This window comes from Rhizobium metallidurans (genome assembly GCF_014196505.1).
GTDB lineage: Bacteria > Pseudomonadota > Alphaproteobacteria > Rhizobiales > Rhizobiaceae > Rhizobium > Rhizobium metallidurans.
Window position 1 is genome coordinate 55,760 of the sequence record NZ_JACIDW010000007.1, and the last position, 57,671, is coordinate 113,430.

General features: G+C 63.2%; 50 protein-coding genes (2 of these 50 running past the window's edge). 18 read left to right on the forward strand and 32 right to left on the reverse strand.

Translation table 11 applies throughout. From position 1 onward, the window contains the following. Positions 1–150, reverse strand: partial view of an urea ABC transporter permease subunit UrtB gene (urtB, locus tag GGQ67_RS12975; RefSeq protein WP_183900575.1) — the start only. 1,470 nt of this gene lie to the left of the window's left edge; only the first 150 of its 1,620 coding nucleotides appear in the window; the start codon lies at positions 148–150; its stop codon lies off the left edge, out of view. Positions 151–344: 194 nt separating this feature from the next. Further along, positions 345–1,637 (reverse strand): urea ABC transporter substrate-binding protein, encoded by a 1,293-nt coding sequence (urtA, locus tag GGQ67_RS12980; RefSeq protein WP_183900576.1) that lies wholly within the window; start codon positions 1,635–1,637, stop codon positions 345–347. 217 nt (positions 1,638–1,854) lie between these two features. Here urtA and GGQ67_RS12985 point away from each other — a divergent pair, with 217 nt between their 5' ends. The 3 genes from GGQ67_RS12985 to GGQ67_RS12995 all read left to right on the forward strand — a co-directional run bounded on the left by GGQ67_RS12985 (position 1,855) and on the right by GGQ67_RS12995 (position 7,424). Continuing rightward, entirely contained in the window at positions 1,855–5,244 is a 3,390-nt protein-coding gene (locus GGQ67_RS12985; RefSeq protein ID WP_183900577.1) for a hybrid sensor histidine kinase/response regulator, read from the forward strand. Further along, on the forward strand, positions 5,237–6,145 hold the full coding sequence (locus tag GGQ67_RS12990; RefSeq protein WP_183900578.1) for a response regulator transcription factor: 909 nt from the start codon (positions 5,237–5,239) through the stop codon (positions 6,143–6,145). The genes GGQ67_RS12985 and GGQ67_RS12990 overlap by 8 nt, the downstream gene beginning before the upstream one ends. A 94-nt stretch (positions 6,146–6,239) precedes the next feature. Further along, positions 6,240–7,424, forward strand: a complete 1,185-nt coding sequence (locus tag GGQ67_RS12995; protein WP_183900579.1) for an acyltransferase family protein — start codon at positions 6,240–6,242, stop codon at positions 7,422–7,424. Positions 7,425–7,430: 6 nt separating this feature from the next. Here GGQ67_RS12995 and GGQ67_RS13000 read toward each other — a convergent pair whose 3' ends face one another. The 7 genes from GGQ67_RS13000 to GGQ67_RS13030 form a co-directional block, all read right to left on the reverse strand. Continuing rightward, positions 7,431–8,399, reverse strand: coding sequence for a 2-hydroxyacid dehydrogenase (locus tag GGQ67_RS13000; RefSeq protein ID WP_183900580.1), 969 nt, complete (start codon positions 8,397–8,399; stop codon positions 7,431–7,433). 188 nt (positions 8,400–8,587) lie between these two features. After that, positions 8,588–9,715, reverse strand: a complete 1,128-nt coding sequence (locus GGQ67_RS13005; RefSeq protein WP_183900581.1) for a branched-chain amino acid ABC transporter substrate-binding protein — start codon at positions 9,713–9,715, stop codon at positions 8,588–8,590. Positions 9,716–9,834: 119 nt separating this feature from the next. Further along, a complete protein-coding gene (locus tag GGQ67_RS13010; protein ID WP_183900582.1) occupies positions 9,835–10,188 on the reverse strand; it encodes a DUF6867 family protein in 354 nt (117 codons plus the stop codon). Positions 10,189–10,212: 24 nt separating this feature from the next. After that, entirely contained in the window at positions 10,213–10,941 is a 729-nt protein-coding gene (locus tag GGQ67_RS13015) for an ABC transporter ATP-binding protein (protein WP_183900583.1), read from the reverse strand. Next, positions 10,941–11,816, reverse strand: coding sequence for an ABC transporter ATP-binding protein (locus tag GGQ67_RS13020; RefSeq protein ID WP_183900584.1), 876 nt, complete (start codon positions 11,814–11,816; stop codon positions 10,941–10,943). Before GGQ67_RS13020 ends, GGQ67_RS13015 begins: the two co-directional genes overlap by 1 nt. Next, positions 11,816–13,207, reverse strand: coding sequence for a high-affinity branched-chain amino acid ABC transporter permease LivM (gene livM / locus GGQ67_RS13025; RefSeq protein ID WP_183900585.1), 1,392 nt, complete (start codon positions 13,205–13,207; stop codon positions 11,816–11,818). Before livM ends, GGQ67_RS13020 begins: the two co-directional genes overlap by 1 nt. A 4-nt stretch (positions 13,208–13,211) precedes the next feature. Next, positions 13,212–14,114, reverse strand: coding sequence for a branched-chain amino acid ABC transporter permease (locus GGQ67_RS13030; RefSeq protein WP_183900586.1), 903 nt, complete (start codon positions 14,112–14,114; stop codon positions 13,212–13,214). A gap of 380 nt (positions 14,115–14,494) precedes the next feature. Between GGQ67_RS13030 and cysQ the strand changes: the two genes are divergently transcribed. Both cysQ and GGQ67_RS13040 read left to right on the forward strand, forming a co-directional pair. Next, positions 14,495–15,277, forward strand: coding sequence for a 3'(2'),5'-bisphosphate nucleotidase CysQ (cysQ, locus tag GGQ67_RS13035; RefSeq protein WP_183900670.1), 783 nt, complete (start codon positions 14,495–14,497; stop codon positions 15,275–15,277). A gap of 125 nt (positions 15,278–15,402) precedes the next feature. Beyond that, positions 15,403–16,452: a DUF2793 domain-containing protein gene (locus GGQ67_RS13040; protein ID WP_183900587.1), complete on the forward strand. Its 1,050-nt coding sequence runs from the start codon at positions 15,403–15,405 to the stop codon at positions 16,450–16,452. A 5-nt stretch (positions 16,453–16,457) separates the two neighbouring features. Here GGQ67_RS13040 and GGQ67_RS13045 read toward each other — a convergent pair whose 3' ends face one another. Beyond that, positions 16,458–17,195 (reverse strand): helix-turn-helix transcriptional regulator, encoded by a 738-nt coding sequence (locus GGQ67_RS13045; protein ID WP_183900588.1) that lies wholly within the window; start codon positions 17,193–17,195, stop codon positions 16,458–16,460. 399 nt (positions 17,196–17,594) lie between these two features. Between GGQ67_RS13045 and sciP the strand changes: the two genes are divergently transcribed. Next, positions 17,595–17,870 carry a CtrA inhibitor SciP gene (sciP, locus tag GGQ67_RS13050; RefSeq protein ID WP_007533628.1) on the forward strand — a complete coding sequence of 92 codons (276 nt, stop codon included), beginning with the start codon at positions 17,595–17,597 and terminating at the stop codon, positions 17,868–17,870. A gap of 343 nt (positions 17,871–18,213) precedes the next feature. After that, positions 18,214–18,492: a GNAT family N-acetyltransferase gene (locus GGQ67_RS13055; RefSeq protein ID WP_183900589.1), complete on the forward strand. Its 279-nt coding sequence runs from the start codon at positions 18,214–18,216 to the stop codon at positions 18,490–18,492. A gap of 214 nt (positions 18,493–18,706) precedes the next feature. Here GGQ67_RS13055 and GGQ67_RS13060 read toward each other — a convergent pair whose 3' ends face one another. Next, positions 18,707–19,057, reverse strand: a complete 351-nt coding sequence (locus GGQ67_RS13060; protein ID WP_018897078.1) for a hypothetical protein — start codon at positions 19,055–19,057, stop codon at positions 18,707–18,709. A 440-nt stretch (positions 19,058–19,497) separates the two neighbouring features. Here GGQ67_RS13060 and ctrA point away from each other — a divergent pair, with 440 nt between their 5' ends. Next, entirely contained in the window at positions 19,498–20,199 is a 702-nt protein-coding gene (ctrA, locus tag GGQ67_RS13065) for a response regulator transcription factor CtrA (RefSeq protein ID WP_003542362.1), read from the forward strand. A 134-nt stretch (positions 20,200–20,333) separates the two neighbouring features. Here the strand turns inward: ctrA and GGQ67_RS13070 are convergent, their stop codons facing one another. Together GGQ67_RS13070 and chpT are read right to left on the reverse strand one after the other, a co-directional pair. After that, positions 20,334–20,696, reverse strand: coding sequence for a response regulator (locus tag GGQ67_RS13070; RefSeq protein ID WP_018897077.1), 363 nt, complete (start codon positions 20,694–20,696; stop codon positions 20,334–20,336). A 127-nt stretch (positions 20,697–20,823) separates the two neighbouring features. Then, a complete protein-coding gene (chpT, locus tag GGQ67_RS13075) occupies positions 20,824–21,474 on the reverse strand; it encodes a histidine phosphotransferase ChpT (RefSeq protein ID WP_183900590.1) in 651 nt (216 codons plus the stop codon). Between the two features lie 185 nt (positions 21,475–21,659). Between chpT and GGQ67_RS13080 the strand changes: the two genes are divergently transcribed. Next, on the forward strand, positions 21,660–22,256 hold the full coding sequence (locus GGQ67_RS13080; protein ID WP_183900591.1) for a DUF1134 domain-containing protein: 597 nt from the start codon (positions 21,660–21,662) through the stop codon (positions 22,254–22,256). A 116-nt stretch (positions 22,257–22,372) separates the two neighbouring features. Then, entirely contained in the window at positions 22,373–23,533 is a 1,161-nt protein-coding gene (locus GGQ67_RS13085; protein WP_183900592.1) for a coiled-coil domain-containing protein, read from the forward strand. A gap of 34 nt (positions 23,534–23,567) precedes the next feature. On the opposite strand, the gene GGQ67_RS13090 is transcribed toward GGQ67_RS13085, so the two are convergent. Beyond that, positions 23,568–24,389, reverse strand: coding sequence for a TrmH family RNA methyltransferase (locus GGQ67_RS13090; RefSeq protein WP_183900593.1), 822 nt, complete (start codon positions 24,387–24,389; stop codon positions 23,568–23,570). A gap of 5 nt (positions 24,390–24,394) precedes the next feature. After that, complete coding sequence (locus GGQ67_RS13095; RefSeq protein WP_183900594.1) at positions 24,395–24,781, reverse strand: hypothetical protein; 387 nt, start codon at positions 24,779–24,781, stop codon at positions 24,395–24,397. 43 nt (positions 24,782–24,824) lie between these two features. Between GGQ67_RS13095 and GGQ67_RS13100 the strand changes: the two genes are divergently transcribed. Beyond that, entirely contained in the window at positions 24,825–25,859 is a 1,035-nt protein-coding gene (locus GGQ67_RS13100; RefSeq protein ID WP_183900595.1) for an RluA family pseudouridine synthase, read from the forward strand. Positions 25,860–26,021: 162 nt separating this feature from the next. After that, positions 26,022–26,930: an RNA polymerase sigma factor RpoH gene (gene rpoH, locus GGQ67_RS13105; RefSeq protein WP_183900596.1), complete on the forward strand. Its 909-nt coding sequence runs from the start codon at positions 26,022–26,024 to the stop codon at positions 26,928–26,930. 52 nt (positions 26,931–26,982) lie between these two features. Here rpoH and ubiA read toward each other — a convergent pair whose 3' ends face one another. The 3 genes from ubiA to GGQ67_RS13120 all read right to left on the reverse strand — a co-directional run bounded on the left by ubiA (position 26,983) and on the right by GGQ67_RS13120 (position 31,899). After that, a complete protein-coding gene (gene ubiA, locus GGQ67_RS13110; protein WP_183900597.1) occupies positions 26,983–27,897 on the reverse strand; it encodes a 4-hydroxybenzoate octaprenyltransferase in 915 nt (304 codons plus the stop codon). A 147-nt stretch (positions 27,898–28,044) separates the two neighbouring features. Next, a complete protein-coding gene (locus GGQ67_RS13115; RefSeq protein WP_183900598.1) occupies positions 28,045–30,543 on the reverse strand; it encodes a hypothetical protein in 2,499 nt (832 codons plus the stop codon). A 60-nt stretch (positions 30,544–30,603) separates the two neighbouring features. Continuing rightward, a complete protein-coding gene (locus tag GGQ67_RS13120; protein WP_047514597.1) occupies positions 30,604–31,899 on the reverse strand; it encodes an adenylosuccinate synthase in 1,296 nt (431 codons plus the stop codon). Positions 31,900–32,098: 199 nt separating this feature from the next. Between GGQ67_RS13120 and GGQ67_RS13125 the strand changes: the two genes are divergently transcribed. After that, positions 32,099–33,010 (forward strand): DMT family transporter, encoded by a 912-nt coding sequence (locus GGQ67_RS13125; protein WP_183900599.1) that lies wholly within the window; start codon positions 32,099–32,101, stop codon positions 33,008–33,010. Here the strand turns inward: GGQ67_RS13125 and GGQ67_RS13130 are convergent. Next, entirely contained in the window at positions 33,007–33,852 is an 846-nt protein-coding gene (locus GGQ67_RS13130; protein WP_183900600.1) for a GNAT family N-acetyltransferase, read from the reverse strand. The genes GGQ67_RS13125 and GGQ67_RS13130 overlap by 4 nt on opposite strands. Positions 33,853–34,184: 332 nt before the next feature. Here GGQ67_RS13130 and GGQ67_RS13135 point away from each other — a divergent pair, with 332 nt between their 5' ends. Next, the gene (locus tag GGQ67_RS13135) at positions 34,185–36,047 is read left to right on the forward strand and encodes an SGNH/GDSL hydrolase family protein (protein WP_183900601.1); all 1,863 of its coding nucleotides are present in this window, start codon (positions 34,185–34,187) and stop codon (positions 36,045–36,047) included. On the opposite strand, the gene GGQ67_RS13140 is transcribed toward GGQ67_RS13135, so the two are convergent. The 9 genes from GGQ67_RS13140 to ung all read right to left on the reverse strand — a co-directional run bounded on the left by GGQ67_RS13140 (position 36,034) and on the right by ung (position 46,105). After that, complete coding sequence (locus tag GGQ67_RS13140) at positions 36,034–36,621, reverse strand: LbetaH domain-containing protein (protein WP_183900602.1); 588 nt, start codon at positions 36,619–36,621, stop codon at positions 36,034–36,036. The genes GGQ67_RS13135 and GGQ67_RS13140 overlap by 14 nt on opposite strands. Then, positions 36,618–37,961, reverse strand: coding sequence for a hypothetical protein (locus GGQ67_RS13145; RefSeq protein ID WP_183900603.1), 1,344 nt, complete (start codon positions 37,959–37,961; stop codon positions 36,618–36,620). Before GGQ67_RS13145 ends, GGQ67_RS13140 begins: the two co-directional genes overlap by 4 nt. Beyond that, a complete protein-coding gene (locus GGQ67_RS13150) occupies positions 37,958–39,256 on the reverse strand; it encodes a polysaccharide biosynthesis protein (RefSeq protein ID WP_183900604.1) in 1,299 nt (432 codons plus the stop codon). The genes GGQ67_RS13145 and GGQ67_RS13150 overlap by 4 nt, the downstream gene beginning before the upstream one ends. Beyond that, positions 39,253–40,224, reverse strand: a complete 972-nt coding sequence (locus GGQ67_RS13155) for an NAD-dependent epimerase/dehydratase family protein (RefSeq protein ID WP_183900605.1) — start codon at positions 40,222–40,224, stop codon at positions 39,253–39,255. Before GGQ67_RS13155 ends, GGQ67_RS13150 begins: the two co-directional genes overlap by 4 nt. 19 nt (positions 40,225–40,243) lie before the next feature. Beyond that, positions 40,244–41,452, reverse strand: a complete 1,209-nt coding sequence (locus tag GGQ67_RS13160) for a glycosyltransferase family 4 protein (RefSeq protein WP_183900606.1) — start codon at positions 41,450–41,452, stop codon at positions 40,244–40,246. Between the two features lie 220 nt (positions 41,453–41,672). Further along, positions 41,673–43,526 (reverse strand): Wzz/FepE/Etk N-terminal domain-containing protein, encoded by a 1,854-nt coding sequence (locus GGQ67_RS13165; protein ID WP_183900607.1) that lies wholly within the window; start codon positions 43,524–43,526, stop codon positions 41,673–41,675. A 182-nt stretch (positions 43,527–43,708) separates the two neighbouring features. Further along, positions 43,709–44,317: an alpha/beta hydrolase gene (locus tag GGQ67_RS13170; protein WP_183900608.1), complete on the reverse strand. Its 609-nt coding sequence runs from the start codon at positions 44,315–44,317 to the stop codon at positions 43,709–43,711. 14 nt (positions 44,318–44,331) lie between these two features. Then, positions 44,332–45,264 carry a VOC family protein gene (locus tag GGQ67_RS13175; protein ID WP_183900609.1) on the reverse strand — a complete coding sequence of 311 codons (933 nt, stop codon included), beginning with the start codon at positions 45,262–45,264 and terminating at the stop codon, positions 44,332–44,334. 139 nt (positions 45,265–45,403) lie between these two features. Beyond that, positions 45,404–46,105 carry a uracil-DNA glycosylase gene (gene ung / locus GGQ67_RS13180; RefSeq protein WP_183900610.1) on the reverse strand — a complete coding sequence of 234 codons (702 nt, stop codon included), beginning with the start codon at positions 46,103–46,105 and terminating at the stop codon, positions 45,404–45,406. Between the two features lie 161 nt (positions 46,106–46,266). On the opposite strand from ung, the gene GGQ67_RS13185 reads away from it, so the two are divergent. From GGQ67_RS13185 to GGQ67_RS13200, 4 genes are all read left to right on the forward strand, one after another. After that, positions 46,267–47,691: a phosphomannomutase gene (locus GGQ67_RS13185; protein WP_183900611.1), complete on the forward strand. Its 1,425-nt coding sequence runs from the start codon at positions 46,267–46,269 to the stop codon at positions 47,689–47,691. 34 nt (positions 47,692–47,725) lie between these two features. After that, positions 47,726–49,153, forward strand: coding sequence for a mannose-1-phosphate guanylyltransferase/mannose-6-phosphate isomerase (locus tag GGQ67_RS13190; protein ID WP_183900612.1), 1,428 nt, complete (start codon positions 47,726–47,728; stop codon positions 49,151–49,153). A gap of 96 nt (positions 49,154–49,249) precedes the next feature. Beyond that, entirely contained in the window at positions 49,250–50,563 is a 1,314-nt protein-coding gene (locus GGQ67_RS13195) for a UDP-glucose dehydrogenase family protein (protein ID WP_183900613.1), read from the forward strand. 19 nt (positions 50,564–50,582) lie between these two features. After that, positions 50,583–51,605 (forward strand): NAD-dependent epimerase/dehydratase family protein, encoded by a 1,023-nt coding sequence (locus tag GGQ67_RS13200; protein ID WP_183900671.1) that lies wholly within the window; start codon positions 50,583–50,585, stop codon positions 51,603–51,605. 3 nt (positions 51,606–51,608) lie between these two features. On the opposite strand, the gene GGQ67_RS13205 is transcribed toward GGQ67_RS13200, so the two are convergent. The 4 genes from GGQ67_RS13205 to GGQ67_RS13220 all read right to left on the reverse strand — a co-directional run. Next, positions 51,609–53,375 carry a putative bifunctional diguanylate cyclase/phosphodiesterase gene (locus GGQ67_RS13205; protein WP_246400181.1) on the reverse strand — a complete coding sequence of 589 codons (1,767 nt, stop codon included), beginning with the start codon at positions 53,373–53,375 and terminating at the stop codon, positions 51,609–51,611. Between the two features lie 169 nt (positions 53,376–53,544). Next, positions 53,545–54,441, reverse strand: coding sequence for an NAD(P)-dependent oxidoreductase (locus GGQ67_RS13210; RefSeq protein WP_183900614.1), 897 nt, complete (start codon positions 54,439–54,441; stop codon positions 53,545–53,547). Further along, positions 54,438–55,424, reverse strand: coding sequence for a D-erythronate dehydrogenase (denD, locus tag GGQ67_RS13215; RefSeq protein WP_183900615.1), 987 nt, complete (start codon positions 55,422–55,424; stop codon positions 54,438–54,440). The genes GGQ67_RS13210 and denD overlap by 4 nt, the downstream gene beginning before the upstream one ends. A 138-nt stretch (positions 55,425–55,562) precedes the next feature. After that, positions 55,563–57,671 carry the 3' portion of an efflux RND transporter permease subunit gene (locus GGQ67_RS13220; protein ID WP_183900616.1) on the reverse strand. It continues 1,095 nt past the right edge of the window, so only the last 2,109 of its 3,204 coding nucleotides appear in the window; the start codon falls outside the window, past its right edge — the gene reads right to left on this strand; it ends in the stop codon at positions 55,563–55,565.

Consider the following 57,671-nt stretch of genomic DNA (forward strand, 5'->3'; position numbering starts at 1 on the left):
CGCCTTGATGGCGACCTCGCGCTCGGGGAAGTCGCCGACGCCGAGCGCATCGACGAGCACCCGGAAATCTTCCTGCGCCTTCAGCGCCGTGGCGAATACCGGCAGGGCCAGGCACAAGGTCAAAAGCAAAATCTTGATGGCGCGATACATCGGCTTTCTGCCTCGGTTATCGTTGGCCTACCGGCCCAATGGAAAGAAGTACCGGGCCTTGGCACGACAGGGCCCCACGCGGGGACCACTGCCGTCGGAAGCATCCGGGCCGCGCTTCTAAGATGGACCTTCCGCCCGGACAGGAGAGACCGGGCGGAAGTCTTCAGGCGTCAGAGTGACGGGGTGATCAGCACTCAGGAGCCCTTGCCGCCGCACTTGCCCGTGGCAACGTTGAAGTTGCCGCAATTCAGGGGCTTGCGCCAATCGGAGATCAGGTCCTTGGAGTCGGGCAGGAAATCGGACCATTCGTCGCCGACGACAGCAGGGGTCTGCTGGACGATTTCGAACTGGCCGTTCGCCTGGATTTCACCGATAAGCACCGGCTTGGTGATGTGGTGGTTCGGCATGACGGTGGCGTAGCCGCCCGAGAGGTTCGGAACCGTGGTGCCGACGATCGAGTCGAGAACCTTGTCCGTATCGGTGGTGCCGGCGGCCTGCACGGCCTTGACCCATGCATTGAAGCCGATATAGGCCGCTTCCATCGGGTCGTTGGTCACCCGCTTGTCGTTCTTGGTGAACTCTTTCCACTGCTTGATGAACTTCTTGTTGGCCGGGCTTTCGACCGACTGGAAGTAGTTCCACGCAGCGAGGTGGCCGACAAGCGGCTTGGTGTCGAGACCGGCAAGCTCTTCTTCGCCGACCGAGAAGGCGATGACCGGGATATCGGTTGCCTTGACGCCCTGGTTGCCGAGTTCCTTGTAGAAGGGCACGTTGGCGTCGCCGTTGATCGTCGAGACGACCGCCGTCTTCTTGCCGGCCGAGCCGAATTCCTTGATCTTGGAGACTTCCGTCTGCCAGTCGGAGAAGCCGAACGGCGTGTAGTTGACGATGATGTCTTCCTTCGGAATGCCCTTCGAGATCAGGTAGGCTTCGAGGATCTTGTTGGTGGTGCGCGGATAGACGTAGTCGGTACCTTCGAGAACGAAGCGCTTCACGCCTTCCTTCTCCATCAGGTAGTCGACGGCGGGGATCGCCTGCTGGTTCGGAGCGGCGCCCGTGTAGATGATGTTGCGCGAGGATTCCTCGCCCTCATACTGGACCGGATAGAACAGGATCGAGTTGAGCTCCTCGAAGACCGGCAGGACCGACTTGCGCGACGAGGACGTCCAGCAACCGAAGACGGCCGCGACCTTATCCTTTTCGATCAGCTCGCGGGCCTTTTCGGCAAACAGCGGCCAGTCGGAAGCCGGGTCGACGACGACGGCTTCGAGCTTCTTGCCGAGAAGGCCACCCTTCTTGTTCTGCTCGTCGATGAGCATCAGCATGGCGTCTTTCAGCGTCGTTTCGGAAATCGCCATCGTGCCGGACAGCGAATGCAGGACGCCGACCTTGATGGTGTCGTCGGCCGCAACGGCTCCCTGGAACGCGGCCGTGGCCGACATGACGGCGCCGAGCAAGGCACCGGAAACATATGATCGCAGATTCATCTGGTTGATCCCCTCTTCTTGTTCCGACAACAGGCCTGAAACGGCGATTAACTGTTGCTTAAGGGACTATCCGGTGCTGCACTGCGAAAGCGTATACGTGATATGACGTAGGTGACGGGGCGAAATCTGCAGTTTTACGTTGCACCGCACTCTTAAGCCTCGCCCCGTTCCATGTTACGAACGCATGACAAGGGGAACGAAGGGGCCGGTTACGGGCATGGCAGCGCGGCAACGCATTATTCCGGTCAGGCGCGAGTACAATCGCTGGGTCGCCAACCAGACGCTGGAAGACTATGCGCTGCGCTTCACCGCCAAGAGCGCCCGGCAGTTCTCCTCGCAGCGCATCTCGCAGACGGCGATCGGCGCCATCTCCTTCCTGGCACTGGAGGCGATCGGTGGCGCGATCACGCTGTCCTACGGCACGACCAACGCCTTCTACGCCATCATCGTCGCCTCGATCGCCATGCTCGCCATCGGCCTGCCGATCAGCCGCTACGCGATCCGCCACGGCGTCGATATCGACCTTCTGACGCGTGGCGCCAGCTTCGGCTATATCGGCTCGACCATCACCTCGCTGATCTACGCCAGCTTCACCTTCATGCTGTTCGCGATCGAGGCGTCGATCATGTCCGGCGCGCTGGAACTGACGCTCGGCATACCGCTTTGGATCGGCTACATCATCAGCGCCGTCATGGTGATCCCTCTCGTCACCCACGGCGTGCGGCTGATCAGCCGCTTCCAGCTTCTGACGCAACCCTTCTGGATCGTCCTCAATATCCTGCCCTTCCTCTTCATCGCCGTGATGGACTGGGAGAAGTTCGACCTCTGGCGCGCCTTTGCCGGCATTCGCCATGCCTCCGGCCCGCCCGGCACGACCGCCCCCTTCGATCTCGTTGAATTCGGCGCCGCGTCGGCCGTTATCCTGGCGCTGATGTCGCAGATCGGCGAGCAGGCCGACTTCCTGCGCTTCCTGCCGCCGGAAAAACAGACGAAGTGGCGCCACCGCCTCGCCGTCTTCCTCGCCGGTCCGGGCTGGGTCATCATCGGCGCGCCGAAGCTGCTCGCCGGCTCCTTCCTCGTCGTGCTCACCTTCGCCTCCGGGGTGCCGGCCGACCGCGCCGCCGATCCGGCCCAGATGTATCTGACGGCCTTCGGCTACATGATCCCCTGGCAAAACGCCGCCCTGCTCCTGATGGCCGCCTTCGTGGTCGTCTCGCAGCTGAAGATCAACGTGATGAACGCCTATGCCGGGTCGCTCGCCTGGTCGAACTTCTTCTCCCGCTTGACCCACAGCCATCCCGGCCGCGTCATCTGGCTGGTGTTCAACGTGGCGATCGCCCTGCTCCTGATGGAACTCGGCATCTACAAGCTGCTCGAGGAAACGCTTGGGATCTTCTCGATCATCGCCATGGCATGGCTCTGCACCATCTCGGCCGATCTCTTCATCAACAAGCCGCTCGGCCTTGCGCCTCCCGGCATCGAGTTCAAGCGCGCCCATCTCTACGATATCAACCCGGTCGGCCTCGGCGCCATGATGCTGTCGGCGACAGCGGCGCTCATCGCCCATTTCGGCGTCTTCGGCGCCACCGCCGCCTCGCTCGCGCCCTACATCACCCTCGTAGTCGCCTTCATCGCCTCGCCCGCCATCGCCTGGGCCACGAAAGGCAAATTCTACCTCGCCCGCAAGCCGCGCCAGAGCTGGAAGAACCTCACGGATATCACCTGCTCGGTCTGCGAGCATGCGTTCGAGCCCGAGGACATGGCGTGGTGCCCGGCCTATGCCGCGCCGATCTGCTCGCTCTGCTGCTCGCTCGACAGCCGCTGCCACGACATGTGCAAACCGAACGCGCATCTGAACGCGCAGGTCGGCACCGTCGCCCGGGCGGTGCTGCCCGAGACGATCGTCGAGAAGCTTACCACCCGGCTTGGCCGCTACGGCATCGCCGTCGCGTTGGCGCTGACAGCGGTCGGCGCCATCCTGGCGATGATCGCCTATCAGGTCTCCTCTGCCTCGCCCGAGACCGCCGAGGTCGTCAACGGCACGATCCTCATCGTCTTCTTCGTCTTCGCCGTCATCGCCGGCGTCGTCTGCTGGTTCTACGTGCTGGCGCATGACAGCCGCGTCGTCGCCGAGGAGGAATCCTCGCGCCAGAACACGCTGCTCCTGAAGGAAATCGCCGCCCACAAGAAGACCGACGCCGCACTGCAGGCCGCGAAGGAAACCGCCGAGGCCGCCAACCGCGCCAAGAGCCGCTACGTCGTCGGCCTCAGCCACGAACTGCGCACGCCGCTCAACGCCGTGCTCGGTTACGCCCAGATTCTCGAACGCGACGAGACCATTCCGACGCCGCGCCAATCCTCGATCAAGGTGATCCGCCGCTCGGCCGAGCATCTCTCCGGCCTGATCGACGGCCTGCTCGATATCTCGAAGATCGAGGCCGGCCGCCTGCAGGTCTATTCCAACGAGATCAACATCCAGGATTTCCTCGATCAGATCGTCGATATGTTCCGTCCGCAGGCGCTCGCCAAGGGACTGACCTTCCAGCACCAGCGCGCGCCGGCCCTGCCCCAGTTCGTACGCACCGACGAGAAGCGCCTGCGCCAGATCCTCGTTAATCTGCTGTCCAACGCCATCAAGTTCACCGACGAGGGCACCATCACCTTCGACGTCGCCTATCGCAGCCAGGTCGCGACCTTCACCGTGACGGACACCGGCCGCGGCATCGCCGAGAAGGACCTGAGCCGCATCTACGAGCCCTTCCAGCGCGGCGAGGCCGACAGCATCCGCCCCATGCCCGGTCTCGGCCTTGGGCTGACGATCACCCGGCTTCTGACCAACACGCTCGGCGGCGAAATCCTGGTGGCCAGCGAGAAGGACAAGGGCTCGACCTTCAAGGTGCGGCTGATGCTCTCGGCCGTGCTGCGTGAGATGGCGGCCCCGCCGCAGGAGAAGAAGATCGTCAGCTACGACGGCCCGCGCCGCACCATCGTCGTCGTCGACGACAACGAGGACCACCGCGAGATGATGCGCGAGATCCTGGCGCCGCTCGATTTCGTCGTGCTGACGGCGGCAAGCGGCACGGATTGCCTGACGCTGATCGAAGGCATCCAGCCAGACCTCTTCCTGGTCGACATCCTGATGCCTGGGATGAACGGCTGGCAGTTGGTCTCAAGGCTGCGCGAAGCCGGCCAGACCGCGCCGATCGTCATGCTCTCCGCCAACATCGGCGACGTCGCCGCCCATGGCGACAGCGACGACAGCCACAATGACGCGATCGGCAAGCCGGTCGATATCCGCCGCCTGCGCGACAAGCTCGCGCTTCACCTCGGCCTGAAATGGCTCTACGCCGAAGCGGCTCCCGCATCGCCCCCGAAGGCCGAACAGGTCATGCTGCAAAGTCCCGGCGACGCGCATGTCCAGGAACTGCTGCGTCTTGGTGAGATCGGCTATATCAGGGGCATCGAGGCGAAGCTCGCCGACCTTGCCAAGGTGGAGGCAAATCAGCCATTCACCGAGGAACTTCGATCCTATGTCGCCGCCTTCGACCTGAACGGCTTCATGACCTTCCTGCACCGCTTCGACGAAAAGGTGGAACACATTGGCTGAACTCCCGCGCGACATCGTTCTGTTGGTCGACGACTCGCCGGAAGCGCTCGGCTTTCTCACCGACGCGCTGGAGCAATCCGGCTTCTCCGTCCTGATCGCCACCTCCGGCCCGGCCGCGCTCAACATCGTCGAGCGCATCACCCCCGACCTGATCCTGCTCGACGCGGTGATGCCCACCATGGATGGTTTCGAGACCTGCCGGCGGCTGAAGGCCAACCCGGCGATCAGCCAGATCCCCGTCATCTTCATGACCGGCCTGACGGAGACCGAGCACGTCGTCCACGCGCTCGGCTCGGGCGGCGTCGACTATCTGACCAAGCCGATCAACATCGATGAACTGCGTGCCCGCATCGGCGTGCATTTGCGAAACGCCCGCTCCGCCCAGAGCGCCCGCGTGGCGCTCGATGCGGCCGGCCGCCATCTGCTGGCGGTCAAGGGCGACGGCAACATCCACTGGTCGACCCCGCAGGCCACCCGCCTCGTCAATGCCGCCATGGGCAGCGACGACGGCATGGAGACGGTGATCGCAACGATCGCGAACTGGATGAAGGACCGCGCCCCTACCGCCCGCGACGCGACCATCGCCGTCGCCCATGGCGGCCAGGACGTGCTGCAGCTCGCCTTTCTGGGCACGATCGGCCCCGACGAATATCTCTTCCGCCTGACCGCCAGCCAGCGCGCCGACGATCAGGTCCTGCGCCAGCGCTTCGCGCTGACCCACCGGGAATCCGAAGTGCTGCTATGGATCGCCAAGGGCAAGGCAAACCGCGATATCGGTGAAATTCTCGGCCTCTCCGCCCGCACCGTCAACAAGCACCTGGAGCAGATCTACGTCAAGCTCGGCGTCGAAAACCGCGCCTCCGCCGCCGTCAAGGCAGCCCATGTGCTGCACGAGACGTAGGTTGGCCCTTGGCGCACAGGATTTCTTAAAGCCATTCGCTTAAAGCTGGAGAAACCCGAAAGGGATCGCGGCTGCAACGAATTGGTGGCGGATCATGAAGGACAGGCTTTACTACGTGGATCGGCTGCGGATCTCCGCCTTCGCGATCCTGATCCTCTACCACTCCTCCGCCGCGTTCTTCCCCGACATGGGCTGGCTGATCCATAGCGCACGCACCAGCCCGACGCTGTCCCTGATCATGGACTTCCCGCGCGCCTGGCGGCTGGCGCTGCTGTTCTTCGTCTCCGGCATGGGCGCCGCCTTCTCGTTCCGCTCGGACCAGAGCGTCGCCTTCCTGTACAAGCGCACCATCCGCCTGCTCGTGCCCCTGCTCTTCGCAATGGCAGTCCTCCTCGTGCCGCAGGTCTGGTACGAACGCATGTACGAGGACGGCTACGATGGTTCGCTGCCGACCTTCTGGGTGACGCGCTATTTCACCGAGGGGCGCTATCCCACCGGCAATTTCACCTGGGCGCACATGTGGTTCGTCGCCTATCTGCTGGTGATGTCGGTGATCTGCTATCCGATCTTTGTCTACCTCAGCCGGCCAAAAAACAGGATCATGGCCTGGTTCGAGCGCGTCGCGAAGACCTGGGCCATCTACCTCTTCGTCCTGCTGCCGCTGGCGCTGAACCTCGCGCTCTCGCCGATCTATCCGAAGGAAACCAATGCGCTCTACAATGACGGCGCCTGGTTCGCGGTCTGGGCGAGCTGGTTCGGCCTGGGCTTCCTCATCGCCCGCAATCACCAAACCCTGATCGGGCCGATCATCGCGAAGCGCTTTGTCAGCGCCGCGATCGCGCTCGCCACGACGGTGTTTCTCTATGCCTTCGCCTGGCTTGCCCCGGCCGAGCAGGCGATCGGCAGCTACGCCAATGACACCCCGCTCTTCAAGGCCGCGATCTTCCTGCTCGCCTGGTCGATGATCCTGACGCTCGTCGGCTTCGCCGCCCGCCATTTCAACCAGCCGGATGCGCGGCTGGTGACCCTCAATCGGCTGGTTTTCCCGCTCTACATCATCCACCAGACGGTCGTCGTCGCCGCGCTCTACTATGTGCTGCCGCTCGGCCTGCCCGCGGTGCCGAGCTTCCTGATCATCGCGGCCGCGACCTTCGTGTTGTCCGGCCTCTTCGCCATCGCCGTGGACTTCATACCCGGCCGCGCCCGCCTGCTCTTCGGCCTCGATGCCAAGCCGCCGAACGCCGCGGGCGGTCGCAACATCGTCGGCGCGGAGCGATAGACCGGATCAGACGACCCGGTCGGGCGGCTCCCTGCCCTCGAAGAAGGCGGTGAGATTGTCCACCACCTTCATTCCCATCGCATTGCGCGTCTCTTCCGTCGCGCTGCCGAGATGCGGCAGGAGAACGACATTCTCCATTTTCAATAGCGTCTCCGGCACCTGCGGCTCCGCCTCGTAGACATCGAGCCCGGCGCCACGGATCACGCCATTTTCCAGAGCCGCGATCAGCGCCGCCTCATCGACGACATCGCCGCGCGCCGTGTTGATCAGATAGGCGCCGGGCTTCATCGCCGCGAAACGGGATGCGTTCATCAGGTGCCGGTTCTCGGCCCCGCCGGGGCAATGGAGCGACACGAAATCGGCCGCCGCCAAGACATCCTCGACACTCGCGAGCTGCCTTGCCCCATAGCGCGCCGCTTCATCAGGATCGACCGTCGAGCGATTGTAGAACACCACATCCATGCCGAAACCGAAATGGCAGCGCTGGGCGAAGGCCTTGCCGATGCGCCCGAAACCGATGATACCCACCGTCTTTCCGGTCACCTTGGTGCCGATCATATGCGTCGGGCACCAGCCCTTCCATTCGCCGGCGCGCACCTGCCGCTCGCCCTCCCCGCCACGGCGCGCCACCGCCAGCATCAGAAGCATGGCGATATCGGCGGTGCAATCGGTGAGCACGCCGGGCGTGTTGGTCACCACGACGCCGCTCGCCTTCGCCGCCGCGACATCGATATGGTTGAAGCCGACCCCGAAATTGCCGAGGATCCTCGCCCGGATCTCGCCTTCGAAAACGGAAGCCGGAAGCTTGTCGGAGACCGTCGGCAGCACGGCGTCATACATGCGCAACGCCTCTGCGATCGCCTGTGGCGACATTGGCACATCGCCCGCGTTGAACGTGGCGTCGAAACGCTCGGCGAGTACCGCCTCGACGGCATTGGGCCAGCGGCGCGTCAGCAGAATTTTGGGGCGGGGCATGGCCTATCCGTATGTCTGGTTGCACGCAGACGGAAAAGTCCTTGGCGCCGCAACCTGTTGAATGCGCGGGCGATCCTAACCGGATCATCCGCGATCGCAAGGCCGCGCGGCGGCGGCACGGTTCGGATTGCCGCAAAACGAAAGAAGCCCGGCACGAGACCGGGCTTCCAGATTGAGAACGAAAGTTCTTACTTTGCAGCAGCCTGCGGGAAGTAGGAGAACTTGCCGTCAGGACCCTTCTTCCACTCGTACATGACGTAGCCCGGGATCTTCGGATCGCCCTTCTCGTCGAACGAGATGTCGCCGAGAACCGTCTTGAACGGACCCTTGGCCTTCATCGCCGCGGCAACGGCTTCAGCGTCGACCGAGCCGGCTGCCTTGGCAGCGCCTGCAATAGCCTGCATCGCGGCGTAGGAGTACAGCGTGTAAGCTTCCGGATTGAAGCCGGCGGCCTTGAACTTCTCGACGAGTGCCTTGTTGTCGGGGTTCAGCGTCGCGTCCGGACCGAACGTGTTCAGCGTGCCTTCGACAGCGTCGCCGGCGATCGATGCCAGTTCGTTCGAAACGATACCGTCACCCGAAACGAGCTTCGCCTTCAGGCCCTGGTCGGCGGCCTGGCGGATGATCAGACCAGCTTCGGTGTGGAGACCACCCCAGTAGATAATCGAAACGCCGGCTTCCTTCATCTTGGCGATGAGGGCCGAGAAGTCCTTGTCGCCGACGTTGATGCCTTCGTACATGACTTCGGTGAGACCAGCGGCATTCATGGCCTTCTTGGTTTCGTCAGCGAGGCCCTGGCCGTATGGAGTCTTGTCGTGAACGACGGCGACCTTGGCGTCCTTGAAGTTGTCGGCGAGATACTTGCCGGCGATGCCGCCCTGCTGGTCGTCGCGACCGCAAGTACGGAACGTGTTCCACAGACCACGCTCGGTGAACTGCGGGTTGGTCGCGGCCGGCGTGATTTCGAGGATGCCGTTTTCGGCGTAGACTTCGGACGCCGGGATCGAAACGCCGGAGTTGAAGTGGCCGATGACGAACTTGACGCCGTCAGCCGCGAACTTGTTGGCGACCGAGATGCCCTGCTTCGGGTCGGACTGGTCGTCGCCGAGCACGATCTTGATCTGCTCGCCGTTGATGCCGCCAGCAGCGTTGATGTCGGCAGCTGCCTGCTCGGCACCCTTCTGGAGCTGTGCGCCGAACGCAGCGTTCGGACCAGTCAGCGGACCGGCAACGGCAACCGTGATGTCGGCCCATGCGTTGCCGCTGAAGGCGACCATCGCCGTCAGAGCCACTGCCGACAGAAGAGACTTCTTCATTATGTTACTCCCAGTTTTTTAGCGGGTTCCGTTCCATGACCCAGCGCATCACCCACTTTACTGCGCCGGGAAACCTGTTCCACTCGGAGAGGTAATTTGTCCCTAGATTCAACCGGCTGTCAATGTTTTGCCTTCCAGGAGAAGGCGGAAGTCTTTTCGTAGAGCCAGTAGTAGTTGTTGACCATCTGGTTGGTCCGGCGATAGCGGTAGCCGGCCGTCGAGAAGATCAGAAGAAGCACGAAATCGATGGCATAGTAGAACAGGCTGAGCGCCGGCCCATTGAACAGCGCGTGATGCAGGAACTGCATCGCCGCCGCCAGAAGCACGGTGTAACCGATGACGATCGGGTATTCGCTCCAGCCGTCGGCCGCCGCCTTGCCGGCACGCCATGCGGTCCAGAAACCGATCAGCACCACGAGCAGGCGGATGATGCTGCGAACGACGGTATCGCCTTCAAAGAAAAGTCCCTGCATATCAAAGTCTCCCCTTCGTCATGCTCAATGCCGTCCGCCTTCGAGATAGGCGGCGCGAACCTCGGGATTGGCGAGCAGTTCCTGGCCGGAACCCGACATCGTCACCTTGCCGTTGACCATGACATAGGCCCGGTCCGACAGCTTCAGCGCCGCGAAAGCGTTCTGCTCGACGAGGAACACGGTCAGTCCCTCGTCCTTGTTCAGCTTCTTGATCGCCTCGAAGATGCCCTTGACGATCAGCGGCGCGAGGCCGAGCGACGGTTCGTCGAGGAGCAGCAGCTTCGGGCGCGCCATCAGCGCGCGGCCGATCGACAGCATCTGCTGCTCGCCGCCCGAAAGCGTGCCGCCGCGCTGCGTCTGGCGCTCCTTCAGGCGCGGGAACATCGCAAAGATCTTCTCGACGTCTTCCTTGAAGTATTTCAGGTTGTCGAGGCCGGCGCCCATCTGCAGGTTTTCCATCACGCTCATGCGCGGGAAAATGCGGCGTCCCTCAGGCGACTGCGCGATGCGCAGGCGGGCGATCTCGTGGGTCGGCATCTTGGTGATGTCACGGCCCTCGAAGATGACCGAGCCGCTGCGGGCCTGCGGGCTGCCGCAGATCGTCATCATCAGCGTCGACTTGCCGGCGCCGTTGGCGCCGATCAGGCTGACGATCTCGCCCTTGTTGACCTCGACATCGATCCCGGCAAGCGCCCGGATGTTACCATAGTAGGTTTCGACGCCCTGGACCTTGAGAAGTGGCTGACCGGTCATCAGTTCGTACCCCCTTCGAGGCTCTCGACGTCTGCGATCACTTGTTCCACTTCCTCATCCTCGACACCGAGATAGGCCGCGATGACCCTCGGATCGTTCTTCACATGGTCAGGCGTGCCGTCGGAAATCTTCTGGCCGTATTCGAGCACCACCACATGGTCCGAAATTTCCATGACCACCGACATGTCGTGCTCGATCAGCAGGATCGACGTGCCGCTGTCGGAGCGAATACCGCGCAGAAGCGTGTTCAGCGCCGCCGATTCACGCGGGTTGAGGCCAGCCGCCGGCTCGTCGAGGCACAGAAGTTCCGGCTCCGTGCACATGGCGCGCGCGATTTCCAGACGACGCTGCGCGCCGTAGGGCAGATCGCCGGCCGGATCGTCGGCACGGTCGATGAGATCGGCCTTTTCTAGCCAGTGGCGGGCAAGCTCGATCGCGTTCTTTGCTTCCGCGCCGTAGCGGCCGACGCCGAGCAGGCCGAGAATGGTGTAGCCGGACGCGCGCATCAGCTTGTTGTGCTGCGCGACCAGCAGATTTTCGAGAACGGTCAGGCCCGAGAACAGCCGGATGTTCTGGAAGGTGCGGGCAACCTTGGCTTCGCGCGTGATGCGGAAATCGGGCAGTCGCTCGAGCAGATACTCCTTGCCGGTCTTCTGCCGTAGCGTGATCATGCCCATGGTCGGCTTGTAGAAACCGGTGATGCAGTTGAACACCGTGGTCTTGCCGGCGCCGTTCGGGCCGATCAGCGCGGTGATGTCGCCGCGCTTGGCTTCGAACGAGAAGTCGTTGATCGCCATCAGGCCGCCGAACTTCATCGACAGGTGCTCGACCTTGAGCAGGGTATCGCTGGTCATGGTTGTTTCCTGAGGGCTCATCAGCCGTGGCCCTCCTTGGTGAAGCTGCCGGAAACGGCTTTTCGTTCCTTGAGGAAGGCGGTCGGTTCACGCGAGCCCACGAAGCCGCGCGGCTTGATGAGCATGACGATGACCATCGCTAAGCCGAAGAGCAGCATGCGGTAGAGTTCCGGCGTGAAATCGGGTCCGAAGATGAGCTTCAGGAACTCCATTTCGCGCAGCGCCTCGGTACCGCCGATCATGACGATCGCGGCGATCGCGATGCCGGTCAGCGAGCCCATGCCGCCGAGAACGACGATGGCGAGGATGACGGCCGATTCCAGGAACACGAAGGATTCAGGCGAGACGAAACCCTGACGAGCGGCGAAGAAGGAGCCGGCGAAGCCCCCGAACATCGCACCCGTGGCGAAAGCCGTGAGCTTGGTCGTCACCGTGTTGATGCCGAGCGAACGGCAGGCGATCTCGTCTTCGCGAAGCGCTTCCCACGCACGGCCGATCGGCATGCGGCGCAGGCGGATGGTGACGTAGGCCGTCAGCAGGCAGAGCGCCAGGATCAGGTAGAAGAGGAAGATCTTGTAATAGGCGGCCGACATCGGAAGACCGAACGTCTTTGCGAAACCGTTCGCGCTGGCATCGAAGGGAATGCCGAACAGCGTTGCCTTCGGAATGCTCGAGATGCCGAACGTGCCCCTTGTCAGGTCCGTCCAGTTGATCAGCACGAGGCGGATGATTTCACCGAAGGCCAGCGTCACGATCGCCAGATAGTCGCCGCGCAGACGCAGCACCGGGAAGCCGAGGATGATGCCCCAGAGACCGGCGAGAATGCCCGACAGCGGCAGCAGAACCCAGAAGGACAGGCCAAAATAGCTGGAGAGCAGCGCGTAGGAATAGGCGCCGACCGCGTAGAAGGCGACGTAACCGAGATCGAGCAGACCGGCGAGACCGACGACGATGTTCAGACCCCAGGCCAGCATCACGTAGATCAGGATCTGGATACCGAAGTTGTCGACCCACTTCAGCGAGCCCTGCGCACCGACCAGCGCCACGATGACAATGGGATAGAGCAGCAGCGCCAGAAGCGCGATCTTCAGGAAGTGGGCGTGGAAGAAGCCCTTCCCCGCCGAGATATCGAGCTCGCCGCTGCGCGCCTTGGCGAGCTTGCGGGCATCGAGATGCGGACGCAGGAACACCACGATCGCGAACCGGCCGACGGCCGCGATGGCGACGAAGATCGCCAGCATGCCCCAGCGCTGCACGACGACGAGTTCGTTGCTGATGTTCTGCTGCGTGCCGAGACCGACATAGAGAACGAACATGCCGAAGGAGATGACGGCGGCGAAAATAGCTTCTTTAATACCCTTCTGGACAAGTCCGGATGCGGGCTTGCCAGGGGTGTTTTCAACATTTGCCATGACGTTAAACCTTCTCGACTTCCGGCCGGCCCAGGATACCTGTCGGCTTGAAGATCAGCACGAAAGCGAGGATGGCGAAGGTCGCCACATCCTTGTAGGCGATGGTGAAGTAGGCCGACCAAAGACTTTCGATCAGGCCGATCATCAGACCGCCGAGAACAGCGCCCGGAAGCGAGCCGATGCCGCCGAGAACGGCCGCCGTGAACGCCTTGACGCCGGGCACGAAGCCGTCGTTGAAGTTCACCACGCCGTAATACATCAGGTACATCGTGCCGGCGACGGCGGCGAGCGCCGCGCCCATGATGAAGGTCACCGAGATCGTCTGGTCGACATTGACGCCGAGCAGCGCCGCCATCTTGCGGTCCTGCTCGGTGGCGCGCTGCGCGCGGCCAAGCGCCGTATGATTGACGAGATACCAGAAGACGGTGAGCAGCACGGCCGTGATGATGATGATCACGATCTGCTTCAGCGAGATGGTGATGCCACCGATGTTATAAACGCTGCTGATCAGCGGCGGGATCGGCTTGTTGCGCGGACCCTGCGTCACCTGGATGAAGTTCGACAGCACGATCGACATGCCGATCGCGGTGATCAGCGGCGCCAGCCGGAACGAACCCCGCAGCGGCCGATAGGCGACGCGCTCGATCGTCCAGTTCCACAAACTCGTCATCAGCATCGCGATAAGCAGCATGACCAGCAGCAGAACCGCGACTGGAAGACCGGCGAAAATGGATGTGAGGACGAGAAAGACGATAAGGGCGGCGAAACCACCGATCATGAAAATATCGCCATGGGCGAAGTTGATCATGCCGATGATGCCGTAAACCATCGTATAGCCGATAGCCACGAGGCCATAGATGGATCCAAGAGTCAGCCCATTGATGAGCTGCTGGACAAAATATTCCATATGTCTTTCCCCTGGACACAGAAGCGTGAAATGCCTGCGTCTCTTGTTATTAGAGCCCTTGCTGGGCCCTTGTTCGAAGATTTCATACTGTTTTCAAGGCAAAAGGGAAGCGTAAAATTGCAATGCTCCAAAGTTCTTTACCGTTTTGGTGAAAATGACTTTCTGGAGTTCAGAAAGTTGATTTTTTCAACACAATCCAGCCTCCAACGCCACTTTTCACCGCAAATTCACTTCTCACATGCATCTTCGTCTTCCGCCTGTCCGGCGACAAACCGCCAAACCACGGTTGCGTCCTTTTGCGACGGTGGCACGGCGGTGCAATCAGGCGCGAAAGCGACTATATGATAGACATGACAGAGAAGCGATCGAACCGGCCCGCGATGCTTGAGACGTTTGAACGCGCCGCGCTGCAGGCCGGCAAGGCGATCATGGATGTGTACCGGGCCGGCTGCACCGCCGCCAGCAAGGCCGACAACAGCCCGGTGACGATCGCCGACGAAGAGGCCGAGCGCATCATTCTCGCGCATCTCCATCGCGATTTCCCCGATATTCCGGTCATTGCCGAGGAATCGGTCGCCGCCGGCATCGTGCCGGCGGTCGGCTCGTCGTTCTTCCTGGTCGATCCTCTTGATGGCACGCGCGAATTCGTCGACAAGCGGCCCGAGTTCACCGTCAACATCGCCTTTATCGTCGATGGCCACCCGGCGGCCGGCATCGTCTTCGCGCCCGCCATGGGCGTGGCCTTTCTCGGCGAGAGCGGCACGGCCGAGAAGCTGCATATCGGCCCGGACTTCCGCGTCGAAAAGCGGCTGCCGATCAATGTTCGCCTCGCCAGGGCCGAACGCACGGCGCTTGCCAGCCGGTCGCACGACAGCCCGCGGACGGCGCGCTTCCTGGCCGAGCAGGCCATATCCGAGTGTCGGAATATCGGCTCGTCGCTGAAATTCTGCCTTCTCGCGGAAGGAGAAGCGGACGTCTATCCGCGCTTCACCCGCACCATGGAGTGGGACACCGCGGCCGGCGACGCGATTCTGCGGGCCGCCGGTGGCTGCACGGTAACGCTCGACGGCCGGCCCCTCACCTATGGCAAGACAAGGCAGACCCACGACGCCGACTTCGCCAATCCGGATTTCATTTCCTGGGGCAATCCTCCCCGGCTTTGAGCGCGGGGACGTCTTTCGCGATTATCCGTTTGAAATCAGCGGGCGACCACGCGCGCTGTCCCCCTTTCCCGATACGCTCCTACGATTTGCGACAGTGAAACCGGCCGCAAAACGGGAGCTCGATCGTGTCGGACCAGACAAACAACCTCGCCTTGCCCTATATCCTGCCGTCACAGGCGCAGAAGCATGTGCCGCACAACGAGGCGCTGCGGCGCCTCGACACCGTGGTCCAGCTGGCGATCCTCGGCGAACGCCAGTCACCGCCCGAAACCGCACCCGGGACACCGGCCGAAGGCGATCGCTACCTCGTCGGCGCCGACCCCCAGGGCGAATGGCTCGGCCGGCAAGGACTGGTCTCCGTCTGGCAGGACGGCGCCTGGGCTTACCAGTCGCCCAATCCGGGCTGGCGCGCCTTCTTTCTCGACACCCGCCAGCTGCGCGCCTTTGACGGGACGAACTGGAACGCTATCTCGCTCGACGCCGACGGCTCGCTGCCGATGATCGGCGTCAACGCGGCGGCGGACGCGGTCAACCGGCTGGCGGTCGCCTCGGAGGCCAGTCTCTTCAGTCACGAAGGGCAAGGTCATCAACTCAAGATCAACAAGGCCGATTCGTCTCAAACCGGCACGCTTCTCTTTCAAACCGGCTGGTCGGGCCGCGCCGAGATGGGGCTCGCGGGAAGCGACGCCTTTTCGATCAAGGTCAGCGGCAATGGAGACGACTGGTCGACGGCGCTCATCGTGTCACCCGATGGCCTGGTGCGCACGCCGTCCCGGCCGATCGTGCGGGCATCGCCCGCGGCCGGAACCTCCTCTCCGCCATCGGCAGGCCGCACCGGCTTTACGGATATCCACGTCGAGCAGGGCGGCTTTGAACTGGGGGCCGCCGTTCCCTCCGGCACCGGCGCGCGGCTCATCGTTCCGGCGGACGGCCTTTACCTGCTGTCGCTGTCCTCGAGCACCCTCACCTCCGCCGGCCACGGCGTGGCGATCGAGGTCAATGGCACGACGGTCGTTGCCAATGCGGGCGGCCCCGCCTCGGCATCACCCGCGCGGCAGACCGCGACCACCATCGTCTCGCTGAACCGGGGAGATTGGCTCGCCTTGCTGCACAGCGGCGCGGCGCAATACGAATTCGGAGCCGCGAAGACCGAACTCTGCGCCGTCATGCTCTGACGACGTTACAGCAGGCGGTAGCGGAATGCCCGCGCGACCGCCTGCATGCGGTTGACGGAATCGAGCTTGCGCATCGCGCTCTTCAGATATCCGACCACCGTGTGCGGCGAGAGCTCCAGTATGATGGCGATCTCGTCGCTGCTCTTGCCGGCCGCGGACCAGCGCAGGCATTCGATCTCGCGGCTGCTGAGGCTCTCCAGCGGTTGCTCGGTGACCTGCAGGCGAGCGTAGAGGTCGAGAAATTCCATCGCGCTGAACACATGCGCCATCGCCTCCTGGCGCGAAAGATCAGCCCGCGCGCCGGAAAAGGCGAAAATATACGGCTGGCGATCGGCGTCATGCAGCACGAAGGCAAATGTGCGGCGAAATCCCAGCTCCCGAAACAGGCCGGTGATCCGCTGGTTCTTCGGGTTCGCCGCGCTGCTTTCGAATGCGCTGACATCGAACGACACCGGCAGGCTGGATTTCCTGAGCTCGCAAACAAGCGCGCTATTGTGAAACAGGTCATCCTCGTCATAGGCGGCAACGAGGCTCTCCGGCCAGTTGCTGAAGATGTGGTTTCCCGCGAAACCGCCATTGTCGCCGTGGGGAAAACCCGCGAACAAGTAGTGGCTGAAGCCCGCCGCTTTCGCGAGCCGCGCCAGGCGCTGCTCGGGATCGGTGGTCGATAGGCTGGATTTTTCCGACGATAAAAAAGCAATATCCGCCGCGCCGTCTTGCACGGCGCGTTCTTCATTCCGCATCGATTTCGTCCTTCAAAGGCTAAATTTGCCTAAAAACGCTCTTCTGGCAGCAACAATCAAAGTATAGGAAAAGAAAAATCGCTCGCTTCAACACCAGGCAAAGCCCGAACTTCGATCCCCAACACGGACAGAAAGAACAATCGCGCCGACGCACGACCTTCTATCTGCCATTGGGGAGGCTTATAGTTTGACGAAGATCAGACAACTAATATTCATTGTGCATGGCTCCCATGCGCTCATGGCAAATTTACGTAAGGGAAGCCATGCGCGGCGACCCGCGAAAGCGCCGTGATCCGACGCGGTTAAATTTATTATCAAAGTGTTACGATGCGTTTAGGCAATTTTTAAATGTGACAAGCTAGAGTGGCTCTCGTGGTCTTGAGTTGTGTAGAGAGTCCAATGACCGAAATGATACGTCCCCGAGTTAAATATGTCATCGGCCCCGATGGCAGCCCGCTGACGATTGCGGATTTGCCGCCGCCGAATACTCGGCGCTGGGTAATTCGCCGCAAGGCGGAGGTTGTCGCGGCTGTGCGCGGTGGCCTGTTGAGCTTGGAAGAAGCTTGCGAACGCTATACCCTGACCGTCGAGGAGTTTCTCTCCTGGCAGTCCTCGATCAACAGCCACGGTCTTGCCGGCCTGCGCACCACGCGCATCCAGCAGTATCGCCATTGATTAGTTTTTGAAGTTCATTCCATTTCAGTTCGGGCCGACCGCACATCACGGGATGTGAAGCCGGCCCGAAGCTTTTGTTGCTTGCCGGCATTCATTCCATTGCCGAACTGAACCGACGCTCCAGGCGCGGCCACCGTCCACAAAGACCACTCGGACAGGGGCTGCGCGAGCAAGGCTCGGCATCGCCTTCGCAAGCGCCAGCCCCGCCAACTCCCCTTCATCGAAGCCTTCCTTTTCATCGAACACTGCCTTTCTTCGAACAATGCGTCACCCTTGGCGACCTTTGCTTTGCGCGGGCGCCATGGCACGTTTCGTTTGACGCAATCGAAAGGAGACGGTTCGGATGAAGATCACCGACGAAGAAAACGCATCGGGCGGCCGCTACGTGGCCGAGCTTGAAGGCCATCAGGCCGAAATGACCTATTCGCGCACATCGCCGAAACTCATCATCATCGATCATACCGGCGTGCCGGATGCGCTGCGCGGCAAGGGCGTCGGCCAGGCTCTGGCGTTGCACGCGGTCGAAGCCGCCCGAACCGGTGGCTGGAAGATCATTCCGCTCTGCCCCTTCTTCAAGGCGCAGGCGGTTCGCCACGATGAGTGGCGCGACGTCATCAATTGAGCTTCTGACGGTGAAAAACGCCAAAAGCCATGTATGACGGACAGCACGCCCGTCATGCATGGCTTTTATGAGATGACACCCCGGATGCCCGAAGGCATCGATCATCCTGGCTTAGAGCGCCGTGCGTCCGAATGGACGCACAAAGGACGCTCTAACACTTTGAATCTACGCATCGAGCTTTCCGAAAATCGATTCCGATTTTCGGGCCGATGCGCTAGGCTCGTGCCCGAACCGCTCCGTCGCGCTCCTCGAGCGCGGCAGCGCGTGCATATTCCGCCTGCATCTCTTCGAGCGTCTGCTCCAAGGCCTCTTCCTGCATCCTCAGTTCCTTGATCGAAACCTGAAGATTGTCCGCGCGCTGGCGTGCTGCCTTCGCGAAGGTGGGATAGGCGAAGTGATTCGGGTCGGAAATGCCGGACTTCTTTTCCTCGACGACGATCTGGCTCTCCAGATCCTTCGTCATACGGTCAAATTCAGACATCATCATCTGCAACTGCTGCAGTTGACGACGCTTTTCGTTCACCTGAAACTCTTTCAGACGAACTAGGCTCTCACGCGACTTCATACGCATTACTCCAGTGATGCGAGACCCCGGCTTCACTTGAAACCGCCCTTTAGCTGCCGCCTTCATGCGACTTGCCCAAAAAATTTCCCTCGGCGTTAACAAAAACCTACCGCTGGTAACCTTTCGTTTACGGGCATCGTTAATGATAGTGCCGATGATTTAAGGGTCGGTAAACACAACTACGCGATTTCCGGTCCGTTTCATTGGTGAGTCGAATGAATCGCTTGCCGGCCTTTCTTAATGTAACAGTTGAGAATAGGGCCTTGCGGATTCTCGTTGGAAAACAGCGGAATGGACAAAATATTTAATAAATTGATTACCTCTTGCCAGAGTGAATCAGAATTTGTTAACCATTTCGTGGCAGCTTCCAAATCACGCAGTGACATTTCTGTATCGCGTAGGGGCCAGACCACCTTTCGGCGGCGGTAAAGGGGATAAGAATGCGGGTACTACTCATCGAAGATGACAGCGCGACAGCGCAGAGCATCGAACTGATGCTCAAGTCAGAAAGTTTCAACGTCTACACCACCGATCTAGGTGAAGAAGGCGTCGATCTCGGCAAGTTGTATGATTATGATATCATCCTTCTTGATCTCAACCTTCCAGACATGTCCGGATATGAAGTGCTGCGCACTCTCCGCCTGTCCAAGGTTAAAACACCGATCCTGATCCTGTCCGGCATGGCCGGCATCGAGGACAAGGTTCGCGGTCTCGGCTTCGGCGCCGACGACTACATGACCAAGCCTTTCCACAAGGACGAACTGGTTGCTCGCATCCATGCGATCGTCCGTCGTTCCAAGGGTCACGCCCAGTCGGTCATCATGACCGGCGAACTGATCGTCAACCTCGACGCCAAGACCGTCGAAGTCGGTGGCCAGCGCGTTCACCTGACGGGCAAGGAATACCAGATGCTGGAGCTGCTTTCGCTCCGCAAGGGCACGACCCTCACCAAGGAAATGTTCCTGAACCACCTGTACGGCGGCATGGACGAACCGGAACTGAAGATCATCGACGTCTTCATCTGCAAGCTGCGCAAGAAGCTCGCGAATGCGGCCGGTGGCGCCAACTACATCGAAACCGTCTGGGGCCGCGGCTACGTTCTGCGCGAGCCGGATGGCGCCGAGTACGCCGAAACAGCCTGATATCCGATTTCGGTCCCTACGCCGATCATCCCTAAAATCCCGCCTCCACGGCGGGATTTTTTGTGTCCATGGACAGCCTGAAACGACAAAAGCCGCCCCGAAGGCGGCTTTTGCGTTTGGATCGAATGGAAATCTCAGGCGGCGATGGCGCGATTGCCGAAGACCGCGGTCAGGATCTTGCGATCGAAGGGCTTCAGCAGGAAGTCCGTGGCCCCTGCCCGCTTGCCCATCATCAGCTTCTTCAGGTCGGCCTCGATCACGCAATAGTAGATCTTGACCTCCTTTCCGCCTTCCATGGCGCGAACCGCCACGATCAGATCAAGCGCGCCATCCATGGACGAATCGACGATCAGGTAATCGGGCAGTTCCACCTGGCAATGGGACAATGCTTCGCTGGCGCTGGAGGCTTCACTGACCATGAAGTCGAGTTCGGACAGAATCCGCTTCCCGACCTTACGAACGACGTCCGACGAATCGGTGATCATGAACCTTTGCATCGCTGCTCCATTGCCCCGCTTCTGTCCCGGCGGGCATCTTCACGGGCAAGGATAGAAACATTCGGCTAAGGAAGTATTACTTCGATACAAGCAATGTGCCGGGATTTTCTCCCGGCCGGATTTTCGATCAGGCCGGAATGACTTCGGCGGTGAAGACGATCTCTTCGGCGCTGGCGCTATGGCCAAGCTTCATGCCGCACTCTTCCGCGAGCAACACTGCGTAATAGGGCTGGATCGTGTGGGCATCGATCGCTTCTTCGATCTCACCCGTCGAGATCTCCACGAACTTCGGCGGCAGTCGCATCAGCTTGCCCTTGGCGACGAGCGTGAACTTGGCGTCGAATTCAGGGTTTTCGAGCGTGATATCGATCTGGCCGCCGCGCGGGATCGAGGAATAGGCGACGAGGAACAAGTTGAGCAGCAGCTTGACGCGGTTCTTCGCGATGATCGCGCGCGGTCCGGTCCAGACCACCTCGGTCTTCTTCTCGGCGGCGGCGAAATCCTTGGCGGCGCGCTCGGCTTCGCCAGTGTCGATCGACGCACCGACGGAGCCGGAAGCGCCGAAGGCAAGGCGTGCGAATTTGAGACGGACCGAGGCGTTCAGCGCGCTGGTGCGGATAAGATCCATGGCGTCTGCATCGGCGCCGCCCTCGTCGAGCAGTTCAAGGCCGTTGTTGATCGCGCCGACGGGCGAGATGACGTCATGGCAAACACGGCTGCAGAGAAGCGCGGCCAGATCAGGGCCGGTCAGGGTAAGGTTTGGATTCTTCGACATCATTGTCTCCAAGAGGGCGGTGATTCATTCCGCCACACATATTGCTTCATCATTGCACGAAGTTTGCGAGCGTACTCGGCGCCATAATGACACCATATTTGGTAAACCGATTGTTAAGACCATCCGCGCAAAATGATAGAAACGCCGGAAACGGCTCCATGTATCGACCATGATGAACGGATGACACCATGCGCCCCTCAATCCTAGGAAGATTTCTGGCCGACTGCCGGCGGGTCTCAATACTCGCGATCTCGTGCCTGATGCTTGCCGCTACCCAGGCCGCGGCCCAGCAGACCGGCAGCGATCAGTATTCGGTTCAGGAAATTGTCGATGCCGGTCACTCCTTCTTCGGCTCCACCAGCGGCGGTCTTGCCAAGGCGGTCGAAGCGGCCTTCCAGAAGTACGGCTTGCCGAACGGCTATATCCTCGGCCAGGAAGGCTCTGGCGCCTTCATCGCCGGCCTGACCTATGGCGAAGGCCAGCTCAACACCAAGAACGCCGGCGAGCATCCGCTCTACTGGCAGGGTCCGTCGCTCGGCCTCGATTATGGTGGCCAGGGCACGCGCGTCATGATGCTGGTCTACGACCTCCCGTCGACCGATGCGATCTACGCCCGCTTCGGCGGCGTCAGCGGCCAGGCCTTCGTCATCGCCGGCTTCGGCATGACGCTACTCAAGAACAACAACGTCCTCGTCGTGCCGATCCGCACCGGCGTCGGCGCCCGCCTCGGTCTCAACGTCGGCTACATCAAGATTACCCAAAATCCGACCTGGAACCCCTTCTGACGGCAAGCGCACGGCGAACTCTGTGTCGCCGTGACCCATCCGCCACTTGCCCTAACGGCGTTGGCCGCTTAATCATTGGCTGACGCAAATCAACTTCTGGAAGCAGTGGCCTTGCCGTGATCGAATACGCGCTCTTGTTCGGATTGGGCTTTCTGGCCGCGGCGTTCCTGGTTTTCCTCGTATCGCCGGCCGTTCATCGCCGTATCGTCTGGTACACCGAAAACCGCATGCGCGCCACGATGCCGCTCAGCCCCCAGGAAGTGCGTGCGCAAAAGGACATGGTCCGCGCGCTTTACGCAGCCGAGAACGCCCGCACGACGCAGGACCTGATTCGCGAACGCGAAAAGTCGATGTCGCTGCAATTGAAGTACGACCACATCGCCCGCGACGCCGGCCACTTCGCCTCCGAGATCAGCGCGCTCCAGGCCCAGATCGCCGACATGAGCGTCGAGGCCGCAGAACTGCGCTCGCATCTGCGCAAGGACGAGAACTACATCAGTCAGCTGAAGACCAGCCTGCATATCGCCGAGCAGGCGAGTGCCGCCAAGGAAGGCGAACTCGACGCTCTCCGCATCCGCCTGAACAAGATCGCCGAACAGACCGACAATCTGAAGATCGACATGGCCGCGCGCGAGACCGAGTTCGAGAACCTCACCTTCAAGCACAGCGGATTGCGCAGCGAGCGCGACGAGCTCCGCCAGGACGTGAGCCTGCTGCAGAAGCGCGCCAAGGATGCCGAACAGAAGCTGACGCAGCAGGAACACACGGTCATCCGCCTGGAAGACCGCGCCGAGCGCGACAAGGCCACGCTTGCCGACAAGGAGGCGCTTCTAACGCGCCGGCAGCAGGAGCTGACCAAGCTCAAGGATCAGGTGAAAGCCGCCAACGCCGACATGCGCAAGGCGAACCGCGCGCTTCGCTCGGCGGGCCTCGCGCCCCTCGTTCTCATCCCGCCGCAGGAAAAGCCCGTGCAGGAAGACGCCCCGATATCCGAACTGGACACGGCCGCCGTCGCCGCGCGCCTCGCCGAGGAAGTGCGCGCCCGCAGCGCCGCCGTTTCCGAGGAAATCCTTGCCGCCAGGCTGAACACCTCCAAGGACGGCGCCATCCGCGAGGAAATCGCGACGATCGCCGCCGACATGGTGGCGCTGACCGCCATCAACGAAGGCAAGGCATCGCCGATCCGCAATCTGCTGCCGGAGACGGCGGAAACCAAGGACGGCGAGCGCATCGACCTCGCCCAGCGGGCCGCAACGATCCTGTCGCAGCCCGGCTAGCCAAGCCCGATACCGGTGAGCACGACAAAAGATCTCAGATACGCTTCGCCGTGGACGACATGGCAAACAGCGCGATACCCGTCGCGGTGGCGACGTTGAGGCTGTCGAGCCCCGGCGATTGCGGAATGCGGGCGCTGCGAAACCGCGACAGCACCGCCTGCGGCAGCCCCTCGCCCTCGGTGCCGACCACCAGCGCCATGCGCCCGGAGGCCGGAATGGAGCGGATATCAACCTCGCCGCGCGGCGACAGCGTCCAGATGGCGAAGTCGCGCTCGGCGAGTTGCGTCAGCAGCGCAAGCGCGTCGCCGCCGCGTTCATATGGAACGCTCAACACCGACCCGACCGAAACGCGCATCGCCTTGCGATAGAGCGGATCGCACGAGGTCTCGTCGAGGAAGATGGCATCGGCATCGAAGGCGGCCGCGTTGCGGAACATCGAGCCGGCATTGTCGTGATTGGAAATGCCGCAGCCGACAAGCACCAGCGAGCGCTCGGGCAGCCGCTCGATCAGCGCACCGTCCCGTGGCTGCCGCCGCCCCAGCGCCAGCACGCCGCGATGCAGATGGAAGCCGACGATACGGTCGAGCACGTCCGCTTCCGCGACATAGACGGGAACGTCCTCCGGCAGCCGCTCTAGAATATCGGCGACGCCGTCGACACGGTTGCGCAGCAAAAGCACCTTTTCGGCCGCGAAATCGCCGCCCGCCCGATGGGCCTCGGCAAGCATGCGCAGCACCACGGTTCCCTCGGCGATGAACCGGTGATGCCGTCCCGTCAGGTCGCGTTCGCGAATATCGCGAAACTCGGCGATCTCGGGGTCGTCGGCATTGTCGATCGCAATCAGCCGAGGGGTCATTGTCGTCAGCCGCCGTTGACGGTCACGTCCGCGATGATGCTTCCAGCCTTGATGTCGAACACCAAAGCCTTGCTCACGCCCTCGGCGGTCTTGCCGAAGAACATGATCTGGCCGCCCGAAAGGGACGAGGACTGGAGAACGAAGCCGGCAGGCAGGTTTGCCGTCACGGAAACAGGCGCATCCGACGGAATCCCGGCGGACGTGATCGCGACCGGCTGCTTGGCCGGCGCCCACATCGTCTTGTAGACAACCGCGCCGAAGACCGCCATAAGGCTCACGAACATGATGAAGCCGGAGACGATCTGCAGGCGGATCATCTTGCGTCGGACATTTTCCATTGCCGGATCGAGGGGCTTTTCTTCCTGATCGTCTTCTGGCTGGACATTCGTCATATATGGCGTTCCATTCTATAAAATACTTCGGAGAAGAAGCGTCTTGAGCGACCCCTTTAAACAAGCAGCCGGCATTAGGAAAGTCCTGACGGCGGATGAACATGCCGAAGGCAGGCTTGATGCGTGGATGACGGCGCAGCTCGGCGAGGAATTCTCCCGCAGCCGCGTCAAGGTGCTGATCAAGGAGGGCCAGGTCACCTCCAAGGGCGCCGTCGTCGCCGATCCGCAGAAAAAGGTTCGCCCCGGCGACGTCTTCGAGATCAACCTGCCGGAGCCCGAGGACCCGACGCCGAAGGGCGAGGATATCCCGCTTGACATCCTCTACGAGGACGACGACCTGATCGTCATCTCCAAGCCATCGGGCATGGTCGTGCATCCGGCCGCCGGCAACTGGACGGGAACGCTGGTCAACGCGCTGATCTATCACTGCGGCGACAGCCTGTCGGGCATCGGCGGCGTGCGCCGCCCCGGCATCGTGCATCGCCTCGACAAGGACACGACCGGCGTCATGGTCGTCGCCAAGAACGACGTCGCGCACCGCCACCTCTGCGCCCAGTTCGCCGACCACGGCCGTACCATGCCGATCGAGCGCGCCTACCAGGCCGTCGTCTGGGGTCGTCCGCGCACCTTGACCGGCAGCGTCAACGCGCCGCTCGGCCGCGACACCGGAGACCGCACCCGCCGCGCCGTCAAGCGCCCGGGCACGGCCGATGCCGACGAGGCGATCACCCACTATGAGGTGATCGAGCGTTTCCACGAGACGCCGGATGCGCTGTCGCTGGCCTCGTTGGTCGAGTGCCACCTGGAGACCGGACGCACCCACCAGATCCGCGTCCACATGGCCCATATCGGCCATCCGCTCCTCGGCGACACCGTCTATGGCGCCGGCTTCAAGACCAAGGCCAACCTTCTGCCGGAGGCCGCCAAAAAGGCGGTCAATGGTTTCGGCCGCCAGGCGCTGCACGCCTACATGCTGCAGTTCGAGCACCCGCGCACCGAGGAAATCATGCGCTTCGAGGTTCCCCTGCCCGACGACATGGTCGCGCTGGTCGAAGCATTGCGCAATGCCGAGCTGTAACGGCATCGTGAAACCGGTTTGAGCCTTGAACTACGGTTTCGCCACACTTATCTCTACACTGACTTCGTGCGGGCTTTGACAAAGCCGCATGTTCCCGGTTCGCCTTCAAGACGCAGGGACGCGTCAAAGCGGGGACCGGAATTCAGATAGGAGGGTGCAAGAATGGCCCGAAGCAGTTTGCCGTCCATTACCGCCGGCGAAGCCGGTCTCAATCGTTATCTCGACGAAATCCGCAAGTTCCCGATGCTGGAGCCGCAGGAAGAATACATGCTGGCGAAGCGGTATTCCGAACATGGCGACCGCGAGGCCGCGCATCGTCTCGTCACAAGCCACCTGCGTCTCGTCGCCAAGATCGCCATGGGCTATCGCGGCTATGGCCTGCCGATCGGCGAAGTCGTGTCGGAAGGCAATGTCGGTCTGATGCAGGCCGTCAAGAAGTTCGACCCGGAACGCGGTTTCCGTCTGGCCACCTATGCGATGTGGTGGATCAAGGCCTCGATCCAGGAATACATCCTGCGGTCCTGGTCGCTCGTGAAGATGGGCACCACCGCCAACCAGAAGCGCCTGTTCTTCAATCTGCGTCGCCTGAAGGGCCGTATCCAGGCCATCGACGAGGGTGACCTGAAGCCGGAACATGTGACCGAGATCGCAACCAAGCTGCGCGTCTCCGAGGAAGAAGTGATCTCGATGAACCGTCGCCTGTCCGGCGACGCCTCGCTCAACGCGCCGATCAAGGCGTCGGAAGGCGACAGCGGCCAGTGGCAGGATTGGCTCGTCGACGATCATGACAGCCAGGAAGACGTGCTGATCGAGCAGGACGAACTCGACACCCGTCGGCGCATGCTGGCCAAGGCAATGAGCGTGCTCAACGACCGCGAACGCCGCATCTTCGAGGCACGCCGCCTCGCGGAGGATCCGGTGACGCTCGAGGACCTGTCGAGCGAATTCGACATCAGCCGCGAGCGCGTGCGCCAGATCGAGGTCCGCGCCTTCGAAAAGGTCCAGGACGCCGTCCGCAAGGAAGCGCTCGACCGCGCCAAGGCCGTCCGCGTCGTCGAAGCCACAGCCTGAGCGAATCAATCCCCAAATGACAAGGGCGGGTCTCACGACCCGCCCTTTTCGTTCATAGGGTTCCGAGCAGTGCCGTGCCCGCGAGCAGGACACCGGTCAGAATATTCGCCAGGAACAGGCGATAATTCACTTCCGGGCGAACGAGATCGATCCGCGCGGTTTGCCACGCAAGGTGGGCGGCCATGACCAGAATTCCAAGCACATAGGGTAGTGAGACGCCAAGCGACCAGCCTCCGATCGCCCATGCGCCAGTGGCAAGGCCGTAAAAGACGCCGATCAGCGCTCTGCCATGCCGGCCGAACAGGATCGCTGTCGATTTCAGCCCGAGCCGCTTGTCGTCCTTGACGTCGACATAGGCATACACGGTGTCGTAGCCGATCTGCCATGCGATCGCCCCGCCCCACATCAGGATGGCGCCGAGCGGGATATAGCCGGCGACCTCGGCCCAGGCCATAAGCATGCCCCAGTTGAACGCCGCTCCAAGAACAGCTTGCGGCCAGTAGGTGAAGCGCTTGCAGAGCGGATAGATGAAGACCAGCGGAACGACACCGATTGCCACCAGCCGCGCATAGGGCGAAAGGAAGAGCAGCAGCGAGGCGGCCAAAGCAAGCTGAACGGCAAGAAAAACCACGGCTTGCGGAACGCCAATCTGCCCGTTTGCCAGAGGCCGGAAGCGTGTTCGCTCGACGTGGCCATCGAACTTGCGATCGGCGATATCGTTGACGGTGGAGCCGGCACTTCTCATCAGCAAGGCGCCGAGTGAAAATATCAACACTTGCCGAAGATCGGGAAGCCCCTGCGACGCCTGGACAAGCGCGGCCCAGCACGGGAAAAGCGTGAGCCATATGCCGACAGGACGATCGAGCCGCGCCAGACGGGTGTAGGGTCGCCATGCTCTGGGCAGCCTGCGCTCCACCCAGTCGTCAAGGTCGATATCGCTGAGATCCGGACGGCTTGCGGTGTTCATCTTGTTCAAACTCCAGATCAACAAGCTCCCGCAGCAACGCTCCGCGACACTGCCCGGCATTCAACCTTGAAACGGCTCAAGTCTCGGCAAAAAGGGCAAGTCTCGCGACCTGCCCTTTTGCGCATAGTCAAGTTCGGTCGACCAACCTCACTGGCTGGTCGAGACGTCGCCGGCGGCGTTCCATTCGCGGATCGCGGTGTTGAAGGCTTCGATACCGGTCGGGCCCTTTTGCATGGTCAGAAGCGCGCGGCGGCCGTTGCGATAGGTGATCGGGATATCGATCCACTCGCGCGTCGACAGGAGGTCGAGGTTGGCCTTGCGGGCATCCGGATAATCGTTGAGCGCGATCATGTGGAAGTCGTCGGTGATCTTCGCGGGAACGGCGACCAGCGCGTCGCCGCGATCCTGCTCGGTCCGCTTCATCGAAATGCGCTGAACGCTATCGATCGATCCGCCTTCGAAATTCGGCGGCAGCGAGAACACCATCTCGACGATGTGGCTTGCCGGCAGGGAAGGATCGGAGTTGCGCTTGAAGGTGATCTGCGCCGTGAGGTTCCGCTCGGGAACCGTCAGCGTGCCCTGCACGGAGGCTTCCTGCTTGCCGTCGGCACCGGCCTCGCGGCGCAGGCTCCAGGCGATCGAGCCCTGGATCGCCGTTGGCGAACTCTGCCCGATACGCTCCTCGTAAAGGAACATCTTCTCGCTGGCACCGGCAGGCGCGGCCTGCGCGTCGGCGGGCGCCGCTGTTGGTGTCGTCCCGGGCGCGGCGGTGCCGGAGGCGGCTGCGGGCGGTGTCGCGGCACCGGCCGGTGCGACCGGATCGGACGAGGCGACATTCTGCTCGGCGACGGACTTGCCTTCGGCGACCTGCGTGCTGGGCGCGGCCGCCGGGCCGCTATCGACCTCGGTGCCATCGGCAAGCAGCCGCTGCGTGAACTTGCTGCCGGACGCCGAACCGTCGGTGGCGGCGCCGTCCTGATGCGTCGCATGCGACGTGTCGGGGGTCGCGGCGGGCTTCGCCTCGCTCGTCTGATCGGCGGGCGCCGTCGTCCCGGCGACCGGAGGCGTCTGCGCGGTCTGCGACGGCGCGGAGCTGACGAGCCCCTTGACCATCTCGGTCAGCGCTTCCTGATGCGTATAGGCGGCATAACCGCCGCCGCCGACAACGCCGAGCGCGATCAGCAGCGCGATGATGGAGCCGATGCCGAAACGACGGCGCTTCGGCTCCATGCGGAAATTCTTGCCCTGGAACTTCGAGGCGATATCGTCGTCGCCGCTTGCAAGCGACGGGCCGTCATCATCAGCGGCGACGACGCCGCGATTGTCGTAGCCGCGAAGCCGGGTCGCCTCCTGCCAGTCGTCGCCGGCCAGAGGCTCGGTCTTCGGCGTCGGTCCGCCATGAATTTCGGAGAACAGATCGCCGTCGTCATACGGTGCGGCGGCCGGCGCCTTCTTGTCGTTGTCGATCGGCGGCAGGTCGTCGAAGGCGGCCGCTTCCCAGGAGAAGCTCTCACTGGCGGCCGGCATCTTCGCCGGGGCTGCCGCTACCGGCGCCGACTGATAATCGATGCTGGAAACCACCTCGTCGAAGGCGCGCGCCGCGTCGTTGACGGCAGGTGCCGCATGCGAGGTCTCGGAGAACTGGCGCAGTTCCTCCAGCGCCCAATCCGTCGGCTCAACCGTCTTTGTGGACGGTTCCGGCACTTCTTCCGCCGGTTCGTTCCACACCGGGTCGAAATGACCGGCGGCGTCGGCATGTATGGGATCGTCCTGCGTCTGCTCGACGAACTGATGCGGCGGCTCGAACACCGGAACCGGCTCGACCAGGCGATTGCTCAGGTCGAAATCACGCGCGACCGGCTGCGCCCGCGGCGCGTCGTCGATGACGGGCTCGGCATAGGGCTCCACATCGGGCGCGGCGGCGAAATCGTGACCATGCGTTCCACGCGCGGCATCGTACTGGTCCTCGACCGGCATCTGCCATGGCTCGACCGGCTCCGGCTCGGAGGCAGCCGAGACACGCGGCTCTTCCTCGAACACGGGCTCGGCATAAGACGGCGCGGGCTCGTAATGGACGTCAGGCTCGGGCTGAACCTCGGGCTCTTGGTGAACCTCGGGCGCGTGGACTGGCGCCGGCTCTTCGTAAAGCGGCTCCTCATGCGCGACAGGTTCGGCAGCCACCGGAGCCTCGGGCTCGACGGGCGGTTCGTAAGCCGGTTCCTCGTAGGCGGGCTCCTCGTAAGCGGGCTCCCGGGCGGGCGCCTCATAGGCCGGCTGCTCGTAAGCCGGTTCGGCTTCCGGAACCTCTTGCGCCTGTTCGGCGGCCGGCTCTGGCGCGGCGGCAATGACCTCGGGCTCGGGAGCCGCTTCGGGCTCCGCCGGCGCTTCCGCAACCGGTACGGCGATGGCGGCGGCCTGGTCCTCGGCCGGCAGCGCATCGGCATGCTCGGATTCGACTTCACGAATGGCGGCTTCGAGCTTTTCCAGCTGGCGCTGCAGCATGGCCTCGGGCGGACGCGGCTTCATGTTCTCGAGCTGCCGCTGTACGGCACCGCGAGCACGCTCGTAAACCTTCACCCGCATATCGGGAGTGTTGTCGGTCAGGCCGTCAACCGCCCGCCGGATAACTGCGATAAAATCCGCCATTCGTACTTTCTCTAAGAGTGTGGCTCGCCGCGCGAACCACACAAATAATCATATAAAACCTTAATCCTCAAAAGGATCGGTCACAAGTATGGTGTCATCGCGCTCAGGACTTGTGGACAGAAGAGCGACAGGTGCGCCGATCAGCTCTTCAACCTGACGGACATACTTGATCGCCTGGGCCGGGAGATCGGCCCAGCTGCGCGCGCCGACGGTCGATTCCTTCCATCCCTCAAGCGTGATGTAGACGGGCTCGACACGCGCCTGCGCGGCCTGGCTCGCGGGAAGATAATCGATCTCCTTGCCGTCGAGCTTGTAGGCGACGCAGATCTTCAGTTCGTCGAGACCATCGAGAACGTCGAGCTTGGTGAGCGCGATGCCGGTGATGCCCGAGGTCTTCACCGTCTGGCGGACCAGAACGGAATCGAACCAGCCGCAACGGCGCGGACGACCGGTATTGACGCCGACTTCGCGGCCGACGGTCGAAAGATGCTTGCCGACCTCGTCGTTCAGCTCGCACGGGAACGGACCTTCGCCGACGCGGGTCGTGTAGGCCTTGGTGATGCCGAGGACATAACCGATCGCCGTCGGGCCGAGACCGGAGCCTGCGGCAGCCTGACCGGCAACCGTGTTCGACGAGGTGACGAAGGGATAGGTGCCGTGGTCGTTGTCGAGCAGCGCACCCTGCGCGCCTTCGAACAGGATGCGGGCGCCGGCCTTGCGCTGGTCGTCGAGGATGCGCCAGACCTGGTCGACATAGGGCAGAACCTGGTCGGCGACGTCGTTCAGTTCCTTCTCGAGCGATTCCACCGAGATTTCCGGCAGGCCGAGGCCACGGCGCAGCGCGTTATGGTGCGTCAGAAGACGGTCGATCTTGGCCGGCAGCGCTTCCTTGTCGGCGAGGTCGATGGCGCGGATCGCGCGGCGGCCGACCTTGTCTTCATAGGCCGGGCCGATGCCGCGGCGGGTGGTGCCGATCTTGGTGCCGCTGTTGGAGGCAGCATCCTCACGGAAGCCATCGAGATCGCGATGCAGGGACAGGATCAGCGGCGCGTTGTCGGCGATGCGCAGAATCTCGGGCGATACGTTGACGCCCTGCGCGCGCAGCTTCTCGACTTCGGCGACGAAATGATGGGGATCGACGACGACGCCGTTGCCGATGACGCTGAGCTTGCCGCGCACGAGGCCCGACGGCAGCAGCGCCAGCTTGTAGCTGACACCATCGATGACCAGCGTATGGCCCGCATTGTGTCCGCCCTGATAGCGCACGATCACATCGGCGCGTTCCGAAAGCCAGTCGACAATCTTGCCCTTGCCTTCGTCACCCCATTGCGAACCGACCACAACTACGTTCGTCATTCACGTCTTCCTGTTAAAGGCGGATTTAACCGCTCCCTGCTCAAACCCGCGCATCTATAAGGCTTTGTTTTTGGGAAAGCGACCCTGTATTGCCGTCTGAATTGGCTTTTTACGTGACAAATCAGCCATTGGCAGGCTATTTGCCGCCATCGTCGGAAGAAGTTCTGCGCCCGCGCAGCCGACCGGGAGAGAATCGGCCGTGCAGTTTGCCGCCTACATATGCCTTGTCGTTGCCGCGATGTGCTGGGGCGGCAATACCGTTGCCGGAAAACTGGCGCTCGGTCACGTCAGTCCGATGATGCTGACCTCGCTGCGCTGGTTCGTCGCAACCGCGATCATCGCCGCCATATCCGTGCCGCAGCTCAAGCGCGACTGGCCGGTCGTGCGCAAAAACCTCCCTCTGCTCTTCTTCTACGGCATCGTCGGCTACACGCTGTTCAATGCCATGCTTTATTCCGCGGTAAAATATACGACCGCCATCAATGTCGCAATCGAGCAGGCAGGCATCCCGATGCTGATCTTCCTGCTCAACTTCGTCTTCTTCCGCACCGGCGTGTCGCTGGCGCAGATCGTCGGCTTTGCGATGACCTTGCTCGGCGTGGCGGTGACGGCCGCCCATGGCAGCCTGACCACGCTGCTGGAACTCGGCCTCAACACCGGCGACGGGCTGATGCTGGTCGCGGTCGTCGCTTACGCCGTCTACACGATCTTCCTGCGATGGAAGCCACCGCTCGACTGGCGCACGCTGATGGCCATTCCCGCGCTCGGCGCCATGCTGAGCGCGCTGCCGCTTCTGGCATGGGAGGCATCGAACGGTGCGGCACAGCTTCCCGACGCGACCGGATGGCTCATCACCATCTACACGGCGATCTTCGCCTCGCTGATGGCGCAGGTCTTCTACATCAAGGGCGTGGAATGGATCGGTGCCAACCGCGCGGCACTCTTCATCAATCTCGTGCCTGTCTTCGGCACGCTGTTTTCGGTGGCGCTGCTCGGCGAAAAGCTGCAGCCGTTTCACATCGTGGCGCTGGTGCTGGCGCTCGGCGGCATCGCCATCGCCGAAAAGGGGCGCCCCGATCGCGCGGCGCCCGCAACCTCGGACGCTCGCTAGCCCAGCTCCAGCGTGGTGACGCCGAAGACATTCTTCAGCGCGACGGCAGGACTGGCGCCGCGATACATGCGCGCCGTCTCGAACACCGGCGCGAGCCCCATGCCGACGGCAAGCGCCACCGCGTCGCGATTGTCGACGGGCACGTCGATGAACACCCGCGCGCCCTTCGCCTCCTGCCCGAGCGTGGAAAGCAGTGCCGCGGCGCTGTCGGGATCGGCGGCGAACAGCGGCCCGATCTTGTATCCGTCATAACAGCGGCGGATCGTGCCATAGCCACGGATCTTGCCGCTCTTGCGCACCACGGCGGTGCGCCGATGCTTGCGGTTGGTGCACCAAGAGGTCACGAAGGCCGAACGATCGGCCGAAAACACGCTGGCATCGTAGCGCACCAGCCCGTCCAGCTTGTCGCTCACGGGCGTCGCGGTCAGCGTCGACGATGGCAGCGAGCCGATCACGCCGCCATAGCGGACGGTCCTGTAGGCTTCCTCGAAGCCGGCCTTGCGGTAATTGGCCTGCTGCGCGACGACCCCGTCGAGCCCGATGCCGCGCCCATTCGCCGAGGCGATGCCGGCATCCCAGATGGCCCTGCCGTAGCCTTTCCCACGAAACTCCGGGTGAACCATGTAGAGCCCGAGAAAGGCGAAGTCGTCACCATACTTGACGACGGAAATCGAACCGACCGGGACTTCACCGAGCGCGCCGACGAAAAAACCCGATGGATCCGCGTCGTGGAACGGAAGCGAATCGTCGAGACCCGGATTCCACCCCTCCTGCCGCGCCCATTCGAGCACTAGCTCCAACTCACCGGGCCGCATGGGGCGAACGGCAAACTCCGAATTCATGCAATCTTCCCAATCAGGCCCACGGCGAGCGCACACAGGCGGCGTAATGTGATGAAATCAAGTCTAGCGGCCGCAATACGCGATCGATGACCAGGAAACATGTTCTGCGCGGAAGCGATCTGCATCGATCGACATGACGTCGGACACAGAAATCCTTCCGGTCGGAATCATCATGGAACAAGGAAACTGTAATCTCAAGATAATTACTTAAGAGATCATGAAGCGCGCCACGCTTTGCGAGATCTGACCGGAAAAGAACTTGCGCCGGCAAGTCATCCCCGTCTCCGGGCGCTGAATTAGGATGTCTTCCGAGTTCATGATGGAGACCCGCAATGTTTCTCGGTATCGGCCTTTCGACCGTCCAATCCCATGCCCGGCAAGGTTCCGGCCCTCGCCAGATCATCGCTTACGGCGACAGCCTGACGGAAGGTGCCGGCGCATCGTCTCGCGACCAGACTTTTCCTGATATCGCCGCCGGTCTTTTCGATCCGCCTCGAACGATCGTCAATCGCGGCATCGGCGGCCAGACCTCGACCGAGATCGGCGCCCGGCAGGGCGGCGTGCCGCTGCTGCTCGCCGTGGCCGGCGGCGATCCCAGGAACCTTTATCCGCATACGCGCGACTGGATGGATCTGTTCGAGACCGGCAGCGTCAACGGCCTCACGCATGAGTGCATCCACAAGGGCACCGACGAAAACGGCCTGCCCTACGGCGACGTCAGGATCAGCGGGACGGCAACGGCCGGTTTCACCGACATCGGCCGGCAGATCTATGGCGCCATCGCCGCCAACTACGCAACGGAACCGGGCAGTCCGTGGACGATATCGAGCGAGATACGAATGGTCGCCGGCTCCACCTCGGGCATATCGGGCCTGCGTCTTCTGCTCATCGAGGCCGACGAACTCGGCGGCTATGTTGCCGAAATCGCGGCTCCCGCATTCGCCCTTGACGGCATGCGCAGCGGCGTGTCGGCGACGGCCACCGCGACGCGGGGCTTCGTCCGCTCCACGCATCTGCTCGACGCCGTATCCGGAAGCGCGATCGACATCACGCTGCGTATCTTTCCGGGCCAGTTCGAAGAGAGCGCGGTGGCGACCACGTTGCAGCCGACGCCCGCCGATGGCGAAATCCCGGCTTATCGCCCGGAATTCTCCAGGCTCTATCGTTTCGATCAGGACAGCGAGGGCTGGTCGCCGCGCATACAGGATGGCCATGCGACGCCGGTTGTGGCGCGCGACGGCAGGCTGGTCGTCGACAACGACGACGGCGGGGTGCTGCGCGGATGCGAACTGGCCATTGCCGAAATCCCCGGCGGCCAGACCATTCCCGCGGGTAAGATCGTCCACATCGCCTTCGACATCGACATCATCGAGGGCAGCGGCCAGATCCATGTCGGCGGCCTCGGGGCACCGGGCGGCAGCTGGGCAACGACGACATCGGGCGGCGACCCAAGCTGGGCGATCTCGGCGAGCGGCCACTATGAACTGGTCTTTTCCGCCGGCAATCTCGCCAGCGCAAATCCGTCCTGCGGGGCCATGGCCTTCCTCAGCAGCGGCAGTCTCGTGCGCTGGTCGCTCGACAACATCGTTGTCGAGTGGGGCGAAGAGAGCCCGCAGGTGGACGTGCTCTATCGATCGGTCGACGCGCTGCGGGGCGCCAATGGCACGATCGGCCTGCCCGGCGCGCTGGCCGGCGTGGACGGCGTATTGACGACCGACGGCAACACCCGCCACCTGTTCACGCGCAGCCATGCCGGCGACGCCGTGGCCGTCGAATACGCCACCCGCTTCCTCCCCGGCGATGCGACCCTCGGCCAGGTTCAATGGCTGTGGGCCGGACGCAACAATGCGGCCAAGCCCGAGACTGTCCTGTCCGACATCGCGGCGATGGCGGCCCATGTCCCCGGCGGCCGCTACCTGATCGGCGCGATCCTGCCCTCTGCCGCGGATGATCTCGCAACCCGCCAGACGATCGCCGGCTTGAACGCCACGCTGGCGACGCTCTATCCGGAACGCTTCGTCGATCTCAGCGCCGCGCTTGCCGCCGCCGCCAACCAGACAAGCGGGGACCAGCAGGACGTCGCCGCCGGCATCATTCCGAGGTCGCTCCGTTCCGATGCGCTGCATCTCAACGACCGGGGCTATGCGATCGCCGCCTCGGCCTGGGTATCGGCGACCACCGCTATGGGCTGGTGAGGCGGGCGCGGATCGGTCGGGCCGGATTGCCGACATGAACGGTCCATGCGGCCAGATCTCCGAAGGCAACGCCCCGCGCGCCGAGAACCGCACCCTCGCCGATGAAAACGCCGGGGCCGACAAAGGCCTCGGCCGCGACCCATGCATCGGCGTTTATGGTGATCGGGCGGGCCGTGAGCTGGAAGGCCGCATCGTCGATATCATGCGAGCCGGTGCACAGATGCGCGCCCTGCGAGATCACCGCGCCCCGCCCGATGTGAACGGGCGCGATGCTGTAGATGATCGCCCCGCGACCGATCAGCGTGTTCGCCTCCATGACGAGATGCGGCGGATACCAGATCCGCGCCGATCCATGCACCCGCGCATTGCGCGCCAGCCGCGCGCCGAACAGCCGCAGCAGGAACGCCCGCCAGCGATGCAGCGGCGCCGGCGTCCACGCCGCCAGCAGCGTCCAGGTGATCCCCCAGGCGAGGCGAAGAACGCGATGCCGAACCGCGAAGCTCGGCCCGCCCTCACGCGAGCCGGACTTCGAGGCGTCGAGTATGCCGAAATTGTCCGATGCGCCGTCCGTCATCGTTGCAACCGCTCCCGATCGGGCAGCACGGGAGAGACCTTGTCCCGGACCCGCCGCGACAGGGCCAGAACGATCGCGACCTGACAAACGAACAACGGCAGCACGGCGCCGACGGGGCCGCGCAGGAGGATCGGCAGCGACGAGGCGATGAGGATGCGGGATAAGCTGACGCCGCCGAACACGCCCCATTCGGCGATCAGCACCAGCCGCAGCAACATCGCCGCAACGACGCCGCCCAGTGCAACGCCGGCAAAGCCGAAATCCATGTAGAGATCGCAGCCGATGAAGAAGGACAGGTTCGGCGTCCCGTACATGCCCGCGGCAAACAGCTCGTTGCCGACATCGAGCCCGCCCACCACGGGCTTTCCGGGCCAGACCGCGCGCGGCACGAAGAACAGCAGGATGGCGCCGAGCTTCTCGCCCCACATCTGGTCATGCGCCGACATGAAGCGCACGGCATGAACCGCCATGTCGAAGACATCGACAGAGGGAATATCGAAGAAGTTGCCGACAACGGATATATCGGAGAGATCGCCCACGCCATCCAGTCCAAGCCGCGTGGTGATATCAAGGATCGGAAACAGGATCGTCAGCGCCAGGAGCCCGGCAACGTAAAACCACGCCGCCGGAACCCTGCCGCCGTAGAGCGCCAGCATGACCGGTCCCCAGACGGCCAGCAGCATGAAGCGCGGCGCATTGAACGGATTTCGCGCCACCGCCAGCAGGATGACGACGAGCAGCAGCGGCGGAAGAGCGGCCAGTCGCGAAGTGCCAAGCCGCGATCGGGACGCATGGAACCGCACCGCGACAAGGCATGCGGTCACCGACTGCAGGCCAAGAAAGAACAGGCTGCCGATGAAGGGCGGGGCCGGGTCCTGCTCCAGCCGCGACGACAACAGCCGCTCCATGCCGCCTTGCGATGCGACGAAGGACGCGAAGGCCAATCCGTTCAGGACGAGCAGAACCGGCATCGGCGGCGGCAAGGCACCCGCCTGCGCTGCCGGTTCGGCCCGATCCATCGCGACGAATAGAAACGGCAGGCAGAACAGGACCACGATCAGCATCGCCGCTACGAACTCGTGAGGCTCGTAGGCATAGGCCGTGATCGCCGTCGCGCCGCCGATCCGGTCCCCATGAATGCGCTGCAGCGGCGAGATCACGAAATAGACGAAGAGACAGAACCAGAAGACATCGCCGATCTGGAACTGCCGCGACCGAATGCGATACAGCCCGACCAGCACCATGAGGAACATCGGCAGCGTCAGCAGAACGACGAACATGCTGTCGGCGAAGGGCAGATTGGCGAGATAGAGCGCCGCGACGGTCCAGAGCCTGATCATGCGCTGACCCGTACGGTCTTGCGCCCTTCCGCTCGCCGGAACAGCGACGGCCGGATCACCAGCGCCCCAACCACATGCGTCAGCACTTCCGCCACCGCCAGCCCGCCAAGCCCGAACAGCGCCCCGAGACCGGCGCTCGCCGCGAAGCCGACCAGCATGGCAAGCACGGCGGCAGCGGCGACGACGCGAAAGCGGCCAAGCCCCTGCGCCGCCTGGGCCAGCGTCTGCGTGAGCGCGCCGGTCAGAACCCCGAAGGAAAAGAGCGCCACAACCAGACCCGATTGCGCGAAGGCGCCGCCGAGCAGCAGGAAGCAGGCGCCGCCGGCCAGCATCAGGCCAAGCGCCAGCACGATCGCGAGCAGGCTCGCCAGCCGCTGCGCCTCGAAAACCAACCTCGGCGTCACGCCGCCGGGCCGAAGAGTGCGCACCATTGCGGGAAAATGCGCGCGCCGCACGAATTCCAGAACCTGCGAGGCGGCGGCGGCGATCTGCCGGCCATAGATGAACAGCCCCACCCCCGCCTGCCCCAGAACCGCCGCGCACACCACGATCTGAAACCGAAACGACAGCTGCCCCGGCAAGCTCGCCAGCAGCACGCCCAAGCCCTCGCGGGCAAAGGTGCGGCAATCCGCGCCGGTGACGGGCGCCAGCCGCATCGAGCAGCCCAGCCGCCAAAGCACGGCCAGCTGCGCGCCAACGGCGATGGCATAGCCCAGCGACAGCGCCGACCCGAGGACCACGCCCGCATCCGCTAGGTTGGTGCCGACCGCGACCAACGCGATGGCCGACGCGATGTAGGCGAGCATCCCGGTCAACCCGCTGATGCCGCTGAGCCCCAACCCATCGAAGACGCCTGTCGCGTTGAACGCCGAGAGCAACAGCGCAGGCACGGCTGCGGGAATATAGGCCCGCGAAAACCCGTCCCCGCCAAGCCAGGCATAGACGAGCGCCGCCAACGACAGCAGCAGCGCGATGCCGAGCCGGACAGCGGAGGCCTGCCAGTAGCAGCGCCGCGCCACCTCCACGCGCGCGCCGTCCTCGGCCAGCGAAATCCGCCGCGCGGCGACGACGGGCGCGCCGAAATCGACGATGCCAAGCGTAAGGATCGCAAAGGAGAAATGCGTCGCGAAGGCCGCAAGCAGATCGAGCGCGCCCCGATGGATCAGCCATGTCTGCGCCAGGAAGATCGATCCCTGCCCGATCGCGAAGCTCGCGATCAGCAACGCCGCGTTGGTCGAGCCGCGCGGCCGCCCACCGACGGAAAACTTGCTCCATCGGGGCAAGCCGCTTCTCACGCAGCACTCCGCGGAAGCTGGCTCTCGATCCACGCATAGGTCTTTTCCAGGCCATCCATCAGGCGCTGCGTCGGCTGCCAGTCGAGCCTCTCGGCGATCAGCCGGTTGTCGGATCTGCGTCCACGAACGCCCGTCGGGCCGGCGACATGGCGCTTGCGCAGCCGCTTGCCGGCGATCTCGCACACCATGTCGACAAGCCGGTTGATGCTCACCATTTCCTCGGAGCCGATATTCACCGGCCCGGCGAAGTCCGAGCGCATCAGCCGGATCGTGCCCTCGATGCATTCCTCGATGTAGAGAAACGACCGCGTCTGCAGACCATCGCCCCATATCTCGATCTCGCCGCCATGCTCGGCCTGCGCCACCTTGCGGCAGATGGCCGCCGGCGCCTTTTCCTTGCCGCCGTCCCAGGTTCCCGATGGGCCGAAGATGTTGTGGTAGCGGGCGATGCGGCAGGTCATGCCGTAGTTGCGGGCATAGGATTGATAGAGCCGTTCCGAGATCAGCTTCTCCCAGCCGTACTCGCTGTCGGGCGCGGCCGGATAAGCGGACCACTCGGCGCAATTCGGGTTGTCGGGATCGGCCTGGTTGACCGCTGGATAGACGCAGGCCGACGACGAGAAGAACACGCGACCGACCCGGCGCCGGTGGCACAGATCGGCGACATTGAGATTGATCGTCGCCGAATTGCGGATGATGTCGGCATCGTGCCGGCCGCTGAATATGTACCCGGCCCCGCCCATGTCGGCCGCCAGCTGATAGACCTCGTGGAAATCGCGGTCGATCACCCGTTCGCAGACGTCGGCTTGCCGCAGATCCGCGACGATGAACTCGTCGGCAACGCTTTCCCCGTATTCGGGCAATTTCAGATCGACGCCGCGAACCCGCAAGCCGTCGCGCTTCAGCCGGGCAACGAGGTGGCTGCCGATAAACCCTCCGGCGCCGCAGACAAGCGCGGTCCTCTCCATTATGCAACGCCCCCCAGCGCTAGACCGCCTGTTTCTCCATCCGAAGGAGACCGGCGAAAACCCTGTCGAAACGGTCGGTGATCGGCCCGATCGCGAAATGCGCCTCGGCGTATTCACGACCCTTGGCCCCAAGCCGGAGGCGCAGCCCGCCATCCCCGGCAAGCCTCCGAAAATTGTCGATGAACCCCGCCGCGTCATCGGGATCAGATGCAAGCCCCGCATCGGCGCGCTCGATGAGACGTCGCGCCAGATTGTTGCGTGGCACGGAAGCCAGCACCGGCCGCCCGCACCCAAAATAGGTCAGCACCTTCGACGGTACGCAAAAGGCCCCTGCCTCGTCCTCGATCATTGCGACCAGAATATCCGCGTTGCCGAGAACATCGGGCAGATCGGCGAACGGCACCCACGGCTTCACGCGCAGATTGGTGACACCTTCCGCCGCCGCCTTGCGCGCCAGGCTTTCGGCAACCGCGCCCTCGGAATGGACATGGATCGCGATCGGCAACGCTTTCGCCGCCCGCAGCAGCAGATCGGGATTGTGCTTGTAGCCAAGCGTGCCCGCATAGACCGCCCGGATCGGGCCATTGCCTCGTTCGCTTCTGGACGCCAACCGCCCGGCCAGCTCCATATCATCCAGCGGCGCCCAGTTCTCGATGACGGAGATCCGGTCGAGCGTGACGCCGTTGACCCGGAGACATGGAACGAAGTCGTCGGTGATCGTGACGACATGATCGCTCGCTCTCAGCAGACCGAATTCGAGCCGCTGATATCGACGCGCGACCGCATTTCCGATCAGCGGAAACGTCGCGGGCAGGAAGCGGCCGATGGCCTCGCTGTAGATATCCTGCAGCCAGAACACGAACCGTGCTCCGCAGGCGCGCGCGGCCTTGTGAATGACAGCCTGCGTATCCAGCGGTGCATTGGCCGAAAGCACGATCCCTGGCCGAAACCGCCTGATCTCACCGGCCACCAGCCGTCCGAATTCGATCTCCTGCGCCCGCCGCTTCAGGAAGCTCGATTTCTGGAACGGCTCGGACAGCGACAGGCCGGCGATGCGAAACCCGGGCGGATCGTCCGGCCGCGCCTGGAGGTCACCCTTCGGCGTCTGGAAGCTTTCGGAATAGACGTGCAGAACCTCGTATCCGCGCCGCGCCAGTGAGCGAGCAAGCTGGATCTGAAACGGATGACCGGAGTAATCATGGACGAGAATGCGCCTTGCACGGACCATGCGTCGCTCTTCAACGAATGAGTGAAATCGCTATTTCAAATGCCTGCAATCAAGCGCCACCGGGAAAAATAGGGGCGCAGCCGTGACGCGAATGAGGTTGCATTGATGAATGGATTAAACCTTCAGTAATGCAACCACCGTGTCAAGCGGAACCCAGCGACAAACGCCTGGATTGCACCTAAAGGCGTATGCCGACCACGCGAGCGACGGCGGGTGATCCCTATCCGGCATAGGCGGCGCGCCATGGAGGCCTTGCCCTGAAGCTGAACCAGCGGCGCTGATCCTGCCCGTTCAGCACCGCAATGACCGATGTACCGCCCCCTACATTCCCCTTCAGCGCCGCCAGCGCCTTGCGCGCGACGTTCTGCGGCGTCCGCGCCCAGCGCACCACGAAGAGCGCGACATCGCAGAGCCGGGCCAGATAAAGCGCATCCACCGCCGCCTCGACCGGCGGCGTGTCGATGACGACATAGTCGAAATGCAGCCGCGCCCGGGATAGAAGCGCCCGCACCCGCGCGCTCATCAATAACTCGTCGGTCGCGAATTCGGCCGGCCGCGCGCCCAGAATGACGGAGAGGTTCGTGGCGTGATCGACGGCGACCATGCTGGCGAGCCCCGGATCGGCCTCGCCGCGCAGCAGGTTGACGAAGGCGGGCGTCGGCTCGCGATCGACGTGGCGGTGAATGCTGGGCTTCCTCAGATCGCAGTCGATGAGCAGCGTGCGTTTGCCCGCAAGCGAATAGGTCCGCGCCAGCGCGGTGGCGAGCGTCGACTTCCCCTCGCCCGGAAGGCTGGAGGACACCATGATGACGACGCCCTCCGCGCGGGCATCCTCCAGCACGGGGTGCCTGTCGAGAAGCGCCTGCTCGACCGAGGCCCGGATACGCCGGATCGATTCCGAAAACACCGACAGCGGCGCCGTCATGATCCGGTCGGAGAGCCCGCGCCCATGCGGCCGCTCCAGTTCGCCGCCCTCTTCATGCGGCACGACCGACGCCAGCTGGATGTTCAAGACGGCCGCGACCTGATCCTCTCCCGTAAATCCGCCGACGAAGAACTCCCGCAGGAAGCCCGCCCCGATGCCGAACCCGAGCGCGACGAGGCTCATGACAGCAAGGATCGCCACACTCTTCGGATATGAGGGCTCGATGGGCGGCAATGCCTCGGAAATCATCCGGCTGTCGGCCAGTTGCAGGCTGGCCTGCGCCTCGAAATCCTGCAATCGGGTGAGAAGGTTCTGATATTGCGCCCGCGCGATCTCGGCAGATTGTTGCAGGCTGTAGAACTGCGTCAACGTCTCGGAGGGCGTCGGCGGCGGCGGCGTGCCTGCCGGCTGCGAGGCCCGCTGGTCGAACTGCGCATCGGCGACCCGCAGACCCAAATTCGCGTTTCCGGAGGGATCGCGCAGGCCGACATTGGCGGCGAGGAAAGCGTTGAGCCGCCCCTCGTGGCTCGCGAGGCTGTCTTTCGCCGCGCTCACCCGCGCCTGAAGGCTGTTGCGGGCCGCGATCGTCCCCGCCACCTTGGCGTCGATCTGCTGCCGGATGTAGACCGACGACACGCGATTGGCCAGCAGCGCGGCCTTCCCGGCATCCCTTGAGGTGACGCCGATGGTGATGAGATAGGTCAGCCCCTCGCGGCGAACGCGGACGGCCTCCTTGAAGGAGGCCAGCGTCTCGCGCTCACCGGCGTCAGTGGCACCGGACGACGCGCCGCCGAAGCGGGCCAAGGTGGCTGCGAGATCGAAATAGCCGGATCGCGGCGCGAACTCCCGATCATCGGTGAGCTTTTCCTCGCGCACGACATCGAGAAGCACCGCGTCCGACTGCGCGATCCGGACCTCGCCCTCCACCCGTGCATTGTCGGAAGCCGCGGCGACTGGCGTGGTATCGGGCGACAACAGGTTCTTGGCGCTGGTATCGACGACGACAAGCGCCTGCGCCGTATATCGCGGCGTCAAGGACATCAGGATGATGGAGGTCAATACGACAATGGAGGCGGTGGTGGCTAGCACCACCCGGATCTGGCGGCGGAGAAGCCCCAGGACCATCCGAAGATCGGCACTATCGCTCATACGAATGCAATCCCCGGACGATAAGATCCTATACCCGCTCCAGCATTATCGACGGAGAATTACCACAGAAGATTGAAGGCCTGACCCTAGATCAAAGTGGTAGCGCGCCGAAGCCGATCGGGCAGACCCCGCAGGGCCTTCCCCCGCAAGGTCTGCCCCCGCAAGCTCTGCCCGATGACGTCTTATCGGTACGGCTCGAAAAGAGCCTTGATCGCGTCGACCTCGTTCGGCCGGATCTCGTGTCCGCCGGGATGCCATACGGTCGTCACGACGGCGTTCTGGCGCTCGTAATAATCGGCCAGCGCCTTGGTGACCGGCACGGGGCTGATCGGATCGCGCTCGCCCGCGGTGATCAGCACCTTGCGACCCGCAAGCCCCGCATTGGCCTTCGGCTGGAACGGAATGAGCGGATGCATCAGCGCCGACGCATCGAAAAGCCCTTTCTCGATCAGCACGTTGGCGAGAATGTTGGCGCCGTTCGAAAAGCCCAGCCCGAGGATCGCCGACGCCTGGTGCTCGCTTGCCAGCTGTCCGACAAAATCAGCCAGCTTGTCCGTTGCCCGCGCCAGATCGGCCATGTCGTAGACGCCCTCGCCGGTGCGCTTGAAGAAGCGCGCGGCACCGTATTCCGAGACGTCGCCACGCGGCGAGACGATGGTTGCCTCCGGCAGGAGCTGCCGCGCGAAGTCGAAGAACTGGTTCTCGTCTCCGCCCGTCCCATGCAGGGTAAAAAGAATAGGTTTGCCCGCGGCACCGGCATGCAGCCGGTGCACATATCCATGATCGGTCATATCGATATCCTGTCCTATGCTTCCAGCGGTTCGAGGTGCTGTTCGAGCAGCGAGCGCAGATGCTCGTGCTGCGTCGGCAGCTTCAGCGCTTCGCCGAGATGCGCCGTATCCTCGTCCCGGTCGAAGCCCGGTTCGTTGGTGGCGATTTCGAACAGCACGCCACCCGGCGTGCGGAAATAGATCGCCCAGAAGTAATCGCGGTCGATCACCGGCGTCACCTGGTATCCGGTGTCCATCAGGGCCTTGCGGACCTCCAGCTGCTTGGCGCGATTTTCGACGGCGAAGGCGACGTGGTGAACGGAGCCGGCGCCCGGAAGCGCCCGCGAAATGTTCGGCATCGTCTCCAGATCGATCAGATGCGCGCCATTGCCGCCGGGGATGGTCAGGCGCTTGACGCCATCGCGCTCCTCCTGGACCTGATAACCCATGAACGTCAGCAGTTCCGATGTCGCGCCGTCGTCGCGCAGCCGCATGGCGACCGAGTGGAAGCCGCGGATGGCGTGATCCCCATCGACGCCGCCATGCGTCCAGGGCAGACGCGCGTCGTCCCTGACTTCGACGAGCGCGAAGCCGTCACCATCAGGACCGGCGAAATTCAGCCGCTTCTCGCCGAATGTTTCCTCGGTCTTCAGACCTGTTACATTCAGCTTGGCGAGACGATCGCTCCAGAAGCCGACCGAACCCTTGGGAATGGAATAGACCGTCGTTCCGACTTCGCCGGTGCCGGGACGACCCTGTGCCATCTTCGGGAACGGGAAATAGGTCATGATCGTGCCCGGCGCGCCGTTCTCGTCGCCGTAGTAGAGGTGATAGACGTCGGGCGCGTCGAAGTTGACGGTCTTCTTGACACGACGCAGGCCAAGCGCGTTGGTGAAGAACTGGTTGTTCGTCCGGGCGTTCGCAGCCATCGACGTGACGTGATGAAGGCCCTTGATCTGGTCGAGCATTGAAAACCCCTTTCTGGCCCGGCTGGCGGGCTGTTCGATGGGTTATAGATGATCCCTATCCGGCCGTTGGAATAGTCCCGCCGACCGGAACGGATCGTCTACTTTTAGTGAACGACCAACGACAATCGTTCATCGCGGACTATTGATCATCAGGATTTTCAGGAAGCTGCCAGTCGATCGGCGGGCGGCCGTGTTTTTCGAGAAAGGCGTTGGCTTTCGAGAAGTGATGGCAGCCGAAAAAGCCGTTATGCGCCGAAAGCGGCGACGGGTGCGGCGATTTGAGAACGAGGTGCCTGGATGTATCGACGAACGCCGCCTTGCGCTGCGCATAGGCACCCCACAATATGAAGACCACCGCATCGCATTCGTCGTTGACCTTGCGAATCACGGCATCGGTGAAGGTTTCCCAGCCCTTGCCCTGGTGCGACGCGGCCTGCGCCTCCTCGACCGTCAGCACGCTGTTCAAAAGCAGAACGCCCTGCCTCGCCCAATGCTCAAGAAAGCCGTGGCGCGCCGGCGTAATCCCGAGATCGGCCTGCAACTCCTTGTAGATATTGACCAGCGACGGCGGAATTCTGACGCCCGGCGGCACGCTGAAGCAAAGCCCATGCGCCTGCCCCGCGCCGTGATAGGGGTCCTGGCCGAGGATCACGACCTTCACATCTTTAAGCGGTGTCAGGTCAAGAGCCCTGAAATATTCCGATCCTCTTGGAAAAATCCGTTTCCCCATCTGCTTTCGCTCGATAAGGAAGCTTTTCAGCCTTTGCATGTAGGGCTGCTCGAACTCCGCGGACAAGGCGCTCTTCCAGCCGTCTTCGAGTGCGATCGTCTGTTCATTCATGCAATTGCCTCCACCGGCTCGCCAAAAACGAGCTACAAACTTGCGTCGAAAAGGGATTTGGCGGACATTTTACCGGTCGCCGGCCATCAAAGTTTACGAACTTTGGGTAGTCTGCTTTCAAAACACGGTCGAATTCAAGCGTTGCCGAGGGCTTATTCAGAATGAAATTTGGAACAAGCGGGCTTCGAGGCCTTTCCGAGGATCTGAAGGGCAGGGCGTCGGCGCTCCATGCGACGGCGTTTGGCCGCTATCTCCTCGAAAGCGGCAGGGCGAAGGCGGGAGACCCGATCCTTATTGGCCGTGACTTTCGCCAATCCAGCCCCGAGATATCAGCCGACTGCATCAAGGCGCTCGGCAAGCTCGGCTTTGCGATGATCGATTGCGGCACGGTGCCGACACCGGCGCTGGCGCTCTACGGCCTGCATCTCGGCGCCGCCTCGCTGATGATCACCGGCTCCCACATTCCGGCTGACCGCAACGGCATCAAGTTCTATCGCCCGGATGGCGAGATCGACAAGGCCGATGAAGCCGCGATCACCGCGGCCGCGGCCGATCTCGACCGCACCGGCTTCGAATGGCCGCTGAACGACATTCAGCCTGAGGATCGGTCGGCCGAGTGCCTCGCCCTCTTCACGAAGCGCAATGCCGGCCTCCTGCCCGCCGATGCGCTTGCCGGCCTGAAAATTGGCGTCTACCAGCACAGCACCGTCGCACGCGATCTCATGGTCGACCTGCTCGAGCACTACGGCGCCGAGGTCAAGGCTTTCGCGCGCTCCGAAGGCTTCATTCCCGTCGATACCGAAGCCGTCTCGGAAGACACCATCGCACTGCTGAAGCAGGCGGCGCGCGATCATGGCCTCGACGCCATCGTTTCGGCCGACGGCGATGGCGACCGCCCGCTGGTGACGGATGAAACCGGCACCCCGCTGCGCGGCGACCTCCTTGGCCTGATCGCCGCAAACTTCCTCGGCGCCAATGCCGTGGTGACACCCGTCACCTCCAATTCCGGCATCGAACAGGCTGGATCGTTCAGCGTCGTCCGCACCCGCGTCGGGTCGCCCTTCGTGATCTCCGGGATGCAGGAGGCGCTTGTTTCAGGCAAGACCGGCGTCGTCGGCTTCGAGGCCAACGGCGGCACGCTGGTGGCGAGCGATTTCGATCTCGATGGCACGACGCTGCTGGCGCTGCCGACCCGCGATTGCTTCCTGCCTGTCCTGGCGACACTGGCACAGGCGGCCGCGAACAAGCGCCCTCTGTCGGTAATCGCATCCGGCTACGCGCTCCCCTTCGCCGCCGCCGACCGGCTTGAGAACTTTCCGGTCGAGACCAGCGCGAAACTGATGGCGCACCTGCGTGCGACCCCGGCCAATCTTGCCGCTTTTCTGCAGCCGATCGGTGAAGTCGACGGCACCAGCGACATCGACGGCCTGCGCGTGACGCTGGCAGACAGGCGCATCATCCACTTCCGCCCATCGGGCAACGCGCCGGAGATGCGCTGCTACGTGGAAGCGAAGACGGAAAGCGCGGCCACCGACCTTCTCGCAGCCGGCCTCAAGCGCATCCGCGCCTGGGCGAGCGCAAACTGATCAACGATTAAAGACCATTCGAGGACACATCCAGATGACGCAGAAGATCGTTCCGGTAATCATGGCAGGCGGCAAGGGCACGCGCCTGTGGCCGCTGTCGCGCGCCGCCGCCCCCAAGCAGTTCATCCGCTTCATCGGCGACACCACGCTGTTTCAGGAAACCCTGCTGCGCGTCTCCGACAAGGCGCTCTATGAACCGGCGATCGTCATCACCAACGAGGAGTTCCGCTTCCTCGTGGCCGAGCAGGCGCGCGAACTCAACATCGCGTTGTCGAGCATCCTTCTGGAGCCGATGGCCCGCAACACCGCCGCCGCGGTCGCCGCCGCCGGCGCGCTGGTTCGCGACCGCTTCGGCGATGGCACGATCATGCATGTGCTCGCTTCAGACCACGAGATCGATGCCGACCAGGTCTATTTCGACGCGGTGCGCACCGCGATCGCCGCCGCATCCGCGGGCAAGCTCGTCACCTTCGGCATCAAGCCGACGGAGCCTGCAACCGGCTATGGCTATATCGAAGGCGGCGAGGCGCTGCCGAGTGGCGCGCTTGCGGTCAAGCGCTTCATCGAGAAGCCGCCGCTCGCGAAGGCCGAGGAGATGCTGGCATCGGGCGGGTTCTACTGGAATTCCGGCATGTTCATGTTCCCGGTCGCCAAGCTGCTCAGCGAAATGACCACCTTTGCCCCCGCCGTCCTCAAGGCCGCCGGCGAAGCCGTCGCCCAAGGCGTCAAGGATCTCGACTTCATCCGCCTCGACAAGGCAGCCTTCGGTGAAAGCCCGGATATCTCGATCGACTACGCGGTCATGGAGAAGACGAAGAACGCAGCCGTCGTTCCCTCTCCATTCCAGTGGTCCGATCTCGGCAGCTGGGACTCGATCTGGAAAAGCGGCAGCCGCGACGAGCAGGGCAATGTCGCCGCCGAAAACACCACCGTGGTCAACACCCGCAACTCGCTGGTCATGACCCACGGCGTTCATCTCGCGGTCAACGGGATGGACGACATCGCCGTCATCGCCAGCGAGGACGCCGTCTATGTCGGCCACCTCAAGGACAGCCAGGACGTCGGCGCCATCGTCAAGATGCTGGCCTCCAAGCCGGCGACATCGAAGCTCACCGAGACGCACCCGACCTCCTACCGGCCCTGGGGCGGCTACACCTCGATCTTCAACGGCGACCGCTTCCAGGTGAAGCGCATCTTCGTCACGCCAGGCAAGAAGCTGTCGCTGCAGAAGCACCACCACCGCTCCGAGCACTGGGTCGTCGTCAGGGGCACGGCCGAGGTCACGATCGGCGACACGGTGCAGATGCTGCGCGAAAACGAATCGGTCTACATACCCCTTGGCGAAGTGCATCGCCTGGCCAATCCGGGCAAGATCATGCTCGAACTGATCGAAGTCCAGACCGGCTCCTATCTCGGCGAGGACGACATCATCCGTATCGTCGACGAGTTCGGCCGCAACTGATCTCCCGGTTGTCTTGAACTTATAAAATTACCTCTGTAACACCGTCATGGCCTTGTCATCAGGCAAGGCTGTGATCGGTGTTTGAGGAAGAATTTTATGCGTATTGTGATGATCGGCTCGGGCTATGTCGGCCTCGTCTCGGGAGCCTGCCTCGCGGATTTCGGCCATCATATCACCTGTGTCGACAAGTCGGCCGCCAAGATCGACGCGCTGGAAGCCGGCGAAGTGCCGATCTTCGAACCCGGCCTCGACACCATCATCGCGCAGAATCGTAGCGCCGGGCGCCTGGATTTCTCCAAGGATCTCGCAGCCCCCGTGGCCGCCGCCGACGTCGTCTTCATCGCGGTCGGCACGCCCTCGCGTCGCGGTGACGGTCACGCCGACCTGAGTTACGTCTACGCCGCCGCGCGTGAAATTGCCGCATCCGTCGAAGGCTTCACCGTCGTCGTTACCAAGTCGACGGTCCCCGTCGGCACCGGCGACGAGCTCGAGCGCATCTTCCGCGAGGAGTTTCCCGACAAGGACATCGAGGTCGTGTCCAACCCGGAATTCCTGCGCGAGGGTGCCGCCATCACCGACTTCAAGCGCCCCGACCGCATCGTGCTCGGCACCGAGGAGCCGCGCGCCATCGAAGTCATGCGCGAAGTCTACCGCCCGCTCTATCTCAACGAAGCGCCGCTCTATTTCTGCGAGCGCCGCACCTCCGAGCTGATCAAATACGCGGCCAACGCGTTTCTCGCCATGAAGATCACCTTCATCAACGAGATCGCCGATCTCTGCGAGCAGATCGGCGCCGACGTGCAGAAGGTCGCCAAGGGCATCGGCATGGACAAGCGCATCGGCGACAAGTTCCTGCATGCCGGCCCCGGCTACGGCGGCTCCTGCTTCCCCAAGGACACGCTGGCGCTGGTCAAGACCGCGCAGGACCATGACAGCCCGATGCGGCTGATCGAGACCACCGTCGCCATCAACGACAACCGCAAGCGCGCCATGGGCCGCAAGGTCATCGCCGCCTGCGACGGCAATGTCCGGGGCAAGAAGATCGCGGTTCTCGGCCTCACCTTCAAGCCGAACACCGACGACATGCGCGACGCGCCCTCGATCACCATCATCCAGGCGCTGCTCGACGGCGGCGCGACGGTTCACGTCTACGATCCCGAGGGAATGGATGCGGCCAGGGACATGCTCGGCCCGGTCGTCTACGGCAGCGATCCCTACGAGATCGCCGAAGGCGCCGACGCGCTGGTGCTGGTCACCGAATGGGAGGAATTCCGCGCGCTCGATTTCAAGCGGCTGAAGACGCTGGTCAAGACGCCGGTGCTGGTCGATCTGCGCAACATCTATCCGATCGCCGAAGTCACAAGGCATGGGTTCAGCTACTTCGCCGTCGGCAAGAAGAGCAAGACATAACCAAAAGCAGGGCATGAGCATGCGGTATTTCATCACCGGAACGGCCGGTTTCATCGGCTTCCATCTCGCGCGCCGGCTCCTGCAGGACGGCCACGAGGTCACCGGCTTCGATGGCATGACGCATTATTACAACATCAAGCTCAAGCATATGCGCAACGCCGCCCTCGCCCAGTTTCCGGCTTTCACGCCGGTCACGGCGATGCTGGAGGATCGTGCCGCGCTCGAGCAGGCGGTCACGGCCGCCAGGCCCGACGTGATGATCCACCTCGCCGCCCAGGCCGGCGTACGCTACAGCAACGAGAACCCCGAGGCCTACCTCAACTCGAACCTGATCGGCTCCTGGAACATCCTGGAGATCGCCAGGAAGAGCGGCGTCGCCCACCTGATGCTGGCCTCGACCTCCTCGATCTACGGCGCCAATCCAACCGTTCCCTTCCATGAGACCGACCGCGCCGACGAGCCGCTGACCTTCTATGCCGCGACCAAGAAGTCGATGGAGCTGATGGCGCACAGCTACGCTCATCTCCACAAGATCCCGACCACCGCCTTCCGCTTCTTCACCGTCTATGGCCCCTGGGGCCGGCCTGATATGGCGCTCTTCAAGTTCGTCAAGAACATGCTCGAGGGCCAGCCGATCGAGATTTACGGCGAAGGCAAGATGAGCCGCGACTTCACCTATATCGATGACCTCGTGGAAGCCGTGGTGCGTCTCTCGGCCGTCGTTCCCGGCGAAAGCAATCGCATCGCCTCCGAGAAGGTCGAGACGCTGTCGCATCAGGCACCGTTCCGCATCGTCAACATCGGCGGCGGCCAGCCGATAAGCCTGCTCGACTTCGTCGAAACGGTGGAGAAAGCCCTCGGCCAACCGGCCAGGCGCGTCATGCTGCCGATGCAGCAGGGCGACGTACCGCGCACCTACGCCAGCCCCGATCTGCTGCGGGCGCTCACGGGCTACACGCCGGAAACGTCGCTCGAACAGGGTGTGGCTGCCTTCGTCGAGTGGTATCTCGAAGCACGCCGCGAACTCGATACCGCCGCCTGATCCTCAGCTCGTGACCAGGGCGGAAAACTTGGCGTCGATCTCGTCCGCCGGCGCAGGCCTGCTCAGCGCAAACCCCTGCAGGGCATCGCAACCGAGCCTGGCCAGCGTCGCGGCGTGCCGCTCGCTCTCCACACCCTCCGCGATCACCTTGACATCAAGCGCCTTGGCGATCTCGATGATCGACTTCACCACCCGCCGCTGTTCGTCGGACGTATCGATCGCGTCCACCAGCTGGCGGTCGATCTTCAACCGCGTCGGGCGCAGCCTGACGAGGCCGATCAGCGAGGCATGGCCCGAGCCGAAATCGTCGATCTCGATCTCGATGCCCATCAGCTTGATCCGGTCGACGCTCTGCATCATCTCGTCGTCGCAGTCGTCGAGAAAGATCGTCTCGATCAGTTCGAAGACGATGGCGTTCTCAGGGATATCGAGCCCCTCCAGATCGCTGATCAAAAGCGGATCATAAAGCCGCTGGCCCGAGATGTTCACCGAGATCCTCGGCACATCGAAGCCATGCTGCTCCCATTCGCGGCGGTCCTTCAGGACGTGCCGCAGGATCGATGCGTCGATCTCGGCCGTCAGCCCGTGCTCGTCCGCGACCTTCAGGAAATCAACGGGCGCCAGAATGCCCCGCTCCCGGTGCCGCCAGCGCGCCAGCGCTTCCAGCCCGACGATCTGTCGGGTACGGGCGTCGAATTGCAGTTGATAATAAGGAACGATTTCGCCTGCCGTCAGCGCCAGCTTGAGCTCGTCGGCGATCCGCCGCTTGCCCATCAGCTCGTCCTTCAGCCGCTGCGTGAAGAACTCGATGCGGTCGCGCCCGGCGTCCTTGGCGGCGTAGAGCGCCATGTCGGATTCGGCCAGAAGATTGGAATCACCGCGGTCGGCCGACCATGAAATGCCGATCGAGACGCCCGATTGCAGCATCTCGTGACCGAAGCGGATCTTCTTGCGCAGGCGCTTCTGCACGCGCCGCGCGATGTCACGCAATTCGTCCATGCTCTCGAAGTTGACCAGCACGACGACGAACTCGTCACCGCCGATGCGCGCCGCCATGCCCGTCGGAGGCAGCACCGCGGCGATCCGCAACGCGGCCGCGCGCAGCACGGCGTCCCCGGCTGCGTGGCCGTAGCTGTCGTTGATCTGTTTGAACTCGTCGAGGTCGAGATGCAGCACCGCCAGCGTCGAGACGGTTTCGTCCTCGGCGAGTTCGGCGATCCGCTTGTCGAAGAAGCGCCGGTTCGGCAGGCCGGTCAGATAGTCGTGCGCGGCCGCATGCTCGATCCGCGCGGTGCTTTCCTCGAGCGCCAGCGCCCGCGCCTCGGCGACCTCGCGCTGCCGCGCCGCCTCGGCGTTGAGAAGCACGTCGGCCGTCACATCCCATTCCGCGCCGATGAAGGATGGCGAACCGTCTTCGCTCACATAGAAATGCGCGCGCGACCGGATATACCGGATCTCGCCATTCGGCCAGATGATGCGGAATTCCGAATTGTACTGGCCACGCCTGGCGATGGCGTCGCTGAATTCACGGTTGGCACGCGCGCGGTCATCAGGGTGGATCGCATTGGACCAGATCGACGTCGGGACGCGTCCGCTCCGCTGCCCGGTCTGGTAGAGGCGGTGCATCTGAACGTCCCAGGAAATCTCGTTTTCCCGCAGATCATGCTCCCAGACACCGATCCGCGATGCATCGAGTGCAAGTTCCAAACGTCGTAGAAGATCTTGAAACTCCCGCTCTGACCGTCTGGAGTTCTGAGATGCCAAAGCCATTCACGCCTCACGTCACGTCAATGCGAAATCCGTCTCCGCTGCCGTCAGCAGCGGCATTCATCCAGCAGTGATTGCCAAGTAGGACATTAATTAGAACACCCTAAAAATCTATCAATGATTGCATGCCGGCGAGCGAGCTCCATCTATTCGTCAGGTACCGTACCGAATATCAGGAATCTCCGCCTCCGCGGCCCGACTTGCGCTCCAGCTGCAGCAGCAATCCGCTGTGATCCGTATCGCCATGGCCATCCTCGACGAACGCCGCGAATTCCGCGCGCACGGCCTCGGTCAGCGGCAGGGTCAGCGCCAGGCTCTTGGCCTCGGCGACGATATTGTTGAGATCCTTCAGCTGCAGCTTCGATGGGCCGGCGCCCCCGAAATCGCGCTCCACCATACGTTGACCGTGGATCTCGAGTATCCGGCTCTCGGCGAAGCCGCCCCGGATCGCGCGTCGAAACGCCTCCGCCGACCCGCCGCCGGCCTCGACCAGCATCATCGCCTCGGCGACGGCGCCGATGGTGATCGCCACGATCTGCTGGTTGCCGAGCTTGGCGAGCTGCCCCGTGCCGCTCGGCCCCACATGCGTCACCCGGCCGAGCGCCGAGAACACGTCGCTGAGCGCATCGACGACGTCGGCGCTACCGCCCGCCATGATCGCCAGCGTACCCGCCGAAGCACCGACGACGCCCCCGGAAACCGGCGCATCGAGGTGGCGGACGCCGCGTTTGCTGAGCCTTGCCGCGTGATCGCGCGCGGCCTCGGGCGTGATCGAGCTGCAATCGATGACGACGGCGCCAGGCGCAAGCGCCTGCGCCACACCTTGCGAAAACAGGACGTCGCCGACCGCGTTGCCATCCGTCAGCATGGTGAAGACGACCGATGCGCCCTCGACGGCCGATGCCGGCGTCTCCGCGACATCGGCGCCATCGGCCCTCAGCGCCTCGGCCTTGGCGATGTCACGGTTCCAGGCGGTGACGGCAAATCCGGCATCGAGCAGACGCCGCACCATCGGCGCACCCATCAGCCCGGTGCCCAGAAACGCGATCGCCCGTTGCTGACTGCTCATCGGATACCGCCTTCCAGTTCATCTTCTATGTGCACGCGAATGATCTCCTCGAAGCTCGTCTCGGCCACGAAGCCGAGGCGCCTTGCCCGCTCCGGCGCGAAAGCCCGTGCCCAGCCGCCGACGATCCTCATCACCAACTCGTCCGGCTCGCGCCGGATCAGCGCCACCGCCTTGTCGCCCGCGATTGCCCGCAAGGCCTCGATCTGCTCACCGACCGAGGCGCTGACGCCGGGCATCGTCAGGCTTCGCTGCGCGCCGAGCGGCTCGAGATCGATGCTGGCGGCGTGCAGGAGAAAGCCGACGGCAGAACGCGGCGACGCGTGCCAGTGGCGAACCGTATCCGGCACCGGAAGAATAGCCGGCTGTCCCGCCAGCGGCTCGCGGATGATGCCGGAAAAGAAGCCGGAAGCCGCCTTGTTCGGCTTGCCCGGCCGCACGCAGATCGTCGGCAGCCGGATGCCGATGCCGTCGACGAAGCCGCGGCGCGTATAGTCGGCGAGCAGAAGCTCGCTCATCGCCTTCTGCGTGCCGTAGCTCGTGAGCGGCGTCAGGTTGAAATCGTCGGGGATGACATCGGGCATCGGCGCGCCGAAGACGGCGATCGACGAGGTGAAGACCATGCAGGGGCGATAGCCATCCTGCAGATGCGCCAGACGGATCGCCTCCAACAGCGCCCGCGTTCCCTCGAGATTGATGCCGTAGCCCTTCTCGAAATCGAGCTCGGCTTCAGCCGAAACGATGGCCGCGAGGTGGAAGATGATATCCGGCCGCGACCCGACGATCAGCGCCGCCTGCCCCGGCTTCGAGATATCGGCCGCACTCGTATCCACCCGCCCCGTGAAACCGGCAGGTGCTGCCGGCGCCACGACATCGACGAGCGTCAGCCTGCCGATCGGCTGCCCGGACAGCTGCCCGTCGGCCACCAGCCGCTCCGTAAGCTTGCGCCCGATCATGCCGGCCGCGCCAATGATTGCGATATGCATCCAATGCCTCCATCCATGCCAGCGCGACTCCCCTCGTCCGGCGAATGGTAGACTAGTCGACACGTCGCTGCATGGAAGCCCATAAACGCGGAAAAGGCGGGGACATGCCCCGCCTTTCGCATTCGCGTTTCGTCAGGCCTATTCGGCCGCCATGCGGATGACCTCGGCCCCGCCGTGGCCGTTCTGGTCGTCGTCCTTGTGCTGCACCAGCGGACGGTTGCCCGCCAGCTTGCGGATCAGCACGTAGAACACCGGCGTCATGAAGATGCCGAAGAAGGTGACGCCGATCATGCCGGAGAATACCGCGACACCCATGGCGGCACGCATCTCCGCGCCGGCGCCGGTCGATATGACGAGCGGCACGACACCCATGATGAACGCCATCGACGTCATCAGGATCGGGCGCAGGCGCAAGCGGCTGGCCTCGACCGCAGCCTGAACCGGCGTACGACCTTCGAATTCCAGCTCGCGGGCGAATTCCACGATCAGGATCGCGTTCTTCGCCGAGAGACCGACAAGGACGATGAGGCCGATCTGGGTGAAGATGTTGTTGTCTCCACCGGTGAGCCAGACGCCCGTCAAGGCCGCCAGCACGCCCATCGGCACGATCATGATGATCGCGAGTGGCAGCGTCAGGCTCTCGTACTGGGCGGCCAGCACGAGATAGACCAGCAGCAGCGCCAGCGGGAAGACGAGAATGCCCGAGCTGCCGGCCAGGATCTGCTGATAGGTCAGATCCGTCCACTCGAAGCCGATGCCCTTCGGCAGCGTTTCGTCGGCGATCCGCTCGATGGCCGCCTGTGCCTGGCCGGACGAGAAGCCCGGCGCCGGACCGCCGTTGATATCGGCGGCGAGGAAGCCGTTGTAGCGGGTCGTGCGTTCCGGTCCCGTCGTGGCATCGACCTTGAGCAGCGCCGACAGCGGGATCATCTGACCCGAGGCCGAGCGCACCTTCAACTGGCCGATATCGTCGGCGCGGGCACGGAACTGCGCGTCGGCCTGCACACGGACGCTATAGGTGCGGCCGAATGCGTTGAAGTCGTTGACGTAGAGCGAACCCAGATAGATCTGCAGCGTTTCGAAGACGTCGGTCACCGACACGCCGAGCTGTTCGGCCTTGGCGCGATCGAGGTCCGCGTAGAGCTGCGGCACGTTGATCTGGTAGCTCGAGAACAGGCCGGCCAGCTCAGGCGTCTGATAGGCCTTGGCGAGGAAAGCCTTGGTCGCCTCATCCAGCGCGTTGTAGCCCAGGCCCGCCCGGTCTTCGAGCTGCAGCTTGAAACCACCCGTCGTGCCCAGACCCTGGACCGGCGGCGGCGGGAACATGGCGATGAACGCATCCTGGATCGCGCCGAATTTCTGGTTGAGCGTCATGGCGATCGCTCCGCCTGAGAGATCGGGCGTCTTGCGCTCCTCGAACGACTTCAGCTTCACGAAGACGACACCGGCGTTCGAACCGTTGGTGAAGCCGTTGATCGACAGGCCGGGAAACGCGATGGCGTGTTCGACGCCGGGCGTTGCAAGGGCGATATCGCTCATCCGCTTGATCACGTCTTCGGTGCGGTCGAGACTGGCGGCGTCGGGCAGCTGCGCGAAGCCGATCAGATACTGCTTGTCCTGCGCCGGCACGAAGCCGCCGGGAACGGCGTTGAACAGGCCGTAGGTCGCCCCGGCAAGCGCCAGATAGATCACCATGACGATGCTCTTGCGCGACACCAGTCCACCGACACCCTTGCCGTAGGCATTGGAACCGGCGCTGAAGGCGCGGTTGAAGCCACGGAAGAACCAGCCGAACAGGAAGTCCATGCCGCGTGTGAGCCAGTCCTTCGGCGCATGATGACCCTTCAGAAGAAGAGCGGCCAGAGCCGGAGACAGCGTCAGCGAGTTGATCGCCGAAATCACGGTCGAGATGGCGATCGTCAGCGCGAACTGGCGATAGAACTGGCCGGACAGGCCGCTGATGAAGGCGAGCGGCACGAACACCGCCACCAGCACCAGCGCGATCGCGATGATCGGGCCGGACACTTCCTTCATTGCCTTGTAGGTGGCGTCGCGCGGCGACAGACCATTCTCGATGTTGCGCTCGACGTTTTCGACAACGACGATCGCGTCGTCCACGACGATACCGATCGCCAGCACCAGCCCGAACAGGCTGAGCGCGTTGATCGAGAAGCCGAAGACGTACATCACCGCGAACGTGCCGATGATGGAGACCGGAACCGCGATCAGCGGAATGATCGAGGCACG

What these genes read in the sequence shown, in the direction of transcription:
- urtA (WP_183900576.1), bottom strand. Translation starts at nt 1,637, where the DNA reads ATGAATCTGCGATCATATGTTTCCGGTGCCTTGCTCGGCGCCGTCATG.
- GGQ67_RS12985 (WP_183900577.1), top strand. Translation starts at nt 1,855, where the DNA reads ATGGCAGCGCGGCAACGCATTATTCCGGTCAGGCGCGAGTACAATCGC.
- GGQ67_RS12995 (WP_183900579.1), top strand. Translation starts at nt 6,240, where the DNA reads ATGAAGGACAGGCTTTACTACGTGGATCGGCTGCGGATCTCCGCCTTC.
- GGQ67_RS13000 (WP_183900580.1), bottom strand. Translation starts at nt 8,399, where the DNA reads ATGCCCCGCCCCAAAATTCTGCTGACGCGCCGCTGGCCCAATGCCGTC.
- GGQ67_RS13005 (WP_183900581.1), bottom strand. Translation starts at nt 9,715, where the DNA reads ATGAAGAAGTCTCTTCTGTCGGCAGTGGCTCTGACGGCGATGGTCGCC.
- GGQ67_RS13010 (WP_183900582.1), bottom strand. Translation starts at nt 10,188, where the DNA reads ATGCAGGGACTTTTCTTTGAAGGCGATACCGTCGTTCGCAGCATCATC.
- GGQ67_RS13015 (WP_183900583.1), bottom strand. Translation starts at nt 10,941, where the DNA reads ATGACCGGTCAGCCACTTCTCAAGGTCCAGGGCGTCGAAACCTACTAT.
- GGQ67_RS13020 (WP_183900584.1), bottom strand. Translation starts at nt 11,816, where the DNA reads ATGAGCCCTCAGGAAACAACCATGACCAGCGATACCCTGCTCAAGGTC.
- livM (WP_183900585.1), bottom strand. Translation starts at nt 13,207, where the DNA reads ATGGCAAATGTTGAAAACACCCCTGGCAAGCCCGCATCCGGACTTGTC.
- GGQ67_RS13030 (WP_183900586.1), bottom strand. Translation starts at nt 14,114, where the DNA reads ATGGAATATTTTGTCCAGCAGCTCATCAATGGGCTGACTCTTGGATCC.
- cysQ (WP_183900670.1), top strand. Translation starts at nt 14,495, where the DNA reads ATGCTTGAGACGTTTGAACGCGCCGCGCTGCAGGCCGGCAAGGCGATC.
- GGQ67_RS13045 (WP_183900588.1), bottom strand. Translation starts at nt 17,195, where the DNA reads ATGCGGAATGAAGAACGCGCCGTGCAAGACGGCGCGGCGGATATTGCT.
- sciP (WP_007533628.1), top strand. Translation starts at nt 17,595, where the DNA reads ATGACCGAAATGATACGTCCCCGAGTTAAATATGTCATCGGCCCCGAT.
- GGQ67_RS13055 (WP_183900589.1), top strand. Translation starts at nt 18,214, where the DNA reads ATGAAGATCACCGACGAAGAAAACGCATCGGGCGGCCGCTACGTGGCC.
- GGQ67_RS13060 (WP_018897078.1), bottom strand. Translation starts at nt 19,057, where the DNA reads ATGAAGTCGCGTGAGAGCCTAGTTCGTCTGAAAGAGTTTCAGGTGAAC.
- ctrA (WP_003542362.1), top strand. Translation starts at nt 19,498, where the DNA reads ATGCGGGTACTACTCATCGAAGATGACAGCGCGACAGCGCAGAGCATC.
- GGQ67_RS13070 (WP_018897077.1), bottom strand. Translation starts at nt 20,696, where the DNA reads ATGCAAAGGTTCATGATCACCGATTCGTCGGACGTCGTTCGTAAGGTC.
- chpT (WP_183900590.1), bottom strand. Translation starts at nt 21,474, where the DNA reads ATGATGTCGAAGAATCCAAACCTTACCCTGACCGGCCCTGATCTGGCC.
- GGQ67_RS13080 (WP_183900591.1), top strand. Translation starts at nt 21,660, where the DNA reads ATGCGCCCCTCAATCCTAGGAAGATTTCTGGCCGACTGCCGGCGGGTC.
- GGQ67_RS13090 (WP_183900593.1), bottom strand. Translation starts at nt 24,389, where the DNA reads ATGACCCCTCGGCTGATTGCGATCGACAATGCCGACGACCCCGAGATC.
- GGQ67_RS13095 (WP_183900594.1), bottom strand. Translation starts at nt 24,781, where the DNA reads ATGACGAATGTCCAGCCAGAAGACGATCAGGAAGAAAAGCCCCTCGAT.
- rpoH (WP_183900596.1), top strand. Translation starts at nt 26,022, where the DNA reads ATGGCCCGAAGCAGTTTGCCGTCCATTACCGCCGGCGAAGCCGGTCTC.
- ubiA (WP_183900597.1), bottom strand. Translation starts at nt 27,897, where the DNA reads ATGAACACCGCAAGCCGTCCGGATCTCAGCGATATCGACCTTGACGAC.
- GGQ67_RS13115 (WP_183900598.1), bottom strand. Translation starts at nt 30,543, where the DNA reads ATGGCGGATTTTATCGCAGTTATCCGGCGGGCGGTTGACGGCCTGACC.
- GGQ67_RS13120 (WP_047514597.1), bottom strand. Translation starts at nt 31,899, where the DNA reads ATGACGAACGTAGTTGTGGTCGGTTCGCAATGGGGTGACGAAGGCAAG.
- GGQ67_RS13130 (WP_183900600.1), bottom strand. Translation starts at nt 33,852, where the DNA reads ATGAATTCGGAGTTTGCCGTTCGCCCCATGCGGCCCGGTGAGTTGGAG.
- GGQ67_RS13135 (WP_183900601.1), top strand. Translation starts at nt 34,185, where the DNA reads ATGTTTCTCGGTATCGGCCTTTCGACCGTCCAATCCCATGCCCGGCAA.
- GGQ67_RS13140 (WP_183900602.1), bottom strand. Translation starts at nt 36,621, where the DNA reads ATGACGGACGGCGCATCGGACAATTTCGGCATACTCGACGCCTCGAAG.
- GGQ67_RS13145 (WP_183900603.1), bottom strand. Translation starts at nt 37,961, where the DNA reads ATGATCAGGCTCTGGACCGTCGCGGCGCTCTATCTCGCCAATCTGCCC.
- GGQ67_RS13155 (WP_183900605.1), bottom strand. Translation starts at nt 40,224, where the DNA reads ATGGAGAGGACCGCGCTTGTCTGCGGCGCCGGAGGGTTTATCGGCAGC.
- GGQ67_RS13160 (WP_183900606.1), bottom strand. Translation starts at nt 41,452, where the DNA reads ATGGTCCGTGCAAGGCGCATTCTCGTCCATGATTACTCCGGTCATCCG.
- GGQ67_RS13165 (WP_183900607.1), bottom strand. Translation starts at nt 43,526, where the DNA reads ATGAGCGATAGTGCCGATCTTCGGATGGTCCTGGGGCTTCTCCGCCGC.
- GGQ67_RS13170 (WP_183900608.1), bottom strand. Translation starts at nt 44,317, where the DNA reads ATGACCGATCATGGATATGTGCACCGGCTGCATGCCGGTGCCGCGGGC.
- GGQ67_RS13175 (WP_183900609.1), bottom strand. Translation starts at nt 45,264, where the DNA reads ATGCTCGACCAGATCAAGGGCCTTCATCACGTCACGTCGATGGCTGCG.
- ung (WP_183900610.1), bottom strand. Translation starts at nt 46,105, where the DNA reads ATGAATGAACAGACGATCGCACTCGAAGACGGCTGGAAGAGCGCCTTG.
- GGQ67_RS13185 (WP_183900611.1), top strand. Translation starts at nt 46,267, where the DNA reads ATGAAATTTGGAACAAGCGGGCTTCGAGGCCTTTCCGAGGATCTGAAG.
- GGQ67_RS13190 (WP_183900612.1), top strand. Translation starts at nt 47,726, where the DNA reads ATGACGCAGAAGATCGTTCCGGTAATCATGGCAGGCGGCAAGGGCACG.
- GGQ67_RS13195 (WP_183900613.1), top strand. Translation starts at nt 49,250, where the DNA reads ATGCGTATTGTGATGATCGGCTCGGGCTATGTCGGCCTCGTCTCGGGA.
- GGQ67_RS13200 (WP_183900671.1), top strand. Translation starts at nt 50,583, where the DNA reads ATGCGGTATTTCATCACCGGAACGGCCGGTTTCATCGGCTTCCATCTC.
- GGQ67_RS13205 (WP_246400181.1), bottom strand. Translation starts at nt 53,375, where the DNA reads ATGGCTTTGGCATCTCAGAACTCCAGACGGTCAGAGCGGGAGTTTCAA.
- GGQ67_RS13210 (WP_183900614.1), bottom strand. Translation starts at nt 54,441, where the DNA reads ATGAGCAGTCAGCAACGGGCGATCGCGTTTCTGGGCACCGGGCTGATG.
- denD (WP_183900615.1), bottom strand. Translation starts at nt 55,424, where the DNA reads ATGCATATCGCAATCATTGGCGCGGCCGGCATGATCGGGCGCAAGCTT.